Source organism: Secundilactobacillus oryzae JCM 18671 (assembly GCF_000740055.1).
In the GTDB taxonomy this organism is placed as follows: domain Bacteria; phylum Bacillota; class Bacilli; order Lactobacillales; family Lactobacillaceae; genus Secundilactobacillus; species Secundilactobacillus oryzae.
In genome coordinates this window covers 1-42,028 of record NZ_BBJM01000018.1, presented here as the reverse complement: position 1 = coordinate 42,028, position 42,028 = coordinate 1, and the positions used below count along the sequence as shown (strand labels likewise).

At 43.0% G+C, this 42,028-nt stretch carries 46 protein-coding genes, 8 tRNA genes, 1 pseudogene and 1 riboswitch; of the genes and pseudogenes, 53 read left to right on the top strand and 2 right to left on the bottom strand.

Annotation, left to right across the window (positions count from 1 at the left end; translation table 11 throughout):
* Nucleotides 1-123 precede the first annotated feature (123 nt).
* Nucleotides 124-933, bottom strand: a complete 810-nt coding sequence (locus LOSG293_RS05970; RefSeq protein ID WP_034528198.1) for a lp_1002 family arylesterase — start codon at nt 931-933, stop codon at nt 124-126.
* A 66-nt stretch (nt 934-999) separates the two neighbouring features.
* Between LOSG293_RS05970 and LOSG293_RS05965 the strand changes: the two genes are divergently transcribed.
* The 21 genes and pseudogenes from LOSG293_RS05965 to rpoC all read left to right on the top strand — a co-directional run bounded on the left by LOSG293_RS05965 (nt 1,000) and on the right by rpoC (nt 23,308).
* Nucleotides 1,000-1,551: a GNAT family N-acetyltransferase gene (locus tag LOSG293_RS05965; protein ID WP_051907237.1), complete on the top strand. Its 552-nt coding sequence runs from the start codon at nt 1,000-1,002 to the stop codon at nt 1,549-1,551.
* Between the two features lie 44 nt (nt 1,552-1,595).
* Nucleotides 1,596-1,777, top strand: a riboswitch (Lysine riboswitch).
* Between the two features lie 119 nt (nt 1,778-1,896).
* A complete protein-coding gene (locus LOSG293_RS05960; RefSeq protein ID WP_034528196.1) occupies nt 1,897-3,393 on the top strand; it encodes an amino acid permease in 1,497 nt (498 codons plus the stop codon).
* Nucleotides 3,394-3,523: 130 nt separating this feature from the next.
* On the top strand, nt 3,524-4,981 hold the full coding sequence (locus LOSG293_RS05955; protein WP_034528194.1) for an amino acid permease: 1,458 nt from the start codon (nt 3,524-3,526) through the stop codon (nt 4,979-4,981).
* A 125-nt stretch (nt 4,982-5,106) separates the two neighbouring features.
* Nucleotides 5,107-6,159, top strand: coding sequence for a tagatose 1,6-diphosphate aldolase (locus LOSG293_RS05950; RefSeq protein ID WP_034528192.1), 1,053 nt, complete (start codon nt 5,107-5,109; stop codon nt 6,157-6,159).
* Between the two features lie 94 nt (nt 6,160-6,253).
* Entirely contained in the window at nt 6,254-6,886 is a 633-nt protein-coding gene (locus LOSG293_RS05945) for a deoxynucleoside kinase (protein ID WP_034528190.1), read from the top strand.
* A 278-nt stretch (nt 6,887-7,164) separates the two neighbouring features.
* Nucleotides 7,165-8,442 (top strand): serine--tRNA ligase, encoded by a 1,278-nt coding sequence (serS, locus tag LOSG293_RS05940; RefSeq protein ID WP_034528188.1) that lies wholly within the window; start codon nt 7,165-7,167, stop codon nt 8,440-8,442.
* 318 nt (nt 8,443-8,760) lie between these two features.
* Nucleotides 8,761-8,833: transfer RNA gene (locus tag LOSG293_RS05935), tRNA-Val, on the top strand.
* 2 nt (nt 8,834-8,835) lie between these two features.
* Nucleotides 8,836-8,908, top strand: a tRNA-Lys gene (locus LOSG293_RS05930).
* Nucleotides 8,909-8,927: 19 nt separating this feature from the next.
* Nucleotides 8,928-9,010 (top strand) — tRNA-Leu (locus LOSG293_RS05925).
* A 27-nt stretch (nt 9,011-9,037) separates the two neighbouring features.
* Nucleotides 9,038-9,111, top strand: a tRNA-Thr gene (locus LOSG293_RS05920).
* A gap of 6 nt (nt 9,112-9,117) precedes the next feature.
* Nucleotides 9,118-9,189: transfer RNA gene (locus LOSG293_RS05915), tRNA-Gly, on the top strand.
* A gap of 14 nt (nt 9,190-9,203) precedes the next feature.
* Nucleotides 9,204-9,289: transfer RNA gene (locus tag LOSG293_RS05910), tRNA-Leu, on the top strand.
* Between the two features lie 19 nt (nt 9,290-9,308).
* Nucleotides 9,309-9,382 (top strand) — tRNA-Arg (locus LOSG293_RS05905).
* Nucleotides 9,383-9,642: 260 nt separating this feature from the next.
* Nucleotides 9,643-10,377 (top strand): carbamoyl phosphate synthase small subunit, encoded by a 735-nt coding sequence (locus LOSG293_RS05900; protein ID WP_051907236.1) that lies wholly within the window; start codon nt 9,643-9,645, stop codon nt 10,375-10,377.
* Nucleotides 10,338-11,075: pseudogene (locus LOSG293_RS05895) on the top strand (ATP-binding protein); the annotation flags it as partial. The gene LOSG293_RS05900 and the pseudogene LOSG293_RS05895, both read left to right, overlap by 40 nt.
* Before the next feature lie 90 nt (nt 11,076-11,165).
* Nucleotides 11,166-11,239, top strand: a tRNA-Pro gene (locus LOSG293_RS05890).
* Nucleotides 11,240-11,393: 154 nt separating this feature from the next.
* Entirely contained in the window at nt 11,394-11,861 is a 468-nt protein-coding gene (locus tag LOSG293_RS05885; RefSeq protein ID WP_034528184.1) for a CtsR family transcriptional regulator, read from the top strand.
* A gap of 17 nt (nt 11,862-11,878) precedes the next feature.
* Nucleotides 11,879-14,374, top strand: coding sequence for an ATP-dependent Clp protease ATP-binding subunit (locus LOSG293_RS05880; RefSeq protein WP_034528182.1), 2,496 nt, complete (start codon nt 11,879-11,881; stop codon nt 14,372-14,374).
* Nucleotides 14,375-14,421: 47 nt separating this feature from the next.
* Nucleotides 14,422-15,792, top strand: a complete 1,371-nt coding sequence (gene gorA / locus LOSG293_RS05875) for a glutathione-disulfide reductase (RefSeq protein ID WP_034528179.1) — start codon at nt 14,422-14,424, stop codon at nt 15,790-15,792.
* A 221-nt stretch (nt 15,793-16,013) separates the two neighbouring features.
* Complete coding sequence (gene rpoB / locus LOSG293_RS05870) at nt 16,014-19,637, top strand: DNA-directed RNA polymerase subunit beta (RefSeq protein WP_081919915.1); 3,624 nt, start codon at nt 16,014-16,016, stop codon at nt 19,635-19,637.
* Nucleotides 19,638-19,654: 17 nt separating this feature from the next.
* Nucleotides 19,655-23,308 carry a DNA-directed RNA polymerase subunit beta' gene (rpoC, locus tag LOSG293_RS05865; protein ID WP_034528174.1) on the top strand — a complete coding sequence of 1,218 codons (3,654 nt, stop codon included), beginning with the start codon at nt 19,655-19,657 and terminating at the stop codon, nt 23,306-23,308.
* A gap of 68 nt (nt 23,309-23,376) precedes the next feature.
* Here the strand turns inward: rpoC and LOSG293_RS05860 are convergent, their stop codons facing one another.
* Entirely contained in the window at nt 23,377-24,054 is a 678-nt protein-coding gene (locus LOSG293_RS05860; protein ID WP_160171709.1) for a prepilin peptidase, read from the bottom strand.
* Between the two features lie 251 nt (nt 24,055-24,305).
* Between LOSG293_RS05860 and rpsL the strand changes: the two genes are divergently transcribed.
* The 32 genes from rpsL (at nt 24,306) to rplQ (ending at nt 41,791) form a co-directional block, all read left to right on the top strand.
* On the top strand, nt 24,306-24,719 hold the full coding sequence (gene rpsL / locus LOSG293_RS05855) for a 30S ribosomal protein S12 (RefSeq protein WP_034528169.1): 414 nt from the start codon (nt 24,306-24,308) through the stop codon (nt 24,717-24,719).
* A gap of 80 nt (nt 24,720-24,799) precedes the next feature.
* Nucleotides 24,800-25,270: a 30S ribosomal protein S7 gene (rpsG, locus tag LOSG293_RS05850; protein WP_034528165.1), complete on the top strand. Its 471-nt coding sequence runs from the start codon at nt 24,800-24,802 to the stop codon at nt 25,268-25,270.
* 163 nt (nt 25,271-25,433) lie between these two features.
* The gene (fusA, locus tag LOSG293_RS05845) at nt 25,434-27,533 is read left to right on the top strand and encodes an elongation factor G (protein WP_034528163.1); all 2,100 of its coding nucleotides are present in this window, start codon (nt 25,434-25,436) and stop codon (nt 27,531-27,533) included.
* A gap of 246 nt (nt 27,534-27,779) precedes the next feature.
* Nucleotides 27,780-28,088: a 30S ribosomal protein S10 gene (gene rpsJ / locus LOSG293_RS05840; protein WP_034528161.1), complete on the top strand. Its 309-nt coding sequence runs from the start codon at nt 27,780-27,782 to the stop codon at nt 28,086-28,088.
* Nucleotides 28,089-28,126: 38 nt separating this feature from the next.
* Complete coding sequence (gene rplC / locus LOSG293_RS05835) at nt 28,127-28,762, top strand: 50S ribosomal protein L3 (RefSeq protein ID WP_034528158.1); 636 nt, start codon at nt 28,127-28,129, stop codon at nt 28,760-28,762.
* 18 nt (nt 28,763-28,780) lie between these two features.
* Nucleotides 28,781-29,404, top strand: a complete 624-nt coding sequence (gene rplD / locus LOSG293_RS05830; protein WP_034528156.1) for a 50S ribosomal protein L4 — start codon at nt 28,781-28,783, stop codon at nt 29,402-29,404.
* A complete protein-coding gene (gene rplW / locus LOSG293_RS05825) occupies nt 29,404-29,691 on the top strand; it encodes a 50S ribosomal protein L23 (protein ID WP_034528154.1) in 288 nt (95 codons plus the stop codon). Before rplD ends, rplW begins: the two co-directional genes overlap by 1 nt.
* A 29-nt stretch (nt 29,692-29,720) precedes the next feature.
* Complete coding sequence (rplB, locus tag LOSG293_RS05820; RefSeq protein WP_034528152.1) at nt 29,721-30,557, top strand: 50S ribosomal protein L2; 837 nt, start codon at nt 29,721-29,723, stop codon at nt 30,555-30,557.
* A gap of 50 nt (nt 30,558-30,607) precedes the next feature.
* Nucleotides 30,608-30,886 carry a 30S ribosomal protein S19 gene (gene rpsS / locus LOSG293_RS05815; protein WP_034528149.1) on the top strand — a complete coding sequence of 93 codons (279 nt, stop codon included), beginning with the start codon at nt 30,608-30,610 and terminating at the stop codon, nt 30,884-30,886.
* Nucleotides 30,887-30,900: 14 nt separating this feature from the next.
* A complete protein-coding gene (rplV, locus tag LOSG293_RS05810) occupies nt 30,901-31,248 on the top strand; it encodes a 50S ribosomal protein L22 (RefSeq protein WP_034528147.1) in 348 nt (115 codons plus the stop codon).
* A 12-nt stretch (nt 31,249-31,260) separates the two neighbouring features.
* Complete coding sequence (rpsC, locus tag LOSG293_RS05805) at nt 31,261-31,932, top strand: 30S ribosomal protein S3 (protein WP_034528146.1); 672 nt, start codon at nt 31,261-31,263, stop codon at nt 31,930-31,932.
* Nucleotides 31,933-31,934: 2 nt separating this feature from the next.
* Nucleotides 31,935-32,369: a 50S ribosomal protein L16 gene (rplP, locus tag LOSG293_RS05800; RefSeq protein WP_034528145.1), complete on the top strand. Its 435-nt coding sequence runs from the start codon at nt 31,935-31,937 to the stop codon at nt 32,367-32,369.
* Nucleotides 32,359-32,553, top strand: a complete 195-nt coding sequence (rpmC, locus tag LOSG293_RS05795) for a 50S ribosomal protein L29 (protein WP_010619597.1) — start codon at nt 32,359-32,361, stop codon at nt 32,551-32,553. The genes rplP and rpmC overlap by 11 nt, the downstream gene beginning before the upstream one ends.
* A 25-nt stretch (nt 32,554-32,578) precedes the next feature.
* On the top strand, nt 32,579-32,845 hold the full coding sequence (gene rpsQ / locus LOSG293_RS05790) for a 30S ribosomal protein S17 (protein WP_034528144.1): 267 nt from the start codon (nt 32,579-32,581) through the stop codon (nt 32,843-32,845).
* A gap of 47 nt (nt 32,846-32,892) precedes the next feature.
* A complete protein-coding gene (gene rplN / locus LOSG293_RS05785; protein WP_034528142.1) occupies nt 32,893-33,261 on the top strand; it encodes a 50S ribosomal protein L14 in 369 nt (122 codons plus the stop codon).
* Nucleotides 33,262-33,294: 33 nt separating this feature from the next.
* Entirely contained in the window at nt 33,295-33,603 is a 309-nt protein-coding gene (rplX, locus tag LOSG293_RS05780; protein ID WP_034528140.1) for a 50S ribosomal protein L24, read from the top strand.
* Between the two features lie 28 nt (nt 33,604-33,631).
* A complete protein-coding gene (rplE, locus tag LOSG293_RS05775) occupies nt 33,632-34,174 on the top strand; it encodes a 50S ribosomal protein L5 (protein ID WP_034528138.1) in 543 nt (180 codons plus the stop codon).
* 16 nt (nt 34,175-34,190) lie between these two features.
* Entirely contained in the window at nt 34,191-34,376 is a 186-nt protein-coding gene (locus LOSG293_RS05770; protein ID WP_081919912.1) for a type Z 30S ribosomal protein S14, read from the top strand.
* A 33-nt stretch (nt 34,377-34,409) separates the two neighbouring features.
* On the top strand, nt 34,410-34,808 hold the full coding sequence (gene rpsH, locus LOSG293_RS05765) for a 30S ribosomal protein S8 (protein WP_034528137.1): 399 nt from the start codon (nt 34,410-34,412) through the stop codon (nt 34,806-34,808).
* Nucleotides 34,809-34,838: 30 nt separating this feature from the next.
* On the top strand, nt 34,839-35,375 hold the full coding sequence (gene rplF / locus LOSG293_RS05760; protein WP_034528135.1) for a 50S ribosomal protein L6: 537 nt from the start codon (nt 34,839-34,841) through the stop codon (nt 35,373-35,375).
* A 30-nt stretch (nt 35,376-35,405) separates the two neighbouring features.
* Nucleotides 35,406-35,771 (top strand): 50S ribosomal protein L18, encoded by a 366-nt coding sequence (gene rplR / locus LOSG293_RS05755; RefSeq protein WP_034528121.1) that lies wholly within the window; start codon nt 35,406-35,408, stop codon nt 35,769-35,771.
* Nucleotides 35,772-35,791: 20 nt separating this feature from the next.
* Nucleotides 35,792-36,295, top strand: coding sequence for a 30S ribosomal protein S5 (gene rpsE, locus LOSG293_RS05750; RefSeq protein ID WP_034528119.1), 504 nt, complete (start codon nt 35,792-35,794; stop codon nt 36,293-36,295).
* A 14-nt stretch (nt 36,296-36,309) separates the two neighbouring features.
* Nucleotides 36,310-36,492, top strand: coding sequence for a 50S ribosomal protein L30 (rpmD, locus tag LOSG293_RS05745; RefSeq protein ID WP_034528117.1), 183 nt, complete (start codon nt 36,310-36,312; stop codon nt 36,490-36,492).
* 28 nt (nt 36,493-36,520) lie between these two features.
* Nucleotides 36,521-36,958 carry a 50S ribosomal protein L15 gene (gene rplO, locus LOSG293_RS05740; RefSeq protein WP_034528114.1) on the top strand — a complete coding sequence of 146 codons (438 nt, stop codon included), beginning with the start codon at nt 36,521-36,523 and terminating at the stop codon, nt 36,956-36,958.
* Entirely contained in the window at nt 36,958-38,271 is a 1,314-nt protein-coding gene (gene secY / locus LOSG293_RS05735) for a preprotein translocase subunit SecY (protein WP_034528112.1), read from the top strand. Before rplO ends, secY begins: the two co-directional genes overlap by 1 nt.
* A gap of 69 nt (nt 38,272-38,340) precedes the next feature.
* Nucleotides 38,341-39,000: an adenylate kinase gene (locus LOSG293_RS05730; protein WP_152551113.1), complete on the top strand. Its 660-nt coding sequence runs from the start codon at nt 38,341-38,343 to the stop codon at nt 38,998-39,000.
* Nucleotides 39,001-39,151: 151 nt separating this feature from the next.
* Nucleotides 39,152-39,367 (top strand): translation initiation factor IF-1, encoded by a 216-nt coding sequence (gene infA, locus LOSG293_RS05725; protein ID WP_010619611.1) that lies wholly within the window; start codon nt 39,152-39,154, stop codon nt 39,365-39,367.
* A gap of 42 nt (nt 39,368-39,409) precedes the next feature.
* Nucleotides 39,410-39,529 (top strand): 50S ribosomal protein L36, encoded by a 120-nt coding sequence (rpmJ, locus tag LOSG293_RS05720; RefSeq protein ID WP_034528109.1) that lies wholly within the window; start codon nt 39,410-39,412, stop codon nt 39,527-39,529.
* Nucleotides 39,530-39,560: 31 nt separating this feature from the next.
* Entirely contained in the window at nt 39,561-39,926 is a 366-nt protein-coding gene (gene rpsM, locus LOSG293_RS05715; protein ID WP_034528107.1) for a 30S ribosomal protein S13, read from the top strand.
* A 29-nt stretch (nt 39,927-39,955) separates the two neighbouring features.
* Nucleotides 39,956-40,345 (top strand): 30S ribosomal protein S11, encoded by a 390-nt coding sequence (gene rpsK / locus LOSG293_RS05710; protein WP_034528105.1) that lies wholly within the window; start codon nt 39,956-39,958, stop codon nt 40,343-40,345.
* A gap of 89 nt (nt 40,346-40,434) precedes the next feature.
* On the top strand, nt 40,435-41,385 hold the full coding sequence (locus LOSG293_RS05705; protein WP_034528102.1) for a DNA-directed RNA polymerase subunit alpha: 951 nt from the start codon (nt 40,435-40,437) through the stop codon (nt 41,383-41,385).
* Between the two features lie 22 nt (nt 41,386-41,407).
* Nucleotides 41,408-41,791 (top strand): 50S ribosomal protein L17, encoded by a 384-nt coding sequence (gene rplQ / locus LOSG293_RS05700; protein WP_034528099.1) that lies wholly within the window; start codon nt 41,408-41,410, stop codon nt 41,789-41,791.
* The last annotated feature ends 237 nt before the right edge of the window (nt 41,792-42,028 follow it).

The window sequence follows — 42,028 nt, the reverse complement described above, 5'->3', positions numbered from 1 at the left end:
TAATCGTATAGCGAGAACCTTTTCTGCCCATAGAAAAACTCCTCCTTAGGTAGGCAAGCTTTGATTATTTGCTTGTCTACCCAAAGAGGAGTATATCCGACGAGTAAAATCGCCACAACGTTTTCATTTTGCCGTTAAAATGGTTTTTAACCATTCATTTGCTAACTCAAACCAATGTGCGACGTGGGCATCGTCTGCCTCTGGTCGTCGTGCAGTTAATGAATTAGCTAATGCCATACCGTGAGGACCCTCGTGGAAGAGGTGAAGTTCACAGTCGACACCATGCGCCACCAAGGCGTTGGCGTAGGCAAGACTGTTTTGGACGGGAACCAGCTGGTCAGTAACGGTTGCCCAGACGAAACTAGGAACGTTGGCCGGAGTCACATGCTTTTGAGCTGCGTACTTCTCGGGCTCTGGCGTCCACTTGGCAATGGTCGCTTCATCGGTTGGAAAACCGAGCTGGGGATCGATAACGGCATAACTAATAATGGCCGCTTTAATTTTGAGTTGAGCCGCGGTTTTACCAGTCAGATCTTGGAACCAGGTGGTTGACCAAAAGTCATTGTAAAGTGCTGCCATATGACCGCCCACCGAGAAACCAGCCAACACGATTTTGTCCGAATCGATGTGCCACACTGCAGCCTGTTCACGGATGGTGGTAACGGCCTGTGCTAATTCAATCAGTGGCTGTGGCAAAAGGGGTGTGGTTTCCTCGACAAAACTGTAACGCAGAAAGAAACTTTGATAACCTTGAGCCAAGAAAGCCTGGGCCATTGTTTCAGCCTGTGCCTCGGAGATGTGCGTGTAGGATCCACCTGGTATAATAAGAATAGCAGGTGCTTCAGTACGTCCGGTGTCTTTATCTGGCGTTCGTACATAGCCATTAAGGTAAGCAGCGGAATTCTTTGCAAGTTTTTCGTTGATGATTTGCATAATAACACCTCGAATTTCGTATTTAGTAGAAATTGTAACGCATAATAAACTTGAAGGGGAACTATTTTGACGATCAAATTACTCACAGAACGATTAGAATTGAGACCCTTGGCGGAAACGGACATTAGACCATTTGCGACCATTGTCGGCAATAGAAAAATTACAGATGCTGCTGGTTTTTATCATACTCGGTCAACAATTGAGGCTCGCAACATTCTACGGCAAATGATGACTTCGCAGGTGCTGGGAATTGTTCTGCGCAAAACTGGCGAATTAATTGGGTGTGTTGGGCTCTATGAGCGAATGCAGGATTCGGGTGAGCCGGATGCAAACGGTCGAGAGTTAGGCTATATGCTGTCGGAATCAGCATGGTCCAATGGCTACATGACGGAAGCAACCGCTGCAATCATTCGCTTTGCATTCGAAGAACTGCGCTTGGAAAGGCTGTATGCCAGCTGTTTTGAAGAGAATTTAGCCTCAATGCGAATTTTGGAAAAGAATGGGTTTCAATTTGTCGGACAAATGACGCACTCACCAATTGCGCTATTCCAGCCAGGGCAGACTGAATTTTTTTTTGAACTAGCTTTCAGTGACTGGCAAAAAAGCGAAAAACATTAAAATGCGGTTGCAAAGTTAGTGAAAATGATTATACTAGGTTTATATCGAATAGAAGAGGTGCAATACTTCAAGAGTAGAATCAGAGAGACCGTTAAGGGTCGAAGAGCTGGTTTGAAAGGGGAGGTTGCCGAAATGGGGTCATCCTTAACGATGATGCTGTTGGGTCCTGGTTTAACAAATCAGGGACTGTCGTAACCAGATAGGGTTGCGGAGCGCTTTCTACGATTTGAGACTTGGATAAGTGAAACTTAACCAGTCCCTTCGCAGACGCTTTGTGTGCGAAGGGGCTTTTTTTATTCATCTAAGTTCAGTTGGAAGCCTCTTCTCAATGAGGAGGAGTTAGTAATGGAAGCTTCAGAACAAGTTCAGGACACTGAATTAGAGAATCACGAGGTCAAGCGTGGCCTTAAGACCCGTCATGTTTCCATGATTGCATTGGGTGGTTGTATTGGGACCGGATTGTTTGTTGCGAGTGGATCAGCAATTTCGTCTGCCGGTCCTGGTGGGGCGCTCGTTGCCTATATCGCAATGGGGATGATGGTTTACTTCTTGATGACCAGTTTAGGTGAAATGGCCACAAATATGCCAATTTCTGGTTCGTTTGCTGCTTATTCGGCAAAGTATGTCGACCCAGCCTTGGGATTCGCGATGGGCTGGAACTACTGGTTTAACTGGGCTATTACGGTTGCGGTAGATATTAGTACCGCCGCGTTGGTGATCAAGTTCTGGTTACCCGGCGTTCCCGGTTGGATTTGGAGCGCTGTTGCGTTGGTTATTCTATTTGTGATTAACGCACTTTCCGTAAGAACATACGGAGAAACAGAGTTCTGGTTATCCCTCATTAAGATTGTCACCATCGTGGTATTTTTAGTTGTTGGATTGTTAACCATTTTCGGTATCATGGGTGGTCACGCCACTGGTTTAGAAAACTTCACTTACAAGAAGGCACCTTTTGTTGGTGGTTTCCCAGCTATTTTAAGCGTCTTCGTGGTTGCTGGTTTCTCATTCCAAGGAACGGAACTTGTCGGCATTACAGCCGGTGAATCGGAAGACCCTCATAAGAGTGTGCCAAAGGCGATTAACCAAGTTTTCTGGCGCATTATCTTATTCTACATTTTAGCGATTGCAGTTATTGCACTAATTATTCCTTATACGAGTCACGACTTATTAGGCTCATCTGCTACAGATGTTGCCATCAGTCCCTTCACGCTGGTCTTTCAGCGGGCTGGATTAGCTGCAGCAGCAAGTATCATGAACGCGGTCATCTTGACGTCAGTGCTATCATCGGCTAACTCGGGGATGTATGCGTCAACTAGAATGCTTTATTCCTTAGCACATGAAGGCTACGCACCAAAGGCGTTTGGACGGACAACTAAGAACGGGATCCCAATGCTCGCGTTGGTTGGGACAACCCTGATTGCGGCTGTGACGTTCATCAGTAGTATTGCAGGACCACAATTATACTTGTGGTTGGTTGCCGCCTCAGGTTTAACCGGATTTATCGCTTGGATTGGAATTGCGATTTCTCATTTCCGGTTCCGTCGGGCTTTCATCAAGCAAGGCCATGACTTATCGGAATTGAAATATCATGCTAAGTGGTTCCCAATTGGTCCGATTTTGGCACTAATCCTTTGTATCGGTGTGATTATTGGCCAAGATCCCGCATCATTTGCTAACTTCAATTGGACTCAAATTTTAGTTACTTATATCAGTGTGCCACTTGTTTTAGTGTTGTACATTGTGTACAAGCTTAAGAAGCACACTAAGCTGATTCCACTCGATGAAGTGGATGTCAGCCCAACCACAAAAGAACACAAAATGAATCAACAAGAAAACGCATAACGCTTTCAGAAGACCTCTTGATGCGATTAAGCATCAAGGGGCCTTCGTTTGTCTACCTTGTAAACAGCTATTATTCACGTTACAATTTAGGCGAGATTGAGAGTTAACAAATTTAAAGGTTGTGAATATCATGGCAGATGACCAAGGAAGTCATCAGGTTAAGCGAGAATTAAAGACCCGGCATGTTTCAATGATTGCGCTGGGTGGTAGTATCGGAACTGGCCTTTTCGTGGCGAGTGGTTCAGCAATTTCAACGGCTGGTCCTGGAGGCGCTTTAGTCGCCTACACCGCGATGGGACTTATGGTGTATTTCTTAATGACCAGTCTTGGAGAAATGGCAACGTATATGCCGGTCTCTGGTTCGTTTGCAGCTTATGCGACTAAGTATGTCGATCCCGCAATGGGATTTGCAATGGGTTGGAATTATTGGTTTAACTGGGCGATTACGTTAGCGGTTGATATCTCGACCGCCGCGTTAGTTATGAAATTTTGGCTACCTGACATTCCGGGCTGGATCTGGAGTGTCCTCGTCTTAGTTATCATCTTCATGCTTAATGCGCTGACCGTTAAAGCATTTGGTGAGTCGGAGTACTGGATGGCGATGATCAAAGTGGTCACCGTGTTTATCTTTTTAGCTGTTGGTGTTGCAACCATTTTCGGTATCATGGGTGGTCACGCAACCGGATTAGAAAACTTTACCCGTAAAGAAGCACCATTTGTTGGCGGAATTCCAACAATTTTGAGCGTTTTCGTGGTTGCTGGATTCTCATTCCAAGGTACAGAGCTAGTTGGTATTACGGCTGGTGAATCTAAGGATCCTGAAAAAAGTATTCCGAAGGCGATTAACCAAGTCTTTTGGCGAATTATCTTGTTTTATATTCTGTCGATTTTTGTGATTGCCTGCATCATTCCGTACACGAGTCCACAACTATTGGGCTCATCCGCTTCAGATATTGCGATTAGTCCCTTCACGCTGGTCTTTCAGCGGGCGGGATTAGCAGCTGCGGCAAGTGTCATGAACGCGGTCATTTTAACGTCAGTGATTTCGGCAGCCAACTCGGGGATGTATGCATCATCCCGAATGCTATATTCACTGGCGGTACAAGGTTATGCTTCTAAGGCCTTTACTAAAACAACCAGAACTGGCGTGCCATTGAACGCCCAGATTATGACGACGGTCGTTGGTGCGTTGACGTTTATCGCTAGTATCGCAGGGCCCAAGATCTACATCTGGTTGGTGGCAGCTTCCGGATTGACTGGCTTCATCGCTTGGCTGGGAATTGCCTTATCGCATTTTCGCTTTCGGCGAGCCTTTATCAAACAGGGGCACCATATTAGCGAATTGAAGTATCATGCCAAGTTATTCCCAATTGGCCCAATCTTCGCACTCATTTTGTGTCTGTTGATTATCGTCGGTCAGGATTTAGATGCCTTTACGAATTTTAACTGGCAACAAATCTCAATAACCTATTTGAGTGTCCCAATCTTCATTGGTCTATATAGCTATTACAAGATTCGTTACCGAACAAAATTAATTTCACTAGAAAAAATTGATCTTTCCCACACCTTTGAAAGACTTGATAAATAAGGATTTGTTGACTGAATTCGTTTTCTCGGATTCGGTCTTTTTTTGTTTTTTCACTCAAAAATCTTGCTTTTTGAAAACGGTATCGCCATAATGGTATACATATTATATTTACAGGAGTGAGCTGGATGACAAAGAAAAGATTATCAAGGGGTAAATTTGAAAAGATGTCGCGCTTAGCCACTGATAGTGGGATTATTAACGCACTAGCAATTGACCAACGTGGGTCAATTGTGAAGATGCTAAAAGCGGGTACGGAACGGAATGGTAAGGTGTTCGATATGGAATTGGTCTATGACTTTAAACGCCTAGTTTCGCAACAACTGAGTGCAGAAGCTTCGGCCATGCTAATTGACGAAGAAATGGGATTCAAGGGCATTGAAGCTAAAGATCCTGCGACCGGATTAATCGTTTCTTACGAGCAAACAGGATACAATGTCGACACACCGGGTCGGTTACCTAAGCTGATTGAGAATCAATCCGCACACATGATGGTTGAAAAGGGCGCAGATGCTTTGAAGGTTCTATTATATTTTAACCCTAACGATTCGGATGATATTCAAGCCGTGAAGAAAGCATTTGTCCAGCGCTATGGGACGGAAGCCGCTGCAGCAGACATTCCAATTTTCCTCGAAATCATTACTTATGACGATCAAATCGGCGGTAGCAAATCACGTGAGTTTGCGGCTGCCAAACCGGAACTGGTTCTCCGATCAATCAAGGAGTTCACTAAACCGGAATATCATGTGGATGTCTTGAAGCTAGAAATGCCATTTAATCCTGATTATGTTGAAGGCATGACGGATGCTGAAGTTGAACCCGTTTATACGGAAGCTGAGGCAAAGGGCTATCTTCACCAAATGAAAGAACTCGTGACACGCCCATACATTTTCTTAAGCGCTGGTGTTCCAACGCCCGTCTTTCAAAAAGAATTGCAACTGGCGGCCGAAGCAGATTCTGGCTTTTCCGGCGTTCTGAGTGGGCGAGCAACTTGGATTGAGGGGATTGACGTTTACCTGAACAAAGGTGAGGCCGGTTTGATTAACTGGTTAGACACCAAGGGTAAACAAAACGTTCGTGACCTAGCAACCATTTTGGAGCAAGGAGCTAAACCGTGGTACACCGTATATGGTGGTCTAGATAATATTGAAGTGTTCGACGTCCAAACGGTAACAGACTAAAAAAGTTGAGGGGATTCACCACGACATATTGCTTTTTGCTATCCGGATGGTACAATATATTGTGTTGATATTTAAATTAAAGGAGCGACCCCTCATGCTTGTAGTATCCGGAACGATTGGGGCTGGTAAGACCAGCCTCACAAACCTATTAGCTGACCATCTAAGTAAACCTGCTTTTTACGAATCAGTGGACGATAACGAAATTTTGCCATTATTCTACAAGGATCCTAAAAAGTACGCTTTCTTACTTCAAATCTATTTCTTAAACACACGCCTTGATAGTATCAAGGCAGCCGCTTCAGATAAATTGAGCGTTATGGATCGCTCGATTTTTGAAGATTCACTACTATTCCATTTGAACGCTGACTTAGGTCGAGCTACTAGTACTGAGGTTGCAACCTACGATTCATTGTTGAACAACATGATGGAAGAATTGCCAGAGCAAGACGTTAAGAAGAATCCGGACTTATTGATTCACATCAACATCTCGTTTGACACGATGTTGAAGCGGATTAAGAAGCGCGGTCGTTCATTCGAACAAATCGAACAAGATCCAAGCTTATTCGAATATTACAAAGAATTAGATGAACGCTACACAGACTGGTACAACAACTACGATAAGTCAGAAAAGATCCAAATTGATGGTGACAAGTATGACTTCGTTGAAAACCCAGCTGAGCGTGGGCAAGTGCTTCAACTAATCGATGAAAAAATCGCAACTTTATAATATTTGAGAAATTTAGCAAAATAGCGTATGATACATGTAATCAATCAAACGCAACACACCTAAGTAGAGGGGTCAGAGAGATAGTGGCTGGTGAGAACTATCAACTCGAAATTCCAGTGTGTTAATGCGGGCGGGTAATGCCGCACGGTTAAAGCCGTTATTTTCGTGAGTGTGTAGACAACGTCTATGAACTTGGGTGGTACCGCGAAGACCTTCGTCCCAATTTGTTGGGAGGAGGTCTTTTTTTGTACCCTCGCTAATTTGAAAGGAGATTACTCATGTTAGATTTAAAACTGATTCGTCAAGAAACTGATTTTGTTAAGGAAAAGCTGGCAACTCGTGGTGTTGAGGCAGCGGAAATCGATGCCTTGCTCGCGCTTGACCAAAAACGCCGGGATTTTATTTTGAAGAGTGAGGGGATGAAGGCTACTCGTAACCAAGTCTCTGATGAAATTTCTCAATTGAAGCGCAACAAGGAAAATGCCGATGATAAAATTGCTGAAATGCAAAAGGTCAGCAAAGAAATCAAGGAAATGGATGAAGAACTCACGGAACTTGAAGCTCAAGTTCAAGATAAGACAGCTCATTTACCAAATATTCCCAACGACAATGCCCCAATCGGTTTAACTGAAGAGGGTAGTGTCGAGCTACGTAAATGGGGTGAACCTCGGCAATTTGATTTCACACCAAAGGCCCACTTTGAAATTGGCGAAGACTTGGGAATTCTGGATTTCGAACGAGGTGCTAAGGTTTCAGGAAGCCGATTCTTATACTACGTTGGTCAGGGTGCACGTTTGGAACGAGCACTGTATAACTTCTTCTTGGATTCAAACGCTAAAGCTGGATTCAAGGAAATCTTGCCACCATACATGGTGAATTCAGCCTCAATGTATGGCACTGGCCAATTCCCTAAGTTCACAGAAGACGTGTACAAGTTGGAAAATGAAGATGAAATTTTGATTCCAACCGCCGAAGTGCCATTGGTTAACTACTACCGCGATGAGGTTATTCCTGAAGAAAAACTGCCGGTACGTTTCACTGCCCTAAGTCCTGCCTTCCGTTCTGAAGCTGGGAGTGCTGGTAAGGATACCCGTGGTCTTATTCGTCTCCATCAATTTAACAAGGTAGAAATGGTGAAGTTTACGAAGCCTGAGGACTCATGGAATGAGCTCGAAAAGATGACGAACCACGCGGAAGATCTGCTCAAACAATTAGGAATTCCATACCATGTCATCACATTGACGACCGGCGACATGAGCTTTACGGCCGCTATGACGCATGACTTGGAAGTTTGGTTACCAGCCCAAGATCGTTACCGTGAAATCTCAAGTTGCTCAAACACGACTGATTTCCAAGCCCGTCGAGCTCACATTCAGTATCGTGATGAGAATGGTAAGCTCCAGTTCGTTCATGCATTGAACGGTTCAGGTTTAGCTGTAGGTCGTGCGGTTGCCGCTATTTTGGAAAACTACCAAAATGCTGATGGTACCGTTACGATTCCAGAAGTTCTCCGTCCATACATGGGTGGTCAAGAGTTAATTACTAAAGAAGATTAATGTTTATAAATTAGAGGCGTCCTTATTCATTTATGAATGAGGGCGTTTTTCTGTACTGACAAAAAAAGAGCACGTAAGTTCAATGGGGATGAATTAATTGCCGCAGTAAGGAAATTAATTTAAAAAAAGACTAGTAATTTGATGGAGAAGGGAGTATCATATTTCTTGCTGGTACAGTTCATTGCTTTTTGTAACTGAATATCTATTCAAAAAAAGATAGAAAATTAGTTGACAAGCGTTTCATGAGATGATAAACTAGCATAGTTGTTTCGGAGATGTCGATCATTATATGTTCACCATTTTTGAGGCGTACATGATGGAGGATTAGCTCAGTTGGGAGAGCGTCTGCCTTACAAGCAGAGGGTCACAGGTTCGAGCCCTGTATCCTCCATTGAGCCGTTAGCTCAGTTGGTAGAGCATCTGACTTTTAATCAGAGGGTCGACAGTTCGAGACTGTCACGGCTCATTTCCAGTTTTCCATCCATGCGGGTGTGGCGGAACTGGCAGACGCGCTAGATTTAGGTTCTAGTGTCTTTATGACGTGGGGGTTCGAGTCCCTTCACCCGCACTTATACCAATAAAACGGTATGCATATGCCGACTTAGCTCAGTTGGTTAGAGCGCCTCACTAGTAATGAGGAGGTCGGGCGTTCGAATCGTCTAGTCGGCATCATATGCGGAAGTAGTTCAGTGGTAGAACATCACCTTGCCATGGTGGGGGTCGCGGGTTCGAATCCCGTCTTCCGCTTTGTACCAACCCTTGCCGGGGTGGCGGAATTGGCAGACGCACAGGACTTAAAATCCTGCGGTCAGTGATGACCGTACCGGTTCGATCCCGGTCCTCGGCATTTAACATTTTTATATTTTGCACCCATAGCGCAACTGGATAGAGTGTCTGACTACGAATCAGAAGGTTGTAGGTTCGACTCCTACTGGGTGCATCATTTATTAAACATCGGTCCTATTGGATCGGTGTTTTTTGTTTTTAAAATAATCGAAGCTCACACGTTAGAACATGTGAGCTTCGATTTTTAGTAATGACTCAAAATTAACGATATACAGAATTAACGTAATATATGTATAACAATCCATATAAGGCGAAAAAATCAATTAAAAATATAAAATAGTGCCGTTTTATGTATAAATTGGGTTGACAAAGCCTTTCTAAACGTTTAGCTTTTATTAGGAAAGGATTGGTTATATGAAAAAATACTTAACGCTCGAAAATGGTCAGGTTTTCATTGGGCGAGCATGCGGAGATCTCTCTGCCGAACGCACGGGTGAACTTGTCTTTACGACCAACATGACGGGCTATCAAGAAACATTGACCGATCCATCTTACACGAACCAGTTAGTGATGTTCACTTATCCGTTAATCGGCAATTATGGCCTCGATGCCCATGCTAACCAATCGAACCAGGTTGCCGCAAGTGCTGTGATTCTTCAAGAACTGGCCCCCAATCTTTCGGCTCAACTCGGGGTGAATGAACTTTTGGTGCAAAATCATGTTCCTGGAATTGCGGAGATTGACACACGTCAACTGACTAAAATTGTGCGTAGCGCGAAAGGCGCTGTGCGCGCCAAATTGACCAACTATCCAGTTGAATCTTCACCAGGTCAATGGGGAGTGACTGAATCATATCCAGCGACTAATCCGTCAACTTTAAGCAACGAGTCGCCAAAAGTTGTTCTCATTGATTTTGGGACAAAGCAGGACATTATCAACAGCCTGACGAATTTAGGCGCTGTGGTCGTGGTCGTTCCGCCGACAACATCGTTTGCTGAAATTCAGGCGTTAAATTCGGATGGTATTTTGTTGTCAAACGGCCCAGGGAACCCTGAGGACTACCAAACGGTCTTGCCACTTATTCATCAGTTGACACAGACCTATCCACTTCAGGAGATTCGATGGCAGTCTATCCACTGCAGCGTTTAACACTGGATCAGCAACAAGAGATTGTTCAAATTGCGACGAAGATTGGGCAACGAGTCACTTGTGTGGGGATGATGAACATCCAATTCGTCGTAGCAGATCAGGTATACGTTATTGAGGTTAATCCCCGGGCATCCCGGACGGTACCGTTCATGAGTAAAGTGACGCATCGGCACCTAGCACAATTAGCAACCCAATTGATTTTAGGAAAAACACTTCAAGATCTTGACCTGCCAGCGGGATTAGATGTTGTGCCAGATGTTATTGCGGTTAAAGCACCGGTCTTCTCATTTGCAAAGCTTCCCGGCGCACCGACAGTCTTAAGCCCAGAGATGAAATCGACGGGAGAGGTGATGGGCGCCGGGGCTAAACTAGCGACAGCATTCCAGCAAGCGTTGGTGGCTAGTTATGGTTTTGATGCAAATCAAGTAGTCAACACTGTTTTGGAAGTCGGACTATCGACGCCGTTAAAACTAGCTTTAGAGCAGGCAGGGTATCGAGTATCTGCATATACAGCCGTTAATGAACCGAGTGGTGAAGAGGTGGCGTTCGCTGTGAGTCTGGATCCTGAGTCGCAAACGACCGAGCAATTAGCACAATTTGCGTTGACCCACCAAATACCGCTTTTTACTGCATCGGACACGGTGCGTATGATTGCGCAGTTATTGCCTAAGCAGCATCAAAACGTTGTTGCCCTTTGAAAGTCGATTGTTAAAGGCCCCCAAATCTAAATTAGGCATGGACTTGTCCCATTTGTGGGATTAAACTAGATAAGTAGTTTAGTCATACAACGGGAAGTAGCTCAGCTTGGTAGAGCACCACGTTCGGGACGTGGGGGTCGCAGGTTCAAATCCTGTTTTCCCGATAATCGTTATGAGATGATGAGGCCAGCCTGGCATAGGCTGGCTTTTTAGTTCTCATTAAACTCGTGTTATTTTCAACTCTTATCCTTTGCATTTTCCCAAAACATTCGTATAATAATAGTCAACATTAGTCAAACAAAGTCTGGAGGGAATAACGTGCAGGGTCAAAATATTTCCGATATTATTGAGAAGTATCTGAAAAAGATTTTGGCAGAGTCAGAGCAGGTTGAGATTAGCCGTTCTGAAATTGCCCAGCTGTTCAATGTTGTTCCGTCACAGATTAACTATGTTATGAAAACCCGGTTTACCATTCAAAATGGCTATATCGTAGAGAGTAAACGGGGCGGGGGCGGCTATATTCGGATCGAGAAGGTTAACCTTTTAGATGATGTAGACGTGCTTGATTCCTTAATTGAAACAATCGGTGATTCTATTTCTCAACGAGAAGGACTGGCGATTGTTCAAACTTTGTACAATAATGAGGTTGTGAATCGAAGAGAGGCTAATTTGATTTTGGCTTCTATAGATAAGCAGACATTGGCAGCGGATAACCGGATGCAAGAAAACAGTTTTAGGGCGCGAATTTTGATTGGTATTTTAAATCATTTACGTTACGAGAGCTAAGGAAGAGAGGAATTCACATGGACAATTTATTTACTCCCAGCGCGAAAAGCGTTTTGGTATTGGCTCAAGAACAAGCGAAGTACTTCAAACATCAAGCAGTTGGGACCGAACACCTCTTGCTTGCCCTGACAATCGAGAAAAACGGCATCGCTAACCGTGTTTTACAGCAATTTTCAATTACTGAAGACGATGTCAGAGAAGAAATCGAGCGCTTTACCGGCTACGGTACCATGACGAGCCTAGGTAAAGAATCCTACCTGCCTTATTCACCTAAAGCGAAGGATGTTTTAGCCTTAGCTGGTGAAGAAGCTAAGCGTTTGGGTGCTGCTAAGATTGGCACTGAGCACCTATTATTGGCGCTCCTTAGCGACGAAACAATTTTATCATCACGAATTTTAATGAATTTAAACCTTGATTTGAATCAAACCCGTCGCGTGATTTTACGTAAATTGGGTGTCAGTGAAACACAAGCTAAGCGAAAGAACGCGCAACGCGATCACAAAGCTCAAGGTGGGACACCAACTTTAGACTCCCTCGCAAGAGACCTAACGCAAATGGCACGTGAAGATAAGATGGATCCAACTGTTGGTCGTGCTAAGGAAGTTAAACGGGTAATCCAAATCTTGAGTCGACGGACGAAGAACAATCCTGTGCTTATTGGTGAACCTGGAGTCGGTAAAACGGCGATTGCAGAGGGCCTGGCACAAAAGATTGTGGCCGGTGATGTCCCAGAAGATATGCAAAATAAGCGGTTAATGATGCTAGATATGGGCTCATTGGTTGCGGGAACTAAGTACCGTGGTGAGTTCGAAGATCGACTTAAGAAGGTCATCGATGAAATTTACAACGACGGTCAAGTTATCCTCTTTATCGATGAGTTGCACACCTTGATTGGTGCCGGTGGTGCTGAAGGTGCCATCGATGCCTCCAACATTTTGAAACCAGCTTTAGCTCGTGGCGAACTCCAAACAATTGGTGCGACAACGTTAGACGAATACCAAAAGTACATCGAATCCGATGCGGCATTGGAACGGCGTTTTGCTACAGTTAAAGTCGATGAACCAACTGAAGATGAAGCCGTGCAAATTCTCCATGGGCTACGTTCACGCTATGAAGACCATCACCACGTAAACATTACGGATGATGCCTTAGAACAAGCAGTTAAGTTATCAAGTCGTTACATTAGTGACCGCTTCTTACCAGATAAGGCGATTGATTTGATGGATGAAGCTGCTGCTAAGGTACGTATTGATCACATGGACAAGCCTTCAACCTTATCAAAGCAAGAAAGTGAATTAGAGGACTTGCATGATGCTCGTGAGGCTGCAATTTTAGATCAAGAATTTGAAAAAGCAGCAGACATTCGAGATCAAGAAGTGAAGTTAGAAGCTAAAATTGAAAAGAAACGTGCACAAGCCGCAGCTAAAGCCACGGCAGGCGGCGAATCATATGATTTGAACGTCACGGGTGAGGATGTTGCTGAAGTGGTTGCGCAGTGGACGGGTGTGCCGATTACCCAGCTTCAAAAGAGTGAATCAGATCGTTTGGTAAACTTGGAATCGGTTCTGCACAAACGAGTTATTGGTCAAGAAGAAGCTATTTCGGCAGTTTCCCGAGCAATTCGTCGGGCACGAAGCGGCTTGAAAGATCCAAACCGACCAATTGGTTCATTTATGTTCCTCGGCCCTACTGGGGTTGGTAAGACCGAACTGGCTAAGTCTTTAGCAGAATCAATGTTTGGTTCTGAAGACAACATGATTCGGGTGGACATGAGCGAATATATGGAAAAATATTCCACTAGTCGTTTGATCGGGTCTGCTCCAGGTTACGTCGGCTATGACGAGGGCGGTCAGTTGACAGAAAAGGTGCGTCAAAAGCCTTACTCAGTTGTCTTGTTTGATGAAGTTGAAAAGGCTCATCCAGATGTCTTTAATATCTTGTTGCAAGTGTTGGATGATGGCTATTTGACTGATTCGAAGGGCCGTCGTGTTGATTTTAGAAATACGATTCTCATCATGACGTCTAACCTTGGGGCTACGCTATTACGGGATGAAAAGATCGTTGGATTTGGCGCCGAAGATAAGGCTGACAATTATGAGGCCATGGCATCAACCATTCGTGATCAACTGAAGAAGGCGTTCCGCCCAGAATTCTTGAACCGAATTGATGAGACTGTGATCTTCCACTCTCTTAATAAGAAGGAACTTCACCAAATCGTTAAGTTGATGACTAAGAATATTATCAACCGGATTACGGGTCAAGGAATTTCAGTTAAGATTACGCCAGCCGCAATCGATGTGATTGCTGAGGCTGGGTTCGATCCAGAATATGGTGCCCGCCCAATTCGGCGTGCCCTACAAACAAAGCTTGAAGATAAGCTGAGTGGAGAATTGCTAACTGGTCGACTAAAGGCAGCTGATCAGGTGACAATCGGAGCTCGTCGCGGGGAAATTACAATTAATGTAAAAGAACCTAAAACAGACAAAGGCCAACAGCCAGTCACAAGTAAATAATTAAAAGGCTGAGACGAGTTGTCTCAGCCTTTTTTGGAGGAATCAAAATGGAAACTGAATCGTTTGACTATATCGTTATCGGTGGTGGCTCAGCCGGAATTTCGTCGGCCAATCGTGCTGCGGAGCGTGGGGCTAAAGTCGTTTTATTTGAACCCAATGAAATTGGGGGAACCTGTGTGAATGTGGGATGTATTCCGAAAAAAGCAATGTGGCAAGCAGCTAGTATGCTGATTGAGTCAAAGCTGTCATCTGCTTATGGGTTATCGTTGACTTCTGATCCCATTGATTTCGGCCATTTTGTAACTGAGCGAACCGCATACATCGACCGAATTCACGGTAGCTACTTTAGTGGTTTGGATGGTAATGGGGTCACTCATTTAAAACAAGCTGCTCGGTTTGTGGATAATCATACGGTTGAGGCTGGTGGCGTGCGTTATACGACAGACCACATTTTAATTGCTACGGGCGGAAAACCTAAACGTCCCGATATTGAGGGTGGTGAATTGGGAATAACTTCCGATGGCTTCTTCGATTTGGCGACGTTGCCCAAGCGGATCGTGATTGTGGGGAGCGGTTATATTGCGACCGAATTTGCGGGGACTTTGCAAACGCTTGGTAGCGAAGTAACGCTTTTATTACGCGAAGATCGGTTACTCCCAAGATTTGACGATATGCTTTCTGATGAAATCACGTCCCGGTACCGTGATACCATAAACGTCATCACGGGTGAAGAAGCTGTCAAGGCGACGCAAAAAGCAGATCAGTTCGTCATTGAAACGCAAACGGGTCGGCTCATCCAAACAGATCAGATACTGTGGGCGATTGGCCGCACACCGAATACAGCTAGCATTGGTCTAGAACACACGGATGTGGCGCTGAAAGCCAGTGGCGCCATTAAAGTAGATAAATTTCAAAATACGACAGCCAAGGGAATTTATGCGGTTGGTGATATTGTTGATATTAAAAATCTCACGCCGGCCGCAATTGCTGCTGGCCGCCGTTTGTCGGAACGGCTATTTAATCATCGGGATGATGACTACCTAGATTATAGTGAGGTCGCAACCGTTATTTTTACCCATCCTGAGATCGGGAGCGTTGGCTTGACTGAGGAAGAAGCAGTTGCCAAATTTGGTCACGATCAGATCAGTGTTTATGAGTCGTCATTTTTCCCGGAAAAGTACGCGCTTGCTGGTAGCGGTCGGAAGAATCATTTCAAGATTGTCTGCGCGGGTGAGACGGAGAAAGTGGTGGGGATGCACGGTATTGGGGATGAAATGAGCGAAATTCTCCAGGGCTTTGCGGTAGCATTCCACATGGGTGCAACTAAACGTGACTTAGATCGCACCGTTGCGCTCCATCCGACTAATGCGGAAGAGTTTGTGACGATGAAAAAAAGTCGCCCCGCAAAGTTTAGCTAGCAATCCTTGACACGCAATCTACGAAAGAGTACTATATAATTTGTATGCAACTGTGAGTGAAATTGAAGTCGGCGATCTATTGTCCGTTGGCTTCACTATAAAACCAAAAGTAAGAGTGATCTTATTTTTGGATTTTTTTTGCCCTTTTTTGGCATTTGAGAGCATTTGTAATCAAAATGTAATATAAAAAAGGGGTTCCATTCGCAGAATAATTTGGAGAGGTGAACAACTTGGCAGGACACTTAGTTAAATACGGTAAGCACCGTACCCGTCGTAGTTATGCCCGAATCAAGGAAGTTCTTGATTTACCTAACCTTATCGAAATCCAATCCAATTCTTACAATTGGTTCCTGGACGAAGGTTTGCGGGAAATGTTTGAAGACATCATGCCAATTGACGATTTCCAAGGTAACCTATCCCTTGAATTCGTTGACTATCAATTATTAGAACCGAAGTACACTGTTGATGAAGCGCGCGAACATGACGCCAACTACTCAGCACCACTTCACGTCACTTTACGTTTGACTAACCATGAAACTGGTGAAATCAAGTCTCAAGATGTTTTCTTTGGTGACTTCCCATTAATGACAGAGCAAGGAACCTTCATTATTAATGGTGCCGAGCGAGTTATTGTTTCTCAATTAGTTCGTTCTCCAGGTGTTTATTTCAATGAAGAAAAAGATAAAAACGGTCGTACTATTTTTGGTACGACATTAATTCCTAACCGTGGTGCTTGGCTTGAATTTGAGACCGACGCCAAGGATATTTCGTATGTCCGAATTGACCGGACTCGTAAGATTCCAATGACCGAATTAGTTCGTGCATTAGGTTTCGGTTCAGACGACGAAATTCTTGAGATGTTGGGTGATAACGAAAGTTTGGCTTTAACTCTTGAAAAGGATGTTCACAAGAATACTGAGGATTCTCGTGTTGAAGAATCGCTAAAAGATATTTACGAGCGTCTACGCCCAGGTGAGCCAAAGACAGCTGACTCTTCACGTAGCCTTTTGACTGCTCGTTTCTTCGATCCAAAGCGTTACGACATGGCACCTGTTGGTCGTTACAAGACTAACAAGAAGCTTTCACTTAAGAACCGTTTATTAGGTTTAACTTTAGCTGAAACTTTAGCCGATCCTGATACTGGTGAAGTGTTAGCACAAGCCGGTACTTTGGTAGATAAGGACGTTTTAAAGACGTTGACACCATACTTGGAACGTAACGATTTCAAGACAGTCACATATACACCTTCAGATCAAGCCGTAGTGACAGACCCAATGGATCTTCAAATCATCAAGGTGCAATCACCAGATGATCCTGAACGTGCTTTACCAGTTATTGGTAATGGTAACATTGAGTTAGCTTACAAGCATGTTACACCAGCTGATATCATTGCTTCAATCAACTACTTCTTCAACTTGCAAGAAGGTATTGGTTCAACTGATGATATTGATCACTTGGGTAACCGTCGGATTCGTTCAGTCGGTGAATTACTTCAAAACCAATTCAGAATTGGTCTTTCACGGATGGAACGTGTTGTTCGCGAAAGAATGTCAATTCAAGATGCTTCAACAGTGACACCTCAACAATTAATTAACATCCGTCCAGTTGTTGCTTCAATTAAAGAATTCTTCGGTTCATCACAACTGTCACAATTCATGGACCAAACTAACCCATTGGGTGAATTGACGCATAAACGTCGTCTTTCAGCCCTTGGACCTGGTGGTTTGACTCGTGATCGTGCCGGATATGAAGTTCGAGACGTTCACTATACGCATTATGGCCGTATGTGTCCGATTGAAACGCCTGAAGGTCCTAACATTGGTTTGATTAACAGTCTTTCCAGTTATGCACGTATCAACAAGTATGGTTTTATTGAAACCCCATACCGTCGTGTTAGTTGGGATACCCACAAGGTTACCGATAAGATTGATTATTTAACTGCTGACGAAGAAGATAACTTCGTTGTGGCTCAAGCTAACTCACCATTGAACGATGACGGTTCATTCGTTAACGACGTGGTTATGGCGCGAGCTAAGTCAGAAAACATCGAAACTAGTATCGAAAACGTCGATTACATGGACGTTTCGCCTAAGCAAGTTGTTTCTGTTGCGACGGCATGTATTCCTTTCTTGGAAAACGATGACTCAAACCGTGCGTTGATGGGTGCTAACATGATGCGTCAGGCCGTTCCATTGGTCGACCCACATTCACCATTAATCGGTACTGGTATTGAATACAAAGCTGCTCATGACTCGGGTGTTGCTTTGATTGCTAAGCAAGAAGGAACTGTTGAATACGTTGATGCACGTGAAATTCGTGTTCGTCGTGAAGACGGCGCCTTAGACAAGTACAAGTTAATGAAGTTCCAACGTTCTAACGGTGGTAAGAACTACAACCAACGTCCAATTGTTAAGGTCGGTGATCATGTCGATGTTGATGAAGTGTTGGCTGATGGACCATCAATGGAAAATGGTGAATTGGCTCTTGGTCAAAACCCATTAGTTGCCTTTATGACTTGGCAAGGTTACAACTTCGAAGATGCCATCGCGATTAACGAGCGTTTGGTTAAGGAAGACGTTTATACGTCAATCCATATTGAAGAATACGAATCAGAAGCTCGGGACACAAAGCTTGGACCTGAGGAAATGACTCGCGAAATCCCTAACGTCAGCGAAGATGCCCTTAAGAACCTGGACGAAGCCGGTATTATCCGGATTGGTGCCGAAGTTCAAGACGGTGACATCCTTGTTGGTAAGGTAACGCCTAAGGGAGTTACTGAATTATCTGCCGAAGAACGACTTCTTCACGCAATCTTTGGTGAAAAAGCTCGTGAAGTTCGTGATACTTCACTTCGTGTTCCTCATGGTGGTGGCGGTATTATCCAAAACGTCCGGATTTTCACCCGTGAAAACGGCGATGAATTATCACCAGGCGTTAACATGATGGTCCGTGTCTACATCGCTCAAAAGCGTAAGCTACAAGTGGGTGACAAGATGGCCGGTCGTCATGGTAACAAGGGTACCGTTTCAGTGGTTATTCCTGAAGAGGATATGCCATACATGCCAGATGGTACACCAATCGACATCATGCTTAGCCCAATGGGTGTGCCTTCCCGTATGAACATTGGACAAGTGCTTGAAATTCACTTGGGTATGGCTGCTCGTAACTTAGGTATCCACATGGCAACACCTGTCTTCGATGGTGCGCAAGATGCTGATATCTGGAACGCCGTTAAGGAAGCTGGCATGTCATCAGATGGTAAGACAGTTCTTTATGACGGTCGTACTGGTGAAGCCTTTGACAAGCCAGTTGCCGTTGGGGTTATGCACTACATGAAGCTTGCCCACATGGTTGATGATAAGATCCATGCTCGTTCAATCGGACCTTACTCATTAGTTACACAACAACCATTAGGTGGTAAAGCCCAATTTGGTGGCCAACGTTTTGGTGAAATGGAAGTTTGGGCCCTCGAAGCTTATGGTGCTGCATACACCCTTCAAGAAATCTTGACTTACAAGTCAGATGACGTTGTTGGTCGTGTGAAGACATACGAAGCTATTGTTAAGGGTGAACCAATTCCTAAGCCAGGTGTTCCTGAATCATTCCGAGTGCTTGTTAAGGAACTACAATCCCTTGGTCTTGATATGAAAGTTCTTGATAACGACAGTAAAGAAATCGAACTTCGTGATATGGACGAAGATGACGACGATGTTGTAAACGTAGATGCATTGAGCAAATACGCTGAACAACAAGCCGAACAAAAACAACAAGCTGATTCTGAAGCAGCAGCAAGTGCTAGTGCTGAAGAGACAACTAACGAGTCCAACGCGAATACTAAAGACTAAAAAGGGAGGTCGATTCTGTGGTCGATGTTAATAAATTCGAAAGCATGCAAATTGGCCTTGCTTCACCTGATAAGATCCGTAGTTGGTCTTATGGTGAGGTCAAGAAGCCTGAAACCATCAACTATCGAACATTAAAACCAGAAAAAGACGGACTATTTGATGAACGAATCTTTGGCCCAACTAAAGACTGGGAATGTGCGTGTGGTAAGTACAAGCGAATCCGTTATAAGGGTGTCGTTTGTGACCGCTGTGGTGTTGAAGTTACTCGTTCAAAGGTCCGTCGTGAACGGATGGGTCATATTGAACTTGCTGCACCAGTTACTCACATCTGGTACTTCAAGGGAATCCCTAGCCGAATGGGTCTTGTCTTAGACATGAGCCCTCGTGCTTTGGAAGAAATTATTTACTTCGCTTCATACGTCGTAATTAACCCCGGCAATACACCATTAGAGAAGAAACAACTCTTATCTGAAAAAGATTACCGTGACAAGAAGCTCGAATACGGCAACAAGTTCGAAGCTGAAATGGGTGCGGCTGCCATTAAGAAACTGCTCAGAGACGTCGACTTGGAAACTGAAGTTGCCGAACTTAAGGCAGAACTTAAAGAAGCAACCGGTCAAAAGCGGACGCGTGCCGTTCGTCGTTTGGACATTCTTGAGGCATTTGTTACTTCAGGTAACGAACCTGAATGGATGGTTATGGATACTATTCCAGTTATTCCACCTGACATTCGACCAATGGTTCAATTGGAAGGTGGCCGTTTCGCCACTTCTGATTTAAATGACTTGTACCGTCGAGTAATTAACCGTAACAACCGTCTTAAGCGTCTTTTGGACTTACACGCTCCTGGTATCATCGTTCAAAACGAAAAGCGGATGTTACAAGAAGCCGTTGATGCTTTGATTGATAACGGTCGTCGTGGTCGTCCAGTTGCCGGTCCTGGTAACCGTCCATTGAAGTCTCTTTCACACATGTTGAAGGGTAAGCAAGGTCGTTTCCGTCAAAACCTCTTGGGTAAGCGTGTTGATTACTCAGGTCGTTCAGTTATTGACGTTGGTCCTTCACTTCGAATGAACCAAATGGGTCTTCCTGTTCAAATGGCGATGGAACTATTCAAGCCATTTATCATGAAGGAACTTGTTAAACGTAACTTAGCTTCTAACATCAAGAACGCTAAGCGTAAAATCGATCACGAAGACGAAGATGTCTTCACAGTGCTCGAGGATGTCATTAAGGAACACCCAGTGTTGCTTAACCGGGCACCTACGCTTCACCGTTTGGGTATTCAAGCTTTTGAACCCGTACTTGTTAGTGGTAAAGCGATGCGTCTCCATCCATTGGCCTGTGAAGCTTACAATGCCGATTTTGATGGTGACCAAATGGCTATCCATGTGCCTTTATCTGATGAAGCCCAAGCTGAAGCTCGTTTGCTGATGCTTGCAGCTCACCATATTTTGGCACCTAAGGATGGTAAGCCAGTGGTTACACCTTCTCAAGATATGGTTATCGGTAACTACTACCTAACTATGGAAGAAGCCGGTCGTGAAGGCGAAGGCATGATTTTCAAGGATGGCGATGAAGCTGTTCTGGCCTTCAGAAATGGTCTTGTTCACTGGCACACTCGTGTTGGTATTCAAACTTCTTCATTGATTGAAAAGCCATTTACTGAGGCACAACGTTCAAAGATCTTGATGACTTCAGTTGGTAAGATTATTTTCAACAACATCTTGCCAGGGTCATTCCCATACTTGAACGAACCAACAAACACAAACTTAAACGGCTACGTTCCTGACAAGTACTTCTTGGAAAAGGGCGAGGATGTGCATGAGTACCTTCAAAATGCAGAACCTGTTAAGCCATTCAAGAAGGGCTTCTTGAGTGATATCATTGCCGAAGTCTACAAGCAATACAAAGTGACTGAAACGTCACTCTTGCTTGACCGTATGAAGGACTTAGGTTACGACGAGTCGACCCAATCAGGTGTCACCGTTGGTATCGCTGATATTACTGAAGTTAAGGAAAAGCCAGCAATCATCGAAGCCGCCCACAAGCAAGTTGCAACGGTTACGAAGCAGTTCCGTCGTGGTTTGATTACAAACCAGGAACGTTACGAACGCGTTATCGGTATTTGGAACGATGCTAAGGACGAACTTCAAGAAAAGCTGATTCATAACTTCGATGCCCAGAACCCAATCTTTATGATGAGTGATTCTGGTGCCCGTGGTAACATCTCTAACTTTACGCAATTGGCCGGTATGCGTGGTTTGATGGCTGCGCCTAACGGTGAAATCATGGAATTGCCTATCACGGCTAATTTCCGTGAGGGACTTTCTGTCTTGGAAATGTTCATTTCTACCCATGGTGCTCGTAAAGGTATGACTGATACGGCCTTGAAGACTGCCAACTCAGGTTACTTGACTCGTCGTTTGGTCGATGTGGCCCAAGATGTTATTGTTCGTGAAGTTGATTGTGGAACTGACCGAGGCTTGAGAATTAGTGCCATTCGTGAAGGTAACGAAATGATTGAACCACTTTACGATCGTATGCTAGGCCGTTACGCAATGAAGTCAGTTGTGGATCCTAACACTGGTGAAGTTTACGTTAAGCGTAACGAAATGATCGATGAAGCTAAGGCTCAAAAGATCGTTGATGCTGGTATTGAAGAAGTTACTATCAGAACTGCCTTCACTTGTAACACGGTTCACGGTGTTTGCGAACACTGTTATGGCCGTAACATGGCTACTGGTGACGAAGTTGAAGTTGGTGAAGCAGTTGGTACTGTTGCTGCTCAATCAATCGGTGAACCAGGTACGCAATTAACGATGCGTAACTTCCATACCGGTGGTGTTGCCGGAAACGAAGATATTACCCAAGGTCTTCCACGTATTCAAGAAATCTTTGAATCACGGAACCCTAAAGGTAAAGCTGAAATCACTGAAGTTACTGGTGTGGTTGAATCAATCGAGGAAAACCCAGCAGAACGGACGAAAGATATCACAATCAAGGGTGAAGCAGATACCAGAACTTACACATTACCAATCAATGCACGTTTACGTGTTGCAGAAGGCGATACAATTCGCCGTGGTTATGCGTTAAATGAAGGTTCTATTGATCCTAAGGAATTAATCCGTGTTCGTGACGTTATTTCAACTGAAAACTACCTTCTTCACGAAGTTCAAAAGGTTTACCGTATGCAAGGTGTTACTATCTTAGATAAGCACGTTGAAATCATGGTTCGCCAAATGCTTCGTAAGATTCGCGTCATGGATCCTGGTGATACGGATGTCTTGCCTGGTACATTAATGGATATTGCAGATTTCAAGGATGAAAACTACAAGACCTTAATTGCCGGTGGTATTCCAGCCACTGCTCGTCCTGTTATCTTGGGAATCACTAAGGCTGCCCTTGAAACGAACAGTTTCTTGTCAGCTGCCTCATTCCAGGAAACAACTCGAGTACTTACCGATGCTGCAATTCGCGGTAAGAACGATCCACTGATCGGACTTAAGGAAAATGTTATTATTGGTAAGATTATTCCTGCAGGTACTGGTATGAAAGCCTACGGAAACATCGAACCAAAAGAAGCTGGTGACTCATCTACTGATGGCGTTTACTCAATTAATGAGTTAGAACGTCGGATGAAGGCTGAGGAAGCAGAAGAAAACAAATAATTAATTTGTCATGATAAAAGAGCGACTAGCGCAAGTTTGCGTTAGTCGCTCTTTTTGTGTTCTCGGAACTAAGAAATGTGTAGATAGATGATGGTCCAAGTGATGAAGGCTAAAGCTAAGTGGGGGATAAAGGGAATTCGCTCTGTGTGCGGTCGAATTTTAAAATGACCTAGTGCAGATAAACAGGCAATCAGCAGAATGATGGTCGCCTGTGTCAGCCCAGAGAGCCAGTAAATGATAAAAATTAAATCGACGTCGGCAAGTCCAATTTGATTGAATCGTCTTAGTGGTAATTGAGCGAGTAACCAAATACTAAAAATATAAATGAGAAATTGCCAGCTACTTGGTTGGTATCCAATTGCCAAGATTGCGGTTAGTGCTAAAAGGTAGGTTGGTACGCTCAATGTTTTAGAGTCGAGAATAGCGAGCGTGAGCATCAGAAACATCAAGACGACTAACAAAATCATTTTGGGACGCAACGGATAACAAATTATGCCAGCGACGATAAAACCACCAGTCGTTTCGACAACCAATGATGGCCAGCCGATTGCTGTTGCGCAGTAGCGGCAGTGGCCACGTTGCCAGAGAAAACTAAGAATTGGAATCAACTCGAATGGCTTTAATTTAGTTTGGCAGTTGTCACAACGAGAACGCGGACTTATAATGGAAAAGTTGTGTGTTAATCGGTAGATGGATGCGTATAAAAAAGACGCAAGCGATGCACCAAATGCAAAAAGTAAACTCAAAAAAATTATCAACAGTTCTTCACCTCAGTTATTAATTACGAAATGGAATTGTGGATAACTTATTGACACTATCTGGATGCCATGGTATTCTTTTAAAGGTGCTTTTTGTAGGTTCCTGCTATTCGCAGTCATGCTGACTGAAAACATTGCACAATAATTAAAACACACAGGTTTTTCTTTTTACATAAAAATGAACCACCTGGATGTGTGGACTTAAAAATAATCTATGGAAAAGAAGGGAGGACTCTTAGATGCCTACTATCAACCAATTGGTTCGTAAAGGTCGTAAATCTAGAAGTTCTAAATCAAATGCCCCAGCTCTTAACTTCGGGTATAACAGTTACAAGAAGAAGCAAGTTAACAATCCAGCCCCACAAAAACGTGGTGTTGCAACTCGTGTTGGAACGATGACACCAAAGAAGCCTAACTCAGCTTTGCGTAAGTACGCTCGTGTTCGTCTTTCAAACTTGATCGAAGTTACTGCATACATTCCTGGTATTGGCCACAACTTACAAGAACATAGTGTTGTTTTAATTCGTGGAGGCCGTGTTAAGGATTTACCTGGTGTTCGTTACCATGTTATCCGTGGTGCTTTGGATACTGCCGGTGTTGAAGATCGTCGTCAAAGTCGTTCTAAGTACGGTACAAAGAAGCCTAAAGCCTAAAGACTAATTTAAACTTTAACGTCTGAAGCTTCATTGTATCGACAATGGCTTTAGATGATTGATACTAGGAGGATATATTAATGCCAAGAAAAGGAAACGTACAAAAGCGCGAAGTACTTCCTGATCCAATGTACAATTCAAAGATGGTTACTCGTTTGATTAACCACTTGATGTTGGACGGACGTCGTGGTACTGCATCACAAATTTTATATGGTGCTTTTGATTTAATTAAGAAAGAAACTGGTAACGACCCTGTTGAAGTATTCGACGAGGCTATGAAGAACGTTATGCCAGTATTGGAAGTTAAGGCTCGCCGTGTTGGTGGATCTAACTACCAAGTTCCTATCGAAGTTCGTCCAGATCGTCGTTCAACTTTAGGACTACGTTGGATCGTTAACTACTCACGTTCACGTGGGGAACACACTATGACTGAACGTCTTGCGCGTGAAATCATGGATGCTGCTAACAACACTGGTGCATCTGTTAAGAAGCGTGAAGACACGCATAAGATGGCAGACGCTAACCGTGCCTTCGCTCACTATCGTTGGTAGACTCAACCTCGACTTTAGCGTAAGAATTCAACGATGTTTCTTCATTAATTAATGGTTAGCATTGCTGGAACTTTACAATAAATTGAGGAAGATGGCTATAGCACATGATATGGCCATCTTTTTTACAAATTGCATTAAATTTGAGAGGAGTTACAAACTTAACATGGCTAATACACGACCATTCCCGCTTGAAATGACGCGGAATATCGGAATCATGGCACATATTGATGCCGGTAAAACAACCACAACTGAACGTATCTTGTATTACACTGGTAAAATTCACAAGATTGGTGAAACCCATGAAGGGGCTTCACAAATGGACTGGATGGAACAAGAACAAGAACGTGGTATCACGATTACTTCAGCCGCTACAACTGCTGAATGGAAGGATCACCGTATCAACATTATCGATACCCCAGGACACGTGGACTTCACTGTTGAAGTTGAACGTTCACTTCGTGTCTTAGATGGTGCCGTAGCTGTGCTTGATGCACAAGCTGGTGTGGAACCTCAAACTGAAACTGTTTGGCGTCAAGCGTCAGACTACAGTGTTCCTCGTATCGTTTTTGCCAACAAGATGGACAAATTGGGAGCCGACTTTGACTTCTCAGTTCAATCATTGAAGGATCGTCTTCAAGCAAACGCTTTGGCTATCCAAATGCCAATCGGTGCCGAAGATGACTTCGAAGGTATCATTGACCTTGTTGAAATGAAGGCCGATATCTATGACCAAGACGAACTTGGTTCAAACTGGGATACAGTTGATGTTCCTGAAGAGTACCGTGAAGAAGCTGAAAAGCGTCGTGACGCAATGCTCGAACAACTTGCTGACCTTGACGAAGACATCATGGAAAAGTACCTTGGCGGTGAAGAAATTTCAGTTCCTGAAATTAAAGCTGCTATTCGTCGCAGTACATTAAGCCTTGAATTATTCCCAGTTCTTGCTGGTTCAGCCTTCAAGAACAAAGGTGTTCAAATGATGCTTGATGCCGTTATCGATTACTTACCATCTCCATTAGATGTTAAGCCATACAACGCCACTAACCCAGATACTGGTGAAGACGTTGAACTGATTGCTAGCGACGACGATCCATTTGCCGCTTTGGCCTTCAAGATTGCAACTGATCCATTCGTTGGTCGTTTGACGTTTATTCGTGTTTATACTGGAACTCTTGAATCAGGTTCATACGTCTTAAACACTTCAAAAGACAAGCGTGAACGTGTTGGACGTTTGCTCCAAATGCACTCAAATCACCGTCAAGAAATCCCAGAAGTTTTCTCAGGTGATATTGCTGCTGCTATCGGTCTTAAGAACACCACTACTGGTGATTCATTGACTGATGTTGATCATCCACTTCACTTGGAATCAATGGAATTCCCTGAACCAGTTATTCAGGTTGCTGTTGAACCTAAGACGAAGGCTGACCAAGACAAGATGAACAATGCTCTTCAAAAGCTTTCTGAAGAAGATCCAACTTTCAAGGCTGAAACTAATCCTGAAACTGGTGAAACTTTGATTGCTGGTATGGGTGAGCTTCACTTGGATATCATCATTGACCGTATGAAGCGTGAATTCAAAGTTGAAGCTACTGTTGGTGCACCTCAAGTTGCCTACCGTGAAGCATTTACGAAGACTGCCTCAGCACAAGGTAAGTTTGTTCGTCAATCTGGTGGTAAAGGTCAATATGGTGACGTTTGGATTGAATTCACTCCTAACGAAGCTGGTAAAGGATTCGAATTCGAAGACGCTATCGTTGGTGGTGTTGTTCCTCGTGAATTCATCCCTTCAGTTGAACAAGGTTTGAAGGAATCATTGGAAAACGGTGTTCTTGCCGGTTACCCAATCGTTGACGTTAAAGCCAAGCTTTACGATGGTAGTTACCATGATGTCGATTCAAGTGAAGCTGCCTTTAAGGTTGCCGCATCATTGGCATTACGTAACGCCGCTAAGCAAGCTGGCCCAGTTATCCTTGAACCAATCATGAAGGTTGATATCGTTATCCCTGAAGAATACATGGGTGATATCATGGGACAAGTTACTGCACGTCGTGGACGTGTTGAAGGTATGGAAGATCGCGGAAACGCAAAACAAATCCATTCATTCGTCCCACTTTCAGAAATGTTCGGTTACGCAACGACTCTTCGTTCAGCATCACAAGGCCGTGGTACTTTCACAATGACCTTTGATCACTACGAAGCCGTTCCTAAGAGCATTCAAGCAGAAATTATCAAGAAAAACGGTGGCACACCAGCTGCTGACTAATTAAACAATTCATCCGAATTAGAATCATCTAATTAAATGGAGATTGTAGCGAAAAGTCCTTGCATAAAGGGCTTTTTTTTTGTATCATGTACTAGTGCTGATTTTTTAGGGGATAATACTGTCCTCGAGCATATTCATAGCGTTGATGTGGAAGGTTGCGACACACCCGGCCGCTTTGCCATAGGGTGTGGCGGTAATTTTCACGGAGTTAGTCTTATTTTGAAAATAGACGAAGGAGGGAACACAATGGCAAAACAAAAAATTCGTATTCGTTTAAAGGCGTACGAACACCGTATCTTAGATCAATCAGCGGACAAGATCGTTGAAACAGCAAAGAGAACTGGTGCCACTATCTCAGGCCCAATTCCATTGCCAACTGATCGTACTATCTACACGGTGCTACGTTCACCACATAAGTTCAAGAAGTCTCGCGAACAATTCGAAATGCGTACGCACAAGCGTTTAATTGATATTGTTAATCCAACACCAAAGACAGTTGACTCATTAATGAAGCTCGACTTGCCAAGTGGTGTAGATATCGAAATCAAACTATAATTTTCAAAAAATAATTACATTATATCGGAGGTGTACTCATGACCAGAAAAGGAATCTTAGGTAGAAAAGTCGGAATGACTCAAGTGTTTACTGAAAACGGCGAATTGGTACCAGTTACAGTTGTCGAAGCTACTCCTAACGTTGTTTTACAAGTTAAGACAATGGAAAACGATGGCTACGAAGCAGTTCAACTTGGTTTCCAAGACAAACGCGACGTTCTCAGCAACAAACCAGAACAAGGTCATGTTTCAAAAGCAAAAACGGCTCCTAAGCGCTTCATTCGTGAAATCAACGATGTCGAGCTAGGAGAATACAAGGTAGCAGACGAAGTTAAAGTTGATATCTTTAACGAAGGCGACTACGTTGATGTAACGGGTACAACAAAAGGTCATGGATACCAAGGTAACGTTCATAAAGATGGACAAAGCCGTGGACCAGAAACTCATGGTTCTCGTTATCACCGTCGTCCAGGTTCATTGGGTGCCATTATTAACCGTGTGTTCCCTGGTAAGAAATTGCCTGGTCGTATGGGTAACAAGACTGTTACCGTTCAAAATCTTAAAATCGTTCGTGCTGACTTAGACAACAACGTATTGTTAATTAAGGGTAACGTCCCTGGTGCTAACAAGTCATTCGTTGAAATCAAGAGTGCTGTTCGCGCACCAAAAAAATAAGAAGGGAGGAGAACATAGATGACTAGCGTAACTTTATTCAAACAAAATGGTTCAGAAAACGGCAACATCGACTTGAACGATGCTATTTTCGGAATCGAACCTAACAACAACGTCGTATTTGATGCAGTGTTGATGCAACGCGCTTCTCTTCGTCAGGGTACTCACGCAGTTAAAAACCGTAGTGCAGTCCGTGGCGGTGGAAAGAAGCCATGGCGTCAAAAAGGAACTGGTCGTGCCCGTCAAGGTTCAACTAGATCTCCACAATGGGTCGGCGGTGGTACTGTCTTCGGACCAACACCTCGCTCATACCGTTATCACTTACCACGCAAGGTTGCTCGTTTAGCTTTGAAGTCAGTTCTTTCACAAAAAGTGTTAGACGCAAGCTTCGTAGTTGTTGATGAGCTCAACTTCAAAGAACCAAAGACGAAGGAATTTTCAAATGTTTTAGCAGGTCTCAACGTAGACACTAAGACATTAGTTGTACTTGAAGATGGCAATGATAATGCCGCACTTGCAGCTCGTAACTTAAGTAACGTCAAGGTAATTGATGCTAACGGCGTTAACGTCCTTGACTTAATTAACAGCGACAAGGTGGTCATTACTAAATCTGCCCTTTCTCAAGTAGAGGAGGTGCTCGCATAATGGAATCACGCGATATTATTTTACGCCCAGTAGTTACAGAAGCATCTACAGCTTTGTTAGACGACAAGCGTTATACGTTCGACGTTGATGTACGGGCAACCAAGACACAAGTCAAAAAGGCTATCGAAGATATCTTCGACGTTAAAGTTGTCAAAGTTAATATTATGAATGTTAAAGGAAAGTTAAAGCGTCAAGGCCGTTACGAAGGCTACACTAAGAAGCGTCGTAAAGCTATTGTCACTTTATCTTCTGATTCAAAGGAAATTCAATTATTCGGCGAAGAATAAGCGAAAATTTAATTTAGGAGGAAAATAACGTGGCTTTAAAAGTATATAAACCAACAAGTAATGGCCGTCGTAACATGACTAGTCTTGATTACAGTTCTGTAATCACTAAGTCAAAGCCAGAAAAGTCATTATTGGAATCAAAGAGCCATACCGCTGGTCGTAACAACTACGGTCATATGACTGTACGTCACCGCGGCGGTGGTAACAAGACGAAGTACCGTATTATTGATTTCAAACGTACAAAAGACAATGTGCCTGCTACTGTTAAGGCAATTGAATACGATCCAAACCGTACTTCAAACATTGCTTTACTTGTTTACGCTGACGGTATCAAGTCATACATCATTGCACCAAAAGGTTTGAAGGTTGGAGACAAGGTTGAATCAGGACCAGAAGCCGACATCAAAGTTGGTAATGCATTGCCATTACAAAACATTCCTGTTGGTACAGTTATCCACAACATCGAATTGAAGCCAGGTAAGGGTGGACAATTAGTTCGTTCTGCTGGTGCTTCTGCACAATTGCTTGGTAAGGAAGGTAAGTACGCTTTAGTTCGTTTGACTTCAGGCGAAGTTCGTATGATCCTTGCTGTTAACCGTGCAACGATCGGTACTGTTGGTAATGAAGAACACGAACTTGTTAATGTTGGTAAAGCCGGCCGTAACCGTTGGGTTGGTAAGCGACCACATACTCGTGGATCTGTTATGAACCCTAACGATCACCCTCATGGTGGTGGTGAAGGTAAAGCTCCTATCGGTCGTCCATCACCTCTTTCTCCATGGGGTAAGAAGACTATTGGTAAGAAGACTCGTAACAAGAAGGCTTCTTCTGAGAAGTTCATCGTTCGTCACCGTAAGGGTAAATAATTAACCGCCAATTGAATGAATAAACCATATATTGAAGAGGAGGTTTCATAATGGGTCGTAGTCTAAAAAAAGGACCTTTTGCCGATGCTCATCTTTTAAAGAAGATCGAGGCGCAAAAGGATTCAGAAAAGAAGTCTGTAATTAAGACTTGGTCTCGTCGCTCAACTATCTTCCCAAGCTTTATCGGCTATACGATCGCTGTTTATGACGGTCGTAAGAACGTGCCTGTCTTCATTCAAGAAGACATGGTTGGTCACAAGCTTGGTGAATTCGTTCCAACTCGTACTTTCCGAGGTCATGGTAACGATGATAAGAAGACGAGGGTCTAAAAGGAGGATAACCAATGGCTGAACAAGTTACATCAGCAAAAGCAACGGCGAAGACAGTTCGTATTGCCGCTCGTAAGGTCCGCCTTGTCGTTGATCTTATCAGAGGTAAAAGCGTAGCTGAAGCAATTTCAATTTTGAAATTCACACCACGTGGTGGCTCGCCAATCGTAGAAAAAGTATTAATGTCAGCAGTAGCAAATGCTGAAAATAACTTCGACTTAGATCGTCAAGATTTAATTGTTAGTGAAGTTTACGTAAACGAAGGACCTACCTTGAAGCGTTTCCGCCCAAGAGCTAAGGGTTCTGCTTCACCAATTAACAAGCGAACAAGTCATATTACTGTAGTAGTATCTGAAAAATAGGAGGGATAACGCGTGGGTCAAAAGATTAATCCTACCGGATTACGAGTTGGTATCATCCGTGACTGGGAAGCAAAATGGTACGCCGAAAAAGATTTTGCTACTTATTTACGTGAAGACCTCAAAATCCGCAAATATATCGAAAAAAGACTTGCCGATGCATCTGTCTCAACAGTTGAAATCGAACGTGCTGCAAATCGCGTAAACGTTTCAATTCATACCGCAAAACCAGGAATGGTAATCGGTAAAGGTGGAGCAGAAGTTGAAAATCTCCGTAAGGAATTAAACAACTTAACTGGTAAGAAAGTTCACATTAACATCATTGAAATCAAGAAACCTGATTTGGATGCTAAATTAGTCGGTGAAAACATTGCTCGTCAACTTGAGGGTCGTGTCGCTTTCCGTCGTGCTATGAAGCAAACAATGCAACGTACAATGCGTTCAGGTGCCAAGGGTATTAAGACACAAGTTGCCGGCCGTTTAAACGGTGCAGACATGTCTCGTATCGAATCATACTCAGAAGGTACTGTTCCATTGCACACGCTCCGTGCTGATATTGATTATGCATGGGTTGAAGCACACACTACTTACGGTGCTCTGGGTGTTAAGACTTGGATTTACCGTGGTGAAATTCTCCCTGAAAAGAAGAACTCTGTTCAAGGAAATACTGACAAAGGAGGGAAATAAGCATGCTGGTACCTAAGCGAGTAAAGCATCGTCGTGAACATCGTGGTAAGCTACGTGGTCGTGCTAAAGGTGGCCGTGAAGTTACCTTTGGTGATTACGGTTTACAATCGCTCGATTCAAGTTGGATTACCAACCGTCAAATCGAAGCTGCGCGTGTTGCTATGACACGTTACATGAAGCGTGGTGGGAAAGTTTGGATCAAAATTTTCCCTCACAAATCATACACTGAAAAAGGTGTCGGAGTACGTATGGGTAATGGTAAAGGTACTCCAGCTGGTTGGGTTGCTCCAGTTAAGCGCGAAAAAGTATTGTTCGAAGTTGCTGGCGTTCCTGAGGACGTCGCACGTGAGGCATTACGTTTGGCTGCAATGAAGCTTCCCGTCCGTACTAAGGTTATTGCACGTGAGGAAGTAGGTGGCGAATCAAATGAAGGCTAAAGAAATTAATGAATTAACCACTGCTGAAATGATCGACAAAGAGAAGTCATACAAGGATGAGTTGTTCAACCTTCGCTTCCAATTGGCTACCGGTCAACTTGAAAATACAGCAAGACTAAAGCAAGTACGTAAGAACATCGCACGTATTAAAACTGCTTTACGTCAACAAGAATTAAGTAAATAGAATACGATAAAAGGAGGTACTATACATGAGTGAAGCTCGTAATGATCGTAAGGTATACCGTGGCCGTGTTGTTTCTGACAAGATGGACAAGACAATTACTGTAGCTGTTGAAACAACTAAGATGCATGCTACTTATGGCAAACGTATTAAATATACCAAGAAGTATAAAGCTCACGATGAAAATAACGAAGCTAAGCAAGGCGATATCGTGGAAATTATGGAAACTCGTCCATTATCTGCAACAAAGCGTTTCCGCCTTATCAACATTGTTGAAAAATCAGTTATTATCTAGTGTCGTTTATCGTATTCTGATTTGGAAATGAAAGGAGGACACTAGCTGTGATCCAACAAGAGAGTCGTTTAAAGGTTGCTGATAACTCAGGTGCCCGTGAAATTTTAACTATTAAAGTTCTCGGCGGTTCAAAACGTCGTTACGCCGGTATTGGTGATGTAATTGTTGCAACTGTTAAACAAGCAACACCAGGTGGCGTTGTTAAGAAGGGTGACGTTGTTAAAGCAGTTATCGTTCGTACAAAGTCTCGTATTAGACGAGTTGACGGATCTTACATCCGCTTTGACGAAAATGCTGCCGTTTTAATCCGTGATGATAAGAGCCCTCAAGGTACTCGTATCTTTGGCCCTGTCGCACGTGAATTACGTGATAACGATTATATGAAGATCGTTTCCTTAGCCCCAGAAGTGCTATAAATCACCATTGGAAGACAGGAGGTGCTCAATAGAATGTTCATTAAAACTGGTGACAAAGTTCGTGTGATCAGTGGTAAAGATAAGGGTAAAGAAGGTACTGTTACCAAGACTCTTGCTGCTAAGAATCGCGTTGTCGTTGAAGGTATCAACTTAATTAAAAAGCATCAAAAAGCGACCCAATCAACTCCACAAGGTGGAATTATTGAAAAGGAAGCGCCTATCCAAGTTTCTAACGTAATGTTAATTGACCCATCAACAAACGAGCCAACGCGTGTTGGTTTCCGTGTTGAAGATGGCAATAAAGTTAGATTTGGTAAGAAGTCAGGTAAAACAATCGATTAATTTTTACTGAAAGGAGGATATTTCATCCATGCCAAGTAGATTGGAAGAAAAGTACAAAAACGAAATTACACCAGCAATGGTGGAAAAATTCAGTTACAAGTCAGTTATGCAAGCACCAAAGATCGAAAAGATCGTTTTAAACATGGGTGTTGGTGACGCTGTTACTAACGCAAAAAACCTTGATGAAGCTGTTGCAGAATTGACATTGATTGCTGGTCAAAAGCCTTTGGTTACAAAAGCTAAGAAGTCAATTGCCGGTTTCCGTCTTCGTGAAGGAAACGCAATTGGTGCGAAGGTTACACTTCGTGGCGATCGTATGTACGAATTTTTGGACAAGTTAGTAAATGTTTCATTACCTCGTGTTCGTGATTTTCATGGTGTAAGTAGCCGCGCATTTGATGGTCGTGGTAACTATACATTGGGTGTTAGAGAACAATTGATCTTCCCAGAAATCGATTACGATAATGTTAATCGTGTTCGTGGTTTAGATATCGTTATTGTTACTACAGCCAACACCGACGAAGAATCACGTGAATTGTTAACTCAATTCGGAATGCCATTTACTAAATAAATAAGGAGGCTCCACATTGGCTAAAAAATCATTGGTTGTTAAAAGTCAGCGTCCTGCTAAGTTCTCGACACAAAATTATACCCGTTGTGAACGATGTGGACGTCCACATTCAGTTTATCAAAAATTCCACCTATGCCGTATTTGCCTTCGCGAGTTAGCTCACAAGGGTCAAATTCCTGGTATGAAGAAAGCTAGTTGGTAAAACAAACCTACTAAATAAGGAGGGTAAAACTAAATGTCAATGACTGACCCAATTGCAGATTTCTTGACTCGTATTCGTAACGCGAACATGGTTCGTCACGAATCAGTAGAAGTACCTGCATCTAAAATCAAGCAAGACATTGCTGAAATCTTGAAGCGTGAAGGTTTCGTTCGCGATGTTGAATACATCGAAGATGACAAGCAAGGTATCATTCGTGTATTTCTTAAGTACGGCCGTGATAACGAACGTGTTATCTCAGGTTTGAAGCGTATTTCAAAGCCAGGCTTACGTTCATATGTCAAAGCTGATGCTGTTCCACGTGTTCTTAACGGTTTAGGTATCGCCATCATTTCTACATCTGAAGGCGTTGTAACCGACAAAGAAGCACGTGCCAAGAAGATCGGCGGAGAAGTATTAGCTTACATCTGGTAATAATTTTAAAAAGATAGGAGGTGCCCTTAAATGAGTCGTATTGGATATAAAACAGTTGTTGTGCCAGCCGGTGTTGAAGTTAAGCGCGAAGGCGATGAAGTTACGGTTAAAGGACCAAAAGGTTCACTTACAAGAACCTTTTCACCAGTTATTGAAATGAAAGTTAGTGACGGTGAAGTTAACTTCGATCGTAGCGATGATAACAACAAAACCCGTGCACTTCACGGAACGATGCGTGCCAACCTTCACAACATGGTTGAAGGTGTCACAAATGGTTTTAAAAAGACTTTGAAGCTTGTCGGTGTTGGTTACCGTGCCCAATTAAAGGGTAAGACTCTTACTTTGAGTGTTGGTTATTCAAACCCTGTCGAAATGACGGTTAGTGATAACTTAACGGTTGAAGTACCAGACAACACTACCATTATTATTAGTGGTATCAGCAAGCAAGAAGTTGGGGACTTTGCTGCCGAAGTACGTGCAGTTCGTTCACCAGAACCTTATAAGGGTAAGGGTATTCGTTACGAAGACGAACACATTACACTTAAAGAAGGTAAAACAGGTAAATAAAGCAGCCTAGCTGTTAATTAATTTAAAGAGGTGACTATTTTGATTACTAAACCAGATAAAAACAAAACACGTCAAAAGCGTCATATGCGTGTTCGTAGTAAAATTTCTGGTACTGCTGAGCGCCCACGCTTAAATGTATTCCGTTCAAACAAAAACATCTACGCTCAAATTATTGATGACGTAGCGGGTGTGACGCTAGTCAGTGCCTCTACATTAGATAAAGAAGTCGCAGATGGTAACAAGACTGAACAAGCTGCTGCAGTTGGTTCACTCATTGCTAAGCGTGCTTCAGAAAAGAACATTAAAAACGTCGTATTTGATCGTGGCGGATACTTGTATCACGGACGCGTTCAACAATTAGCTGAAAAAGCTAGAGAAGACGGACTAGAATTCTAATAAAGGAGGAATAACCGCACATGGCTAATTTTATCGATCCCGCTAAATTGGATCTTGAAGATAATGTCGTTTCTATCAACCGTATCACTAAGGTTGTAAAAGGTGGACGTCGTTTGCGTTTTGCTGCTTTAGTTGTAGTTGGCGATCACAAAGGTCACGTTGGCTTTGGTACTGGTAAGGCTCAAGAAGTTCCAGAAGCTATTCGTAAGGCTGTTGAAGCTGCAAACAAAAACCTTATTGAAGTACCAATCGTCGGTACTACGATTCCTCATGAAATCATCGGAACTTACGATGGTGGCCGTATTCTATTGAAGCCAGCCGCTGAAGGTTCTGGTGTTGCTGCTGGTGGCGCTGTTCGTGCCGTCATGGAACTTGCAGGAATTGCCGATGTTACAAGTAAGCGACTTGGTTCTGATACACCAATCAACGCTGTTCGTGCTACTTTTGAAGGTCTTAAGAACCTTAAGGACGCCGAAGAAGTTGCTGAATTACGTGGTGTTTCAGTTCAACATTTAGCTGAGTAAGGAGGAGTATAAGGATGGCAGATTTAAAAGTAACTTTAATTCATAGTGTTGCCCACCGTCTCCCCAAGCAACGTAAAATCGTTGAAGCCCTTGGTTTAAAGAAAGTTAACCACAGTGTTGTCGTTCGTGACAACGAAGCTGTTCGTGGTGCACTCTTCAAGGTTGCACACTTAATTAAAGTAGAAGAAGTTAAATAAATAAGACAAGTTAGGAGGTGCGAAATCCATGAAATTGAACGAATTACAAGCTCCTGAAGGTTCACGTTCTGCACGTACTCGTAAAGGTCGTGGTCGTTCAGCAGGTAAAGGTAAGACTTCAGGTCGTGGTCAAAAAGGCCAAAAGGCACGTGGAAAGGTACGTTTAGGTTTTGAAGGTGGCCAAATGCCATTATACCGTCGTATTCCAAAGCGTGGTTTTACTAACATCAACCGTAAAGAATATGCTGTCGTTAACTTGGCAACATTGGAAGAACGTTTTGATGACGGTGCTGAAATTACGCCAACTGTTCTTGTTGAAGCAGGTATCGTTAAGAACGAACTTAACGGCATCAAGATTCTTGGCGAAGGCAAGTTGACTAAGAAGTTAACTGTTAAGGCTAACAAATTTTCAAAGACTGCTGTATCAGCAATCGAGACTGCTGGCGGTAAAACCGAGGTGATCTAATGCTTTCAACGCTTGGAAACGCATTTAAAGTTAAAGACATTCGAAAAAAGATTCTCTTTACACTGTTCGTTTTGATTATCTTCCGAATTGGTGCCTACATTACTGTGCCAGGTATTAATGCCAAAGCTCTTCAAAACGTAGCGTCTTCTGGATTAGTAAGCATTTTGAACACTTTTAGCGGTGGCGGATTAACTAATTACTCCATTTTTGCGATGGGGGTTTCGCCGTACATTACAGCTCAAATTGTTATTCAATTACTCCAAATGGACATTGTTCCACGGTTTGTTGAATGGAGCAAACAGGGTGAAGTTGGACGACGAAAGTTAAATCAAGCAACAAGGTATTTAACGATTGTACTTGCATTCGTACAATCAATTGGTATAACTGCTGGTTTCAACACTTTAAGTAGTTTGAACCTTGTTGAAAATCCAGGTTTTCAAACCTATGCAACGATTGGCTTGATTCTCACGGGTGGAACAATGTTAACAACCTGGCTTGGTGATATGATCACTGATAAGGGATTGGGTAATGGTGTTTCAATGATTATCTTTGCTGGTATTATTGCAAGGGTTCCAACTGGTATTTATCAGATTTACCAACAATATTTTGTTAATGCTTCTGAGGGAACATTATGGCAAAGCATTGCCTTTGTTGTTGCATTGGTAGTTATTGTTTTGGTCATCGTGACCTTCGTTACTTGGGTACAACAGGCGGATCGTAAGATTCCAATTCAGTACACACGAAGAGTTTCAGGTTCTCCCGAAAGTAGTTATTTGCCACTTAAGGTGAATGTTGCTGGTGTTATCCCAGTTATCTTTGCAAGTTCCTTTATTGCAACGCCTCAAGCAGTACTTGGAATCTTTGCGAATAACCATTCCGAAGAAACCTGGTACCAAGTTATGACGGATATTTTTAATATGCAAACGACTGACGGCGCGATTCTTTATACGACTTTGATTATTCTGTTTACGTTCTTCTATGCCTTTGTTCAGGTTAACCCTGAGAAGTTATCAGAGAACTTGCAGAAGCAAGGTAGTTACATTCCTGGTGTTTGGCCAGGTCGAGAAACGCAAAGTTATGTTTCGAAGTTACTGATGCGTTTGAGTACAGTAGGTTCGTTATTCTTAGGATTAGTTGCTCTAATTCCTCTGTTAGCACAGAACATTTGGGGATTAGATGAGTCGATTGGTTTAGGTGGTACCAGCTTACTTATTGTTGTTGGTGTCGCAATTCAAACCATTCAACAAATCGAAGGTCTTATGATGAAGCGCCAATACGTTGGATTCATTCAAGACACTCGACCAACTGAATAAGTTATCAATGGGTGTGGGTATGTCAACACACCTACTTGCATTTAAAAGGAAACGTTAGGAGGAAATGTTGTGGCAACACTCAATCTTGTTTTAATGGGACTCCCTGGAGCTGGTAAGGGAACTCAAGCTCAAATGATCGTCGATGATTTCGATATTATTCATATCTCTACGGGTGATATTTTCCGAAGTGCTATGAAGAATGAAACTGAGATGGGATTGAAAGCGAAAGCGTTTATTGATAAGGGTGAGTTAGTTCCTGATGAAGTAACTGACGGCATCGTTAAAGAACGTTTAAGCAAAGATGACATTGCAAAGGGATATATGCTTGATGGGTATCCAAGAAACCTTGAACAAGCAAACGCACTCGAAACAATTTCTTCTGAATTGAATCGGGACGTGAACGCAGTGATTAACATTCATGTTGATCCTGAAATCCTAGTCAAACGACTTTCTGGTAGATTCATTTGTAGAACTTGTGGTGCTACTTACCACAAGTTGTACCATATGCCAAAAGTTGAAGGAACTTGTGACGTTTGTGGTGGACATGATTTCTATCAACGTGATGATGACAAACCGGAAACTGTTAGAAACCGCATGGATGTGAACATGAAAATGAACACACCACTTGTTGATTTCTATGAAGAAAAAGGTTTGTTGCACACGATTAATGGTGATCAGGATATCGAAGACGTTTATAAAGAAATTAAGTCAATTTTGGACAAACTATAATAAATAATGTGTAGGTCGAGCTCTGCCTTGCCTGTTTACACTATTTGTGGTAGTATTATCCAGATTATTGCTTAATTATTTTAAGCGTGTCGTATTCTGATTAATAACTGACACAGAGTACCAAAGGTATCAATTGAAGGAGGTACATTTTGTGGCTAAAGATGTCATCGAAGTTGAAGGCAAAGTCACTGAAACGCTACCTAACGCGATGTTCCGTGTTGAATTAGAAAATGGACATGAAATTTTGGCTCACGTTTCTGGTAAAATCCGGATGCATTACATCCGGATTCTTCCTGGAGATCGAGTGACTGTTGAAATGTCTCCTTATGATTTGACTAAGGGTCGTATTACGTATCGGTTCAAGTAATTTTTTAGACCTCGTACTGTTTTAATTTAGGAGGAATTTTTCATGAAAGTAAGACCATCAGTAAAAAAGATGTGTGATCACTGTAAAGTAATCAAACGTCACGGCCGCGTAATGGTCATTTGCTCTGCAAACGCAAAGCACAAGCAACGCCAAGGCAAATAATTATAATAAATAAATAGGAGGTGTACGTTTAATGGCTCGTATCGCTGGAATTGACTTACCACGTGATAAGCGAATCGTCATCGGTTTAACTTACATTTTTGGTATCGGTCAAACTACATCACAAAAGATCCTTGCTGAAGCAGGGGTATCAGAAGATATTCGTGTACGCGATTTAACTCCTGATCAAGAAGATAAGATTCGTGCAGCTATCGACAAGTATCCTGTTGAAGGTGACTTACGTCGTGAAGTAAGCATGAACATCAAGCGTCTCCAAGAAATTGGTTCATATCGTGGCATGCGTCATCGTCGTGGTTTACCAGTTCGTGGACAACACACAAAGAACAATGCCCGTACTCGTAAGGGTAAGGCTGTTGCTGTTGCCGGACGTAAGAAATAATAATCTATAGAAGGAGGTAAAGACTTTTTATGGCTACAAAGAAGAACTCACGCAAGCGTCGTGTGAAAAAGAATATTGAGTCAGGAGTTGCACATATCCACTCAACATTTAACAATACTTTAGTTATGATTACCGATGTTCAAGGTAACGCTGTTGCTTGGTCATCAGCTGGTGCACTTGGCTTCAAGGGTAGTCGGAAATCAACACCATTTGCTGCACAAATGGCTGCAGAAGCTGCAACCAAGGCATCAATGGAACATGGCATGAAGTCTGTTGAAGTCGCAGTTAAGGGTCCTGGTTCAGGTCGTGAAGCTGCTGTTCGTGCACTTCAAGCTACTGGTTTAGAAGTTACTGCCATTCGTGACGTTACACCAGTTCCACATAATGGTTCCCGTCCTCCAAAGCGCCGTCGAGTATAGCATGAAGTTATTCTTTGATGGGGGTAACCTTCATGATTGGATTAACTTTTTTGTTACTAAGCGCGGTTTGAAAGGGGTAAAAGATAAGAATGATTGAATTTGAAAAGCCTAATATTCACAAGATTGATGAGTCTGATAACTATGGTAAGTTTGTTGTTGAGCCTCTAGAAAGAGGATACGGTACAACGCTTGGAAACTCGCTACGTCGTATCTTGCTTTCATCATTACCTGGAGCTGCAGTGACAAGTATTCAAATTGATGGTGTCTTACACGAATTTTCATCCATCGATGGAATCGTAGAAGACGTCACACAGATCATTTTGAACGTAAAGAAGATTTCACTTGAGCTTGATGGTTCTGACGATGAGGTTGAATCACTCGACATCAACGTTAAAGGTCCTGCACAAATTACAGCCGGTGACATTACTGCTGATAGTGACGTGACTGTTTTAAATCCAGATCTTTACATTGCAACAGTTGCTGAGGGAGCTACTTTCCACATGCGTATGACTGCAAACAAAGGTCGCGGGTATGTTTCAGCTGACCAAAACAAGGTTAGAGATGAAGACATGCCAATTGGCGTACTACCAATTGATTCAATTTATACCCCAATTGAACGTGTTAACTATCAAGTTGAAAATACACGTGTCGGACACAAATCAGATTACGACAAGTTAACGCTTGATGTATGGACTGACGGCTCTATTGATCCTAGTGAGTCAATTAGTTTGGCTGCTAAGATTCTGACTGAGCATTTAGACATGTTTGTAAACTTAACTGATGAAGCTAAGAATGCTGAAATCATGGTTAAAAAAGAAGAAACTCATAAAGAAAAAATGCTTGAGATGACAATCGAAGAGCTTGATCTTTCTGTTCGTTCTTACAACTGTTTGAAGCGCGCTGGTATCAATTCTGTTCAGGAATTAACTGATAAGTCCGAAGCAGATATGATGAAGGTTAGAAATCTTGGCCGCAAATCATTGGAAGAAGTTAAAGGCAAATTGACAGATTTAGGTTTGTCATTGCGTAAAGAAGACTAACCAATAAAGGAGGGTACTATTCATGAGTTACCGGAAATTACAACGTACTAGTTCACAACGTCGTGCTTTGCTTCGTGATTTAACAACTGATCTTTTGGTCAATGGTCAAATCAAGACGACTGAAGCGCGCGCTAAAGAAGTTCGTTCAACAGCCGATAAGATGATTACGCTGGGTAAGCGTGGCGACTTACATGCTCGTCGACAAGCTGCAGCATTCGTTCGCGATGTTGTTGCTGATGTTAACGAAGATGGCGATGATATCAAAGTAACAACTGCCTTACAAAAGCTTTTTGGTGAAATTGCACCAAAGTATGCTGATCGTAATGGTGGTTACACTCGTATCATGAAAACAATGCCTCGTCGTGGCGACGGAGCACAAATGGTTGTTTTACAATTAGTTGACTAACCATAAGTTTATCGACTTAGTGTAATACGGTTATTTATGAAATCACTCAAATTAAGGTATAGAGCGTTATGATGTTGGAATCTTCTTCCGAGTCTAGCTTGAATGGGGGCAACCTCGCACCTTAGTTTGTCAGTGATTTTTTTGGCTCTTTGTCAAATCCTGTTGATGAACAATTTATAGAGTAATTTCAAAGGCTAAACAGCCCTTGAAATTACTCTTTTTTTGGTTCTTGCTTGG

Excerpts from the sequence above, each read along its gene's own strand:
- LOSG293_RS05970 (WP_034528198.1), bottom strand. The coding sequence starts at position 933 with ATGCAAATCATCAACGAAAAACTTGCAAAGAATTCCGCTGCTTACCTT.
- LOSG293_RS05960 (WP_034528196.1), top strand. The coding sequence starts at position 1,897 with ATGGAAGCTTCAGAACAAGTTCAGGACACTGAATTAGAGAATCACGAG.
- LOSG293_RS05955 (WP_034528194.1), top strand. The coding sequence starts at position 3,524 with ATGGCAGATGACCAAGGAAGTCATCAGGTTAAGCGAGAATTAAAGACC.
- LOSG293_RS05950 (WP_034528192.1), top strand. The coding sequence starts at position 5,107 with ATGACAAAGAAAAGATTATCAAGGGGTAAATTTGAAAAGATGTCGCGC.
- LOSG293_RS05945 (WP_034528190.1), top strand. The coding sequence starts at position 6,254 with ATGCTTGTAGTATCCGGAACGATTGGGGCTGGTAAGACCAGCCTCACA.
- serS (WP_034528188.1), top strand. The coding sequence starts at position 7,165 with ATGTTAGATTTAAAACTGATTCGTCAAGAAACTGATTTTGTTAAGGAA.
- LOSG293_RS05900 (WP_051907236.1), top strand. The coding sequence starts at position 9,643 with ATGAAAAAATACTTAACGCTCGAAAATGGTCAGGTTTTCATTGGGCGA.
- LOSG293_RS05880 (WP_034528182.1), top strand. The coding sequence starts at position 11,879 with ATGGACAATTTATTTACTCCCAGCGCGAAAAGCGTTTTGGTATTGGCT.
- gorA (WP_034528179.1), top strand. The coding sequence starts at position 14,422 with ATGGAAACTGAATCGTTTGACTATATCGTTATCGGTGGTGGCTCAGCC.
- rpsL (WP_034528169.1), top strand. The coding sequence starts at position 24,306 with ATGCCTACTATCAACCAATTGGTTCGTAAAGGTCGTAAATCTAGAAGT.
- rpsG (WP_034528165.1), top strand. The coding sequence starts at position 24,800 with ATGCCAAGAAAAGGAAACGTACAAAAGCGCGAAGTACTTCCTGATCCA.
- fusA (WP_034528163.1), top strand. The coding sequence starts at position 25,434 with ATGGCTAATACACGACCATTCCCGCTTGAAATGACGCGGAATATCGGA.
- rpsJ (WP_034528161.1), top strand. The coding sequence starts at position 27,780 with ATGGCAAAACAAAAAATTCGTATTCGTTTAAAGGCGTACGAACACCGT.
- rplC (WP_034528158.1), top strand. The coding sequence starts at position 28,127 with ATGACCAGAAAAGGAATCTTAGGTAGAAAAGTCGGAATGACTCAAGTG.
- rplD (WP_034528156.1), top strand. The coding sequence starts at position 28,781 with ATGACTAGCGTAACTTTATTCAAACAAAATGGTTCAGAAAACGGCAAC.
- rplW (WP_034528154.1), top strand. The coding sequence starts at position 29,404 with ATGGAATCACGCGATATTATTTTACGCCCAGTAGTTACAGAAGCATCT.
- rpsS (WP_034528149.1), top strand. The coding sequence starts at position 30,608 with ATGGGTCGTAGTCTAAAAAAAGGACCTTTTGCCGATGCTCATCTTTTA.
- rplV (WP_034528147.1), top strand. The coding sequence starts at position 30,901 with ATGGCTGAACAAGTTACATCAGCAAAAGCAACGGCGAAGACAGTTCGT.
- rplP (WP_034528145.1), top strand. The coding sequence starts at position 31,935 with ATGCTGGTACCTAAGCGAGTAAAGCATCGTCGTGAACATCGTGGTAAG.
- rpmC (WP_010619597.1), top strand. The coding sequence starts at position 32,359 with ATGAAGGCTAAAGAAATTAATGAATTAACCACTGCTGAAATGATCGAC.
- rpsQ (WP_034528144.1), top strand. The coding sequence starts at position 32,579 with ATGAGTGAAGCTCGTAATGATCGTAAGGTATACCGTGGCCGTGTTGTT.
- rplX (WP_034528140.1), top strand. The coding sequence starts at position 33,295 with ATGTTCATTAAAACTGGTGACAAAGTTCGTGTGATCAGTGGTAAAGAT.
- rplE (WP_034528138.1), top strand. The coding sequence starts at position 33,632 with ATGCCAAGTAGATTGGAAGAAAAGTACAAAAACGAAATTACACCAGCA.
- rpsH (WP_034528137.1), top strand. The coding sequence starts at position 34,410 with ATGTCAATGACTGACCCAATTGCAGATTTCTTGACTCGTATTCGTAAC.
- rplF (WP_034528135.1), top strand. The coding sequence starts at position 34,839 with ATGAGTCGTATTGGATATAAAACAGTTGTTGTGCCAGCCGGTGTTGAA.
- rpsE (WP_034528119.1), top strand. The coding sequence starts at position 35,792 with ATGGCTAATTTTATCGATCCCGCTAAATTGGATCTTGAAGATAATGTC.
- rpmD (WP_034528117.1), top strand. The coding sequence starts at position 36,310 with ATGGCAGATTTAAAAGTAACTTTAATTCATAGTGTTGCCCACCGTCTC.
- rplO (WP_034528114.1), top strand. The coding sequence starts at position 36,521 with ATGAAATTGAACGAATTACAAGCTCCTGAAGGTTCACGTTCTGCACGT.
- secY (WP_034528112.1), top strand. The coding sequence starts at position 36,958 with ATGCTTTCAACGCTTGGAAACGCATTTAAAGTTAAAGACATTCGAAAA.
- rpmJ (WP_034528109.1), top strand. The coding sequence starts at position 39,410 with ATGAAAGTAAGACCATCAGTAAAAAAGATGTGTGATCACTGTAAAGTA.
- rpsM (WP_034528107.1), top strand. The coding sequence starts at position 39,561 with ATGGCTCGTATCGCTGGAATTGACTTACCACGTGATAAGCGAATCGTC.
- rpsK (WP_034528105.1), top strand. The coding sequence starts at position 39,956 with ATGGCTACAAAGAAGAACTCACGCAAGCGTCGTGTGAAAAAGAATATT.
- LOSG293_RS05705 (WP_034528102.1), top strand. The coding sequence starts at position 40,435 with ATGATTGAATTTGAAAAGCCTAATATTCACAAGATTGATGAGTCTGAT.
- rplQ (WP_034528099.1), top strand. The coding sequence starts at position 41,408 with ATGAGTTACCGGAAATTACAACGTACTAGTTCACAACGTCGTGCTTTG.